Raw genomic sequence first — 57,671 nt, 5'->3', positions numbered from 1 at the left:
CATGATGATGGTACCGGAGCCGTGGAGCACGGATGAAGGCATGGATCCGGCCAAAAAAGCATTTTATGAGTACCACAGCACGCTGATGGAGCCATGGGATGGACCGGCGGCGATGGGCATCACCGACGGCGTGCAAATTTGCGCAACGCTGGACCGCAACGGTTTGCGTCCTGCCCGTTATTATGTAACGAAAGACGACCGCATTATTTTGTCCTCCGAGGTAGGGGTACTGGATATCGCACCGGAAGACATCCTTTACAAAGACCGTCTGCGTCCTGGACGGATGCTGATCGTGGATACGCAGGAAGGACGCATCATCTCCGATGAGGAAGCAAAAGCGAAAATCGCGGCTGAAAATCCGTATCAGGCATGGCTGGACGAACATCTCGTAGACCTGAAGGAACTGCCTGAAGCGCCTGAGCTGCCGGAGCCGAAGCATGATAACGTGACCCAGCTGCAGCTTGCGTACGGGTATTCCTTCGAAGAACTGCGCAAAATTCTGGAGCCGATGGCGTCCACCGGAATGGAAGCGACAGGTTCGATGGGATACGATGCACCGCTTGCGGTGTTGTCCGATCGCCCGCAGCGGTTGTACAACTACTTCAAGCAGATGTTTGCCCAAGTCACGAACCCGCCGATCGATGCGATTCGTGAGGAGATCGTAACCTCGACGGCAACGACCATCGGGCCTGAACGCAACCTGCTGAACCCGGAACCGGAGAGCTGTCGTCAGATTCGTCTCGAGACGCCGGTTCTGTCCAACGAGGATTTTGCGAAAATCCGCCACGTCCGCCGTCCGGGCTTCCGCTCGATGACGATTCCGATCTTCTTCGCGGCGAAAGAAGGCGCGGAAGGATTGCGCAAAGCGATGGACCTGCTCTTCGAAGCAGCGGATCGCGTTATTGATAAAGGACACAACATCCTGATCCTGTCGGACCGCGGCGTGGATGCGGAAAATGCAGCCATTCCTGCATTGCTTGCCGTTGCCGGTCTGCACCATCATCTGATCCGTCAGGGGACAAGAACGAAAGTCAGCATTTTGCTGGAATCGGGAGAACCGCGCGACATTCATCACTATGCCCTGCTGCTTGGCTATGGGGTAAGCGCCGTGAACCCGTATCTGGCATTCGAAACGCTGGATGACATGATCCGCCAAGGCATGCTGCGCGGCATCTCGCATGAGAAGGCGGTTAAAAACTATATTAAAGCGGCGACCAAAGGGGTTATTAAAATCCTGTCCAAAATGGGGATTTCCACGATCCAGTCCTATCGCGGAGCACAAATCTTCGAAGCGGTCGGTTTGAAAGCCGATTTCGTGGACCGCTATTTCACCTGGACGCCTTCCCGGATCGGCGGGATTGGCTTGGAAGAAGTCGCTGCGGAGGCGCTTAGCCACCACAACCGCGCGTTTACGGAGAAGGACGGCAATGACAAAGTGCTGGATTCCGGCGGTGAATACCAATGGCGCAATGACGGGGAGGAGCATCTGTTCAACCCGCAAACGATCCACACGCTGCAGCACGCCGTTCGCACCGGTGATTATAAACTGTACAAAAAGTATTCCAAGCTGGTACAGGGCGAGAACGAGCAAATGCTCACCATCCGTTCCATGCTGAAGCTGAAACCGGCCGGTCCAGCCATTCCGCTGGATGAGGTTGAGCCGCTCGAAGCGATCATGCGTCGTTTCAAAACGGGAGCCATGTCTTTCGGTTCCATCAGCAAAGAGGCGCATGAGGACCTCGCGATTGCAATGAACCGCGTCGGCGGCAAATCGAACACAGGCGAAGGCGGGGAAGATCCAGCACGTTTCGTGCCGGATGCCAACGGCGATTCCCGTCGCAGCGCGATCAAGCAGGTTGCGTCCGGCCGATTCGGCGTAACGTCCAACTACCTGGTCAATGCGGACGAAATTCAGATCAAAATGGCCCAAGGCGCGAAACCGGGCGAGGGCGGGCAGCTGCCTGGACGCAAAGTGTATCCTTGGGTTGCCGAGGTCCGCGGATCAACGCCTGGCGTAGGTCTGATCTCTCCGCCGCCGCATCACGACATCTACTCCATCGAGGATTTGGCGGAGCTCATCTATGATCTCAAAAACGCCAACCCTCGCGCGGAAATCAACGTGAAGCTGGTATCCGAAGTGGGCGTAGGAACGATCGCGGCCGGCGTAGCCAAAGGCCGTGCAGACATCATTCTCGTCAGCGGATACGATGGGGGTACAGGTGCGTCACCTCAAGGCTCGATCCGCCATGCGGGAATGCCGTGGGAGCTTGGCTTGGCCGAGACACACCAGACGTTGATGCTCAACAACTTGCGTGATCGCATCGTGCTGGAGACCGATGGTAAAATGCTCAATGGTCGTGACCTTGCAGTTGCGGCTCTGCTTGGAGCCGAAGAATACGGATTCTCGACGGCACCGCTCGTGGCGCTGGGATGCATCATGATGCGTGTATGTCAAATGGATACTTGTCCGGTGGGCGTGGCCACGCAAAATCCGGAACTGCGCAAAAATTATATGGGCGATCCGGCCCATGTCGTAAACTTCATGCGTTTCGTCGCCGAAGAAATGCGCGAAATCATGGCAGAATTGGGCTTCCGCACGATCCAAGAGATGGTTGGCCGTACCGACTGTCTGGAAGCTGCGGATGCCGCGGACCATTGGAAGAAAAAAGGCGTGGATCTGTCCGTGCTGCTGCACGTGCCGGAAATGCCGGAAGGTTCTGCGCGCTACCGTACGCAGTTCCAGAACCATGGTCTGGAAGAAACGCTGGATATGCAGCAGCTGCTGCCGCTGGCGCAGCCTGCGCTCGAATCCGGGCAACCGGTGGAAGGCGTGCTGCCGATCACCAACGTCAACCGTGCCGTCGGAACCATTCTGGGCAGCGAGGTTACGCGCAAGTATGGTCTTGCCGGACTGCCTGAGGACACCATTCAATTCAAATTCATCGGCTCTGCGGGACAAAGCTTCGGTGCGTTTATTCCAAAAGGCATGACGATGACGGTTGAAGGGGATTCCAATGACTATGTAGGTAAAGGACTGTCCGGAGGCAAACTGATTGTGATGCCTTCTCCGAAAGCGACATTTGCGGCTGAGGAAAACATCATCATCGGCAACACCGCCCTGTATGGAGCAACCAGCGGGGAAGCGTACATTCGCGGAATCGCCGGCGAACGCTTTGCGGTTCGTAATTCGGGGGCTAACGTCGTCGTGGAAGGCGTGGGAGACCATGGCTGTGAATACATGACCGGTGGGCGCGTTGTCGTTCTCGGCGATACAGGCCGTAACTTTGCGGCAGGAATGTCCGGAGGCATAGCATACGTTTATGATCCGAAAGGCACATTCTTGCAGCGTTGCAACCTGGAGATGGTTCTGCTTGAACGTGTGGAAAGCACGGAAGAGAGTGCCGAACTGCGCGGCATGATCCAGCGCCATGTGGCCTTCACTGGCAGTGAAGCGGGTCAGCGCATTCTGGATCAATGGCAGTCATCCCTGGCTGACTTCGTTCGTGTCATTCCGAAGGACTTCAAACGCATGACGGAACAAATTGAGCGTGCACAGGCTTCGGGCCTGACGGGCGAAGCTGCGCTGCTGGCCGCTTTCGAAGCCAATATGCGTGAGCTTGCTCGAACCGGAGGCTAAGCCGTCCGTTTATATTCAAACATTTTGCTTCATTATATAACCGAAAATAAAAGCAGGAGCCTAACGACAACGCGATTGGTGTCGTTAGGCTCCTGTTTTGTTTTCGACAAAATTAGAACCACCCTCAAAAACGTTCTCGCCACAAGACGACAACATAGATATGGCAACTCAAGTATAATAAGAACAGTTTTGGAGTCAGGAAAGTATAGTAAAGAGAGGGTTAGCGGAATGAATATGAAGCATCCACACAGTCGCAGACCTAGACCGACAAAAGGCAAACCGGTGGAAACTACCAAGCTGGACATCACCAAGGTGTTGCTGCAATGCGGGATCAAACCTGAACGCTGGGAACAATTCGTATCCTCCGCGACCGGCAAGCGTTCTTGACCGCAATGACATACATGGATCGGAGGGAAATAAAGAAGAGACGAAAAAACCCAGGTACCGAAAAAGATCATCTTCATCGGACTGGGTCTTTTTATTTGTTCCTCATTTCATGCTGCGTTCCATCCGGACAAAAGCAATAAAGCGACGGGCCTCTTCTTCGGTAAGAGGTTTACCGTCGATCATTAAATCGAAACGATCCAGCACTTCCTTGTCCGATAATTCAAGGGAGTCCACGAATTCCCGCACATCTTCGTCCATCACCACATCCGTGTGTTGCGTGCGGCCAACGAGATAATCGATAGATACCCCAAAGATATCGGCAAGTTTGGTTAAGACTTCAAAATCGGGTTTGCGACGATTCTTTTCATAGTGAGAGAGAGCAGCTCTGGTGATATGAATGGAGCTCGCAAGTTCTTCTTGAGTAAGTCCCCGCTGTTCCCTTAATTCAGCAATGCGATTTCCGTAATTCATAAGCTTATCCCCCTGAACGCCAAGTCAAATAATTTTCAACGATCCCAAGCCATTATTTTGATCAGGGCAGCTATCTGCAATACGTCGAACAAGATCCGGCATTCCGATCAAGTCAATATTTATCCCGGGCCCAGTTCGAAAAAGTAATATCTTCCCATGGATTCTGACCAAATATAGTTCTGTCTAAGGACATCTCATATTGTCGTATATCAAAAGAACCATGTCCAAATACCGCTTGACATGATACTTATTGTATCGTAAATTGAACCTATAGAGTTACGAAATGTATCATTTGGAATAATTTAAGTGTAACCAAGCTGCCTGCACAATATACATCCGGCAAGATGCGTCATATTGCGGGCTATCCCATCCTTTAAAGGAATGAAAACATGGAACCAATGTTAAGCGAGTGGGCCAAATTGGAACTAAACGTTCATATGTACATTCACGCGTTTCAAGGCAAACAGGTAGAACGAAAGCGGCGTCCAGTTATGCTGCTCGGCATGGATACCAAGGAGCTCACGTTCCTTAGCGATCTAGACCTGCCCATCTCACCGGAAATGGTGATCGGATTGGACGTGGAAGATCATCATGCGTGCTTGCGGCTTCAAGCCGTACTTCAATGGAAGCAGCCGTTTGGAGAGCTGATATTGTATCATTCAAAGCTGCATATTCAGCAAGAGCAAGCACTATATATAACAGGACAGTTAAACAACATGCTTCGAGATGTGCAGTTTCCGGTAGTTCCGCGAGATCCGTATGAAAAATCGCCGCAACCCGCGATTAGTGCGAAAAACATCCATTACATCGATTTTACCATATAAAGTCGAAGGCAATCTAAACATTTTCTAAACAAGCATTACTTAACGCCATTTTACTATATTTTATGTCGTTATGCATTAGTTCTTTAACACCAAAACAATTGCGCAAGAAATACGGGGCGAGGAGGAGCATACATTGAGGAAGTTTGGTTATGGTTGAAATACACTGCCACATTTTATTCGGTCTGGATGATGGTCCCTTCCATGTGGAACAATCCGTCGCTATGGCCGAGAAGGCGGCAGTCTCCGGAATTACCTCCATTATTGCCACTCCGCATCACTTGAACGGGCATTATAATAATGACCCGATTGTGGTCAATCAGGCAGTGAAACTGCTTCAGGAAGAGCTGGGAGAGCGTAATATTCACCTGGAGATTCGCCCCGGACAAGAGATCAGGGTACATGATAACCTGATCGATGACCTGTACGCCGGAAGATGCTGCACGCTGGCCGGAAGCCGTTACATGCTGCTGGAATTGCCCTTTGACCACATTCCCCCGAAGTTGTCCGACATTTTATATGAACTCAAAATGGCGGGCATTGTTCCGATTCTTGCTCATCCGGAAAGAAATCGCGTTTTGCTGCGCAAGCCGAAATTGTTAGCAGAGTATTTGAGGCAAGGTGGATTATGCCAGCTTACATCCCAATCGTTCACGGGGCTTTTCGGGCGGAAAGTTCAGAAATGGTGTTTTCATTTTTGCAAAGAAAACGGATTTCATTTCATTTCATCGGATGCTCATGACATTCAAGTGAGGACGTTTGCATTGCGAGAGGCTTATGCACTAATTGAACGTAAGTTTGGGCACAGATTCGTTCAAGTTTTGCAGGATAATGCAGGTTCATTATGGTGGAACAGAAGAGTGAAGGGCGAAAAGTTAACCCGAAGACGAAGGTTCCTGTTTTGACAACCAGCGGCAAGGCCATCAGGTGAATTAAAAAGCAGATTTGAATGGAGGAAATGGCGTGGAACTTAAAGAGTACATGAAGATTTTGCGTAAACGAATCTGGATCATTGTCACATTTGTGTTGGTTGCCTGCGTAGGAGCTGGGGTGAAAAGTTATTTCTTTACTACTCCTATATATGAAGCGAACACCAAATTAATCGTGAATCAGGCGTACAATACGGATGGAGTGCCTAGTCTCGATATTTCTTCGATTCAGACGAATATAAAGGTGATCAGTTCATACATGGAAATCATTAAATCTTCAGCCATCCTCGATAAAGTGGTTACTACATACCCCGATCTTGGTTTAGACGCGAATCAACTGCTTCGTAACATCAAGGTATCTACCGCAAACGAGTCTCAAGTGATGAACTTGACCGCCCTTGGAGTGTCCTACGAAAAAGCCGCTAAAACAGCGAATGCCGTCGCGAAGGTATTTCAAAAACAAATCCCTACTATTATGAAGGTCGACAATGTGACAATTCTAAGCGAGGCCAAACCGACAGAAGTGTCCAAACCTATTAATTTCAATCCAACGATGAATATTATGGTCAGCTTTTTTGTTGGTCTCTTGCTTGCTGTAGGTTTTGTGATTTTATTGGAATATTTGGATGACACGATTAAAACAGAAGATGAGCTGGAGAAGGAGCTTGGTATCCCGGCCCTTGCCGTGATCTCCAAGATTAGAAAAGAGGAAGCACGTGCATCTAAGCTAAATTCGGCACATCCAAAGAAAGTAGGTGACGGTCAGTATGCCACGGCAAACCAATGATAAAGGCGGCCTCATCACGATGGCTAACCCCCAATCCAACTCGTCGGAGGCATATCGTAAACTGCGGACGAATATTCAATTTTCGTCCATCGACAGCCAGATCAGAACGATTATGATTGCTTCCGCGATATCGGGCGAGGGCAAGACAACAACGATTGGAAATTTGGCCGTAGCCTATGCGCAAGTAGGGAAGAAAGTGTTACTTATGGATACCGATCTGCGGAAGCCGGCAGTGCATCGAATGTTTAATGTGCCGAACCATATTGGCCTGACGAGTGTATTGTCGAGTCAATACCAAATCACGGAGGTTCTGAGGGAGACCGGTGTTGAAGGACTGCATGTGCTTACATCTGGTCCAATTCCTCCTAATCCTTCGGAAATGATCGGATCGCGAAAAATGCTCGCGTTGCTCGAAGATTTGAAGGAAGAGTATGACGTTATCCTATTTGATACACCTCCTGTGTTAGCCGTATCAGATGCACTGATTATCAGTTCCTTGGTGGATGGAGTCATTCTTGTAGTGAGTGCGGGCAAAGTCAAGAAAGATCTCGTCAAAAAGGCTAAAGCTCATCTGGAACATGTTAATGCACGTATACTTGGAGCGGCGCTGAACAACGTTCAGCTATCCAAGGGACAGTATGGCGAGGATGCTTAAAAGGTAGTGTCGTCTGACAGTCCATTCAATCGTCGTTATTAACATTTCCAAGGTCATGTCTACTATACCTCTATCAAGGTAGACACTCGGTCACACTGTGGGTAGTGTACCTTAGACGTTCATCGTCGAGGGTGTGATGTGAGGTAGGGTTAAATGCCCAATCAAATAATCATCTTTTATGTTGTTATGAAATCTAGTTTCATAAAAATATTAGAGGATAGGGTGGTTTTTATGAGTAGAGTTAGGAAAGCAATCATTCCTGCGGCGGGTTTGGGAACCCGATTTTTGCCTGCCACGAAGGCGATGCCTAAAGAAATGCTCCCTATCGTAGACAAGCCAACCATTCAATACATTGTAGAGGAAGCCATTGCTTCAGGGATCGAGGATATTATCATTGTGACAGGTAAAGGCAAACGTGCCATTGAGGATCATTTTGACAGTGCGTTTGAGCTGGAGCAGAATTTGCTGGAAAAAGGGAAACACTCCTTGCTTGAAGAGGTCAAAAAATCCTCTAACGTTGATATTCATTACATACGACAAAAGGAGCCTCTAGGTCTCGGGCATGCCGTCTGGTGTGCGCGGAACTTTATTGGTAATGAACCGTTTGCCGTACTGCTTGGCGATGATATTGTTGTTTCTGACGTACCTTGCACCAGACAGTTGATCCAGCAGTATGAGGAGGTTCAACAATCGGTTCTGGGTGTGAAAACGGTGAGTCCAAGCGAAACATACCGTTATGGTATCATTGATCCTTTGCATACGGAAGGTCGATTGTCCTCGGTTAGCAGCATGGTGGAGAAGCCACCTCTGGGCTCGGCTCCCTCCAATCTGGCCATTATGGGCCGTTACATTTTGACGCCGGATGTATTTCGGTATCTGGAAGCGCAGCATATCGGCGCTGGGGGAGAAATCCAATTAACAGATGCACTACAAAAGTTGAATGTTGATAAGGGCTTATATGCCTATGATTTTGAAGGAACTCGTTACGATGTGGGAGAGAAGCTTGGTTACATTCTGACCACGCTTGATTTCGCACTGAACAATGCAGAACTTCGTGCGCCCGTACTAACCGCCATTGAAGATATCTTGATGAGAGAGCATTTGAAGCATCGTATGCTTGTGGGTGGAGGGGATAGTCTGTGAACCTCTCAGGACCGGAATATGTAGTAAACCGTGAAGCTGCCGTGCAAGAGGGAACTGCAGCAGTCCTGGATCAGACTTGTTCCCGGCGAGTTGGAGGTTATGCGGATTTCTGGAAACCGTTTATCGATGTCATGGTAGCAGCCGTACTGTTGCTCGCCGTTTCACCTGTGATGATCCTTGTAGCTATTATGATCAAACTCGATTCTCGAGGACCCGTTCTATTTCGCCAGGATCGCTATGGAAAGAATGGTACGAAGTTCAGCATTTATAAATTCAGAACCATGTATACGGATGCACCCAAGTACAGTGTTTCTCCTACAAGCAGTCTAGACCCGCGGATAACCCGAATCGGCAGAATCCTTCGCAAGACGAGTCTGGATGAATTGCCGCAGCTGTTGAATATTCTTAAAGGAGAAATGAGTTTTATCGGGCCGAGGCCGGAGATAAAAACGATTGTTGAGCAAGAGTACACCGAGCTGGAACGCAGACGGTTTATTGTGAAACCCGGAATAACCGGCTTGTGGCAGGTCAGTGAAGCGCGCAAAGAGCCGATTCACCACAATCTGCAGTATGATTTCCATTATATTTCGAATGTTTCCTTGAGCATGGACATCAAAATTATCATTCAAACCCTACGTGTCATGATTAAAAGCAATACGTTTTGACCTATTATAATGGAGCGTGATCGGATTGAAACATATCGTTGTGACGGGCGCAGCCGGGTTCTTGGGTTCACATCTCGTCAAATCTCTGGTTGGGCAAGGCCATCGTGTTACCGGATTGGATAATCTGTCCACCGGCGTTATATCCAATTTACAAGAGGTGGCGGAAAGCCCCCTCTTTTCTTTTGTCGAAGCGGATGTTACCGTTCCTGCGTCGTTGAGTTTTCTAGACGATGAGCCTCTGGATGAAATCTACCATCTTGCATCACCAGCTTCGCCCAAATTTTATCAAGCCGATTCTTTGGGTACAATTTGGGTCAACACACAAGGGACGTATCATATGCTGGAGCTTGCTCGCCTCAAAGGAGCACGGTTCCTCTACTCCAGCACAAGTGAAGCTTATGGTGATCCGGAAGTGCATCCGCAGCCTGAAAGCTATCGTGGTTACGTGAACACATGGGGACCACGAGCTTGTTACGATGAGTCCAAACGTTTAGGTGAAGTGCTCTGTTACGAATATTATACGAAGCATCAGGTAGCCGTGAGGGTAGCTCGCATTTTTAATACGTATTCTGCGGGGTTGCGCAACGACGATGGTCGGGTAATTTCGAATTTTGTGACCCAAGCGCTGACTGGTCGAGATATTACCGTATATGGGGATGGTTCGCAGACCCGGTCATTCTGCTATGTGGACGATAACATCCAGGGATTGCAAAAATTGATGGCATCGGATCAGGCAGAAGGGGAAATTGTAAACATCGGTAACCCATCCGAATACAGCGTGCTTGAAGTGGCTCACCTCGTTAAGCGGCTTACACAGTCGGAGAGCCATATCGTATATATGCCTTTGCCTCAGGATGATCCCAAAGTCAGAAGACCGGTCATTGACAAAGCCAAAAAATTGCTGGATTGGGAGCCGAAAATCGGTCTGGAAGAGGGGCTCGGTCGCATGATCGAACATTATCGTTCCATGCTGCTGGGGACGACCTGATCCTATGGCCAAAGTATTAATTGCCCACAGCCTCTATCCGCCGAACATCATTGGGGGGGCTGAGGTGTCCACCCAAATCCTGGCACAGACGTTGCGTCGTCGATATGAAGTTCAAGTCGTGACCGTTGGCCGGCATAACGACAGAAAGGTCCAACTCGACCGTGTGAATGGAATCGATGTATTCCGTTTGCCTTATAACAATCAGTACTGGGTTGGAGATATCGAGAGGCAATCATCGGTGGCAAGTAAAGTCATGTGGCGCATTCAGGATATATTCAACCTGAGGCAATATCGGCACATTAAAGAGATTCTTGTCCGCGAAAGGCCCGATCTGGTCCATACGCAAAATCTACCAGGTATTAGCTTGGCGATCTGGAGAGCTGCCCGTGAGCTGAATATTCCGGTTGTACATACGCTTCGGGATTACTCTTTGATCGAACCGATTGGTATATCGGTTTATTCCAAGATCTATAGAGTCTTTTCACGAAAATCCAGTCAAACGATCTCGTCCGTCATTGGCATTTCCGGCCATATTCTTGGGACTCACACCGGACTTGGATTTTTCGAGGGCTCCAGCAAACATGTCGTGCACAACATTGTAGAAAATGATGCAGATGCGGCAGAGCTATACGAACAGAAAAAAGTGAACGTAAATGGCCCGCTCCATATCGGGTATTTTGGCCAACTTACCGAAGTGAAGGGCGTTCAGTATCTGATTGAGGCATTCAAGGAGCTTGGGCCAGATATTGCAGGTCAACTGCATATTTTTGGCGAAGGTCCTCTGCTTTCTTCGTTACAACAATCCGCAGCCTCGGATAATCGCATCAAATTTGAAGGGAAAATTGCCAAAACGGAGATTGCCAGACAGATGGCAGCGATGGACCTTGTCATTGTCCCTTCGATTTGGGGGGAGCCATTTGGAAGAGTGGTCATTGAATCCTATCAAGTAGGGACACCGGTGTATGCATCGCGTGTCGGAGGAATGGTGGAAATTTTGCTGGATGCGGACGATTTTTCGTTTGATCGCCAAAGCTCAGAGGCGATCAAGCAGTCCATTTTGCGGTATTTTCATTTGAGTGAGGAGCAGAAAGAAAAAATAAAAGAACGTTGCTATAACCACAGCCAGACCTTCAATGAATCTTATCTTCTCTCAAACCATGTGAATATTTACGATAAGCTGATCAGACATGGGGGTTAAACATATAGATGGCATCTATAGAGATGGGAAGACCCGTATACGGGATATCTTTGGTTGAACCTAAGCATTCGCTGTTGAAGCTTTCGATCCATGCTTTGTTAGTATACTTGGCATGTTATGGACTAATTTCTATATATGTCGACAATATCATTGTTCGTTCTCTCAAAGATGTGGGAATGTCCTTGTTGGCCATTTATGCTTTAAGCAAAGTGTATCACGAGCAAAGAACATTTATTGTACCCTTTCTATTTTTGCTAGGATCTATATTTTTCTTAGGTTCATTGAATTTGTTGCTTGGAGGAAGTTTCGTTGCGCTGATTTATGGATTCAAGATTACCTTTTTGCCGATGATGATGGTATTCATTGGCATGTTAATCGCTAAATTCAATGCTGTGGAGTTGTTCGCTAGAACAAATTTGTTCATCCTGGTCCTTCTCATTATAGGCTGGCTTATTCAATATTCGCTTGGAATAGAGAAGCTGATCTCGCTTGGATTCGTCTATGGCGTAAATATAAAAAATTATTTTGAGGGAGTACCGCGTCTACCCTCGATCACCTATTCACCAGACGGATATGCTTATGCCTTGTTGATTTCAGGACTAATTGCCGAGAAAGTCCGTTTGGCAAGAAACTATCGAATAATTCGCCTATCGATTCAGCTGCTTACGATTAGTTTTTTGTTTATGTCTACCATTCGTTCTGCGTTGGTCTTATGGGGAGTGTATCAGATTGTCATGTTCCTCCTCCATATGCGTCAGTACAACAAACGCAACTTGTTGTTGTTGTCCAGCGTGTTTTTCCTGCTTCCGGCGGCAACTGTGCTTGGGGTACAAGTTTTGAACAATTATAACTTATTGTCAGTTACGTCCATGCTGGACCGTTTTCAGAACTGGGGATATGGTTTAACCTCGCCCTTCACGATGCACGGGATGATTGGGAACGGCATTGGCGCCGTGGGAGCTGCCAGTCGCCGAATGAATATGATTGGTCTACAATCCAGAGATTATGCCGTGGATAGCCAATTCTTCTCTTTTTATGAGCAAATAGGATTGATTGGGGTCATGTATATATCAATCTTATTTTTGTGGATAATGCACAGTCTCATAAAGCGAATGAAGCAGCTGCCTGTGACTGATCGCCTGAAGTTACCGCAAACCGCGATCGGACTTGTTGTAGGTGTAGCAGCAGCAAGTGTTACAACGAATGTACTTGAGATGTTTCCTTCAAACGTCTTTCTTTGGTTATTTGTAGGTGCAGCCTTGTACCAGCATCGGAAAACAGAGGAAATACCATAAAGAATGGGTGAGCAAAGTTGAAGATTTTGCATATCGGCGAATATGTTGTTGGTGGAGTGGCGACATACATGAACGAAGTTGTCGCTTATCAACGAAATTATTTTGATGTTCATTTACTTTTAAGTGACTATAACTCGGCTTCTGATTTCGATTTAGAACCCGAACGCATTTGTCGGTATACCTATAAGCGTCATCCTAAATTTTTCTTCTCTGCCATGAAACAGATCTACCAAAACATACAAAGAATTCAACCGGACATTATCCATGTCCACAGTTCGTTTGCAGGCATGCTTGTAAGAGGTTTGTTTTTTATTACTCGGCGCAAAGCTAGCGTGATTTACTGCTCACACGGCTGGTCCTTTCTAATGGACACCAAGCAGTGGCTTAAAAAAGTTTATTTCATGATCGAGAAGATCCTCGAGTTCAAAACCGACTGTATCATTAATGTCTCGAAACGTGAATTGGAACAGTCCATTCGATTTGGGATGTCCCCTTTCAAATCTAAATTAGTCTACAGCGGAATTAGCGAGAGACAGAGGAATGTGTCACTCGATCATCGACATTCGGAATATCGGTCATCAGAAGAATCTTCAAGCATTCAGCTTTTATTCGTAGGTCGTTACGATTGGGCCAAAGGGTTGGACATCCTGTTGGATGTATTCCAACAGCATCAGCATTTACAGCAGCGGATTACATTAAGCGTAGTAGGTGAGCCTGTACTAGAAGATGATCATCATTTACATTTTTCGGATAATGTCATTCAAATAGGGTGGGTGAATCACGAGGAAATCGATGAATATTACCAGAAGTGTGATGCGGTTATTATGCCTTCCCGATGGGAGGGATTTGGTTTGACGGCTGTGGAGGCGATGAAGAATAAAAAACCCGTGATCGTCAGCAATCGTGGAGCATTGCCGGAATTGATAACACATGGAATGAATGGTTACGTCTTTGATATAGATCAGTCCGACGAGCTGCCCGATTTGCTGATGCAATTGGACAAAACCACTTTGGCGGAAATGGGAAACAAAGGTTATGAGATTTACAAAGAAAAATTCAGTTCTGTAAGAATGAATGAAGAAATAGTAAACATTTATTATGAAGTATCCAATATGCGGGGTAAAATTCCGGCTCCTACAACGAAGCATGCGAAATTTTCGGAGAGAATGGGAGAAGTGCATGATTAAAATATATATGAATGCCCGATTCTTGACTCAGACCGTTACAGGGGTACAAAGGTATGCCATAGAGCTCGTGAAAGAAATTGATAGGTTGATTGACCAAGGCGCTATTGACTCAAAGCAATATCAATTTCATCTTTTGTCACCTAACAACGTAATAACGAAACTGGAACTTAAACATATCAGTCATAGAGTTGTCGGTAAATTGAAAGGTCACCTGTGGGAACAGTTCGAACTTCCTTTCTATTCAAGAGGGGGAATGCTGATCAATATGTGTAATACGGGGCCTGCTTTCAAAAAAAACCAAATCGTCACCATTCATGATGCTGCCGTATTTAGCTCCCCGGAAGGTTTTTCCTTTGCCTTTCGTAATTGGTACAAATTTTTGTTGGCACGTTTGGGGAAGTCCTCAAAGAAAATAATTACGGTATCTCATTTCTCCAAAAAAGAATTGATCCTCAATTGCAAAATAGAGGAGGAGAAGATTGCAGTGACTTATTTGGGGATTGATCACATCCATCGTATACAGGCGGCACATGGAATTATAGAGAAATATCAATTACACAGTCCGTATATTTTAGCGGTGTGCGCAATGAATCCCAATAAAAATTTTAAAATGATTTTTGATGTAGTGCCTGAACTTGAAGGCCATGATTTAAAGGTTGTTATTGTAGGGTCTAAAAATAGCAGAGTGTTCGGAGAGCAAGATACGCCTCATTTCGATTCCGTACATTGGCTGGGGTATGTATCCGATGAAGAATTACTTGCTTTATACGAGCATGCTGCCGGTTTTATTTTCCCTTCGCTGTACGAAGGCTTTGGTTTGCCCCCGCTCGAAGCAATGGCGCTCGGATGTCCCGTCGTTGTATCTTCCCGCGCTTCCATTCCTGAGATATGCGGCGATGCTGGATTATATTTTAATCCCCTTGATCCTAAGGAGGCTGCCGCACGTTTGATCGAGGTTACATCAAACTCGGAACTAGGTCAAAAATTGTCCGATAAGGGCAGGGAGCATTCGGCGTTCTTTACTTGGAACAAATGCGCCAAAGATACCGTCAACATTATCATGAATGCGGTATGAGCAGGTTGGCTGCGTTCTTTCGAGGGAGATGACGAATATGAACAAAGTATTTGTAGCGATTGATTTTCCTCCTGAAAAAGGCGGAATTCACGATTATGCTTACGGGCTTATTTCACAGATGCCTGCGGAAGAGACCACGGTTCTGACCAATAAAATAAAGGATTCGGCACAATCAAGCCAGTTTGACCAAAGTGAAGGATTCGAGATTATCCGCAAGCGCATTTTCTGGAATTCGAATAAGGTGCTCTTGCTTATATCCCAGCTGATCTTATTGATACAGTTAATCCTGCTAAGATGGCGCAAAAAAACGAATGAAATTCATTTCATTAATGTGTTTCCGGTAGGAATTGCTGGTCCAATTATGAAAACCTGTTTTGGTGTAAAGTATTTCACTTACGTTCATGGTCTGGACGTTATGGGAATGCGCGGCAGCAGGTTTTTTCCTCTGTTGATGACTATATTGCGGCGTTCCGACAAGGTTATTGCCAACAGTCAATATACACGCTCTAGACTTGTGGAGCTAGGCATCAGAGAAGAACAGATTGTGATTATTCCGCCAGGCTTGAATATTGGGAAGCTGAAGGGAGCCGTTGGCCACGAGGTAAACGTCAGGAGTAAGTATGGTCTGCAGGATAACAAGGTCATGATTACCGTTTCCAGATTGGTTGAACGTAAAGGTCACGACATTACGCTTCGTGCCGTTCGTCAAGTCGTGAAGCGAATTCCGGATCTGAAGTACGTTATCTGTGGGGAAGGACCTTACCGTAGTGAACTGGAACGTTTGGTCCAGCAATACGAACTGGAGGATGTTGTTGTTTTTACAGGGGGGATCCCTGACCATGAGCTTCATCAGTTGTACCAATGTTCCGATCTGTTCATCATGCCCAGTCGTGATATTAAGGAAAAGGGTGACGTTGAGGGGTTTGGCATTGTGTTTCTGGAGGCTAACTATTACCGGTTGCCGGTCATTGGCGGCAATAGCGGAGGGATTCCGGACGCTGTCAGGGACTCTGTTACCGGTTATCTGGTTGATCCTTTGAATGAAAAGGAAATTGCGGATCGAATCGAACAATTGGTGATGGATGAAAATCTTGCAAGGACGCTTGGGGATAACGGATATGATTGGGTTATCAATCATTGCCTCTGGTCGCATCGAGGCCAGCTGCTAAGGCAATTGGCTTAAACGCAAAATATTGCAAATTTCGGGGTGAGGACATGAGGGCGTCAGTAGCCATATGTACGCATAACAGAGGGAATGACACCATGCAGGCTGTGGATAGTGTCTTGAGAGGAGACACGGAACAGAGTGAATTTGAAATTTTGGTCATAGATAATCGTTCTACAGATAACACCAAGGAATTGTTTGATTCCATGCAATTTCCTTCGAATGTAAGATATATTTTCGAACCCCAATTAGGATTGTCTTATGCAAGGAACAGGGCAATTGAAGAAGCGAAAGGTGAATTTATCCTGTTTTTGGACGATGATGCTCTTGCTTTTCCATCCTGGATCGATGAAGTCCTAAAAATATTCGATAAGGATCCCGCGATCGGTTGCGTTGGCGGAAAGATCATCCCTCTTTGGGAAGGGGGCAAGCCGGACTGGATACCGGACGATATCGTGAGTTTGTATACGGTTATGGATTTTTCAGATCATGTAGTAGAGATGCAGGCTCCACATATCCCGTTTGGCGCGAACGTATCGTTCCGGAAAAACATATTCGAGAAGATCCAGCCGTTTCGAGTGGATTTGGGACGCGTAGGAACTAACTTGATGTCAAGTGAAGAGAGCGAACTGATTAGCCGCGTCCGATTAGAGCACAAAATTTATTACAGTCCGTTTGCGGTCGTAGAACATAAAATTTCTAAAAGTCGATTGAACAAACGCTGGCTGTTAAGACGGATGTATTGGCAGGGAATCAGTGACGCAACGCGGTACAGAAAAAGTGCGTGGGGAATCTTCAAACATGTGATAAGAATTGCACAGGCACTGGTGCTTATGTTGCTTTCGGTGAACAATGTAAAAAAAGTAACTAGCCAAATGGTCAAAATTTCTTATCGCAATGGCACGATCGTGGGTTCATTTCGGAAAAGCAAAGGGATGAACGCCTGATGAGCCTAGTCGCTGCAAAGTCCCCAAGATCGAACAGCATGCTCCAAACGATTCTCATGACCAGTTTTGCGAACATTGCCATTATGGCTGTAACGACGCTTACTTCCATCCTGACCGCTCGCATGTTCGGAGCTGCGGGGAAGGGGGAACTGGCCGCCGTGCTGTTCTGGCCGGCGTTTTTGTCTGGTATTGCGGCATTCGGGCTGCCGACATCGTTGATTTATAACGTGAAGAAGAACCAAAATCAGCTCTCAACCTATATTGGCATGAGTTTTGCAGTTCAGCTGCCGATCAGTCTGATCATCGGTATCGTCAGCTGGATCGGAGTCTCTTCATGGTTAACCGGATATTCGGATTCGGTAGTCTCTTTAGCGAAATGGTATACGGTTCTTATGGTTCCTGTTCTGCTTTTAACAGGTGTCATGGCCGCAGCCGCCCAAGGCACGGAACGATTCCATGTATACAATTTGTCGAGGCTGCTCGTTCCTTTGATCAATCTTCTGGGGCTGGTAGCCCTGTGGATCGCAGGAACGCTGACCGTAGAGCGGGCCATTATTGTCAGTCTGGCATCTTCGTTTCTTGTACTTGCGGTCTACATGTATATGATGAGAAGCCAAATCCTCGACTCGGCTGGCCAATTCATGCACCGATTCAAGGCTTGCGTGCACTTGTTCAGTTACGGCATTCGGGTGTATGGCGTTGAATTGCTAGGTACGCTCTATACCCAATTCGACAAGATCATCATTGTAGCATTGCTTACTCCACGCGATTTTGGCCTGTATTCCGTCGTGTATGCTCTTTCGAGAATGTTTAATGTCGTACAAAATGCGATAACCAACGTGATCTTTCCGAAAGTGGCAGGCATGGAAAAAGAACGGGTATTGCTGCTGGTCGGCAGAGCTTTTCGAATCAGCATGGTGCTGATGACGATTATAGTATTGCCAAGCATGTTTATTGGTCGTTTTTTTATTGGTCTCCTGTTTGGGCCGGAATTTTTGCAGGCCAGCGGCGTCTTCTACTTGCTTTCACTTGAATGCATCGTAGGTGGAGGTTCATGGATTTTGGCCTCGGCGTTTAATGCGCTTGGGAGGCCAGGGGTCATCGTGCTGAGACAGGTTATTGCGCTATCCGTGACGATTGCGCTATTTTTTGTGCTTACGCCCACGTTTGGCTTGCTCGGGATTGCAATTGCCTTGCTCGTCGGCTCATTTGTTCGTATCCTGATGTCCCTGATATCGATCTCCATTCTGTTCAAGCTGCCCTTGCATAGCATGATCTATGATTCCAAGGATATCCCGTTCTTGAAACAAACCTTCAGAGAGAAAAATCCATTCAAAGGAGCTCGGAAAGATGCCAAACGTGCAACGGACTCATCCCATGGATGAGCTGAAACAACGGCTTTCACAGCTTTTGGAGGCGATCCCTCCAAAATCAAAGATCTTTTATTTGGACTATCCGGTCTATAGCAATGGCGGGGACCTGCTAATTATGAAGGGGGCGTTGGCTTTTTTTAAAAGCAATGACATCCAAGTCACAGATTCGTATAGCGTACACGATTTTCACGAAGATGTCAGGATCCCCGAAGACCATATCATTGTGATGAGCGGAGGAGGGAATTTCGGCGATTTATATGATTCGCACCAAAGACTCAGGGAACTTGTAGTCCAAAAGTATCCAAGAAATAAAATCGTCATATTGCCCCAAACGATTTTCTACAAGGATGTAGCCAACCTGCAAAAGACCGCAGAACTATTCAATCGGCACAGTAATCTGTATGTATATACTCGGGATGAATCTTCTTATAAGCTGGCGACCACATATTTCACCCGCGCTCACGTAGGGCTTCTTCCGGATATGGCGCATCAATTATGGAAGATTCAGACCCCGGTCACCGCGAAAAAGGCGAAACTGAACTTCTTGAGAACCGATATTGAAACCAACGCAGAACAGTCGGATATCGTTGTCCAAGGCGACACTGTAGATTGGGCATCATTGTATAACAGATACGAGAAAAAGATGATATTTTTGATGGCGAACGCTCTCCGTAAGCGAAAAGCAAGAAAGCTAATGCAGTTTGCTTGGAACGTGTACAGTGACTACCTGGTACGCAAGGCTGTTCGGCTCTTCGCCCAATACGAAATGATTCATACCTCCCGGTTGCATGGACATATTTTGTCCTGTCTGATGGCAAAGCCAAATATCTTGATAGATAATTCGTATGGAAAGAATTCAGGCTACTACCAGCTATGGACACATGAGGTGAACACGGCGAATATGGCCGGCTCCGCCAAAGGCAATATGTCCTTGGATCATGGATACAAAGAAACCGTCACGGTTTAAAAAAAGGGATAAAATAAGGAGTGAAGTGACTACGTTATGAGAATCGTACTTCTTTCCGGCGGGTCCGGCAAACGGTTATGGCCGTTGTCCAATGACACACGCTCCAAACAATTTCTGAAAGTGCTGGAAGGCCCCAATGGGCAGGCCGAATCGATGGTTCAGCGTGTATGGAGACAGCTGCAGCATACCGGGTTAAGCGAATCGGCCACTATTGCAACAAGCAAACCTCAGGTTGAGATTTTGCGCAGCCAATTGGGAGAGGAAGTGGACCTCGTTGTAGAACCGGAGCGCAGAGACACCTTCCCGGCTATTGCATTGGCAGCTGTGTATCTGTATTCGGTCAAGGGTGTCAGCCTGAATGAGACTGTGGCTGTACTTCCGGTAGACCCCTATGTGGAAGAGACCTTTTTTCATAAAGTGACCGAACTTGAGTCCATACTAAACCAATCCGAAGCGGAACTGGCTTTGATCGGCGTCAAACCGACATATCCTTCCGAAAAGTACGGGTATATCATTCCCGGCCCCAAAGAAGTGGAGAATGAGCATGCTCCATATACGAAAGTATTGCGTTTCCAGGAGAAACCCCGCGAAGCCGAAGCGGCAGAGATGATTCAACAATCTGCGCTTTGGAATTGCGGGGTTTTTGCATTCAACCTGAATTACCTGATCAATCTCCTGATTTCGCTTGAACTACCCATCCAGTACGAGGAAATGCTCAAGCAATATGACAGGCTGGAAAAAATCAGCTTTGATTACCAGGTTGTCGAGAAATCCGGTCACATTGTGGTCACCCCATACGATGGGTACTGGAAGGACCTCGGCACATGGAACACACTGACGGACGAAATGAGCACCAATATTGTTGGGCCGGGCGTCATGACCGGAAATTCGATCAACACTCATCTCATCAATGAATTGAATATCCCCGTATGCGTTCTTGGCGTATCCAATCTCATTGTGGCAACGAGCCCGGATGGCATTCTTGTCAGCGAGAAAGAGGCCAGCCCCCAGGTCAAAGAGGTATTGAAAGACCGCAATGACCGGCCCATGTACGAGGAGCGCCGCTGGGGATGTTACCGCGTGCTGGACTATACGCGAAATGCGGACGGCGATGAGGTGCTGACGAAACGCATCGTGATCGGTGCCGGCAAAAATTTGTCCTATCAGTATCATTTGAAACGGAATGAAGTGTGGACAGTTGTGTCGGGTCAGGGAGAATTCATACTTGACGGCGACCTGATGAAAATTTCCCAGGGGGACAATATCGTCATCCCGTTAGGGTGCATGCATAGCGTAAAAGCTGTAACCGAACTTGAAATCATTGAAGTGCAGATGGGCAGCGAATTGGTGGAAGAAGACATTGTCCGCATCGAGACGGAATGGGCTGAAATTATCCAAAATTGCGTGAACTGGGGGAGAAGAAGATGAACATAGCGGTGATTGGAACGGGATATGTCGGTCTTGTGTCAGGAGTATGCTTTTCGGAAATCGGCAACAAGGTCATCTGCGTGGACAACAATCAAGCCAAGGTTGATATGCTCAATGACGGCGGCGTGCCGATCTACGAGCCAGGTCTTCAAGAACTGATGCAATCCAACATGAAAGCAGGCCGATTATCTTTTACGTCGGATATTGCCGAAGCCATGGACCAATCCGATATCATTTTTATTGCGGTAGGCACGCCTCCCCTGCCAAATGGAGAAGCCAATCTGAGTTTTGTTGAGCAGGTGGCGCTGGAAATCGGAACCCACATGAAAAATTATAAAATCGTGGTGACCAAAAGCACCGTCCCCGTCGGCACGAATGATCGCGTGAAAGACTTGATCAGCAGCATCAGCGGTCAACCTTTTGACGTGGCTTCGGTACCTGAGTTTTTGCGGGAGGGGTCGGCCGTAAAGGATACGCTGCATCCGGATCGCATCGTGATCGGAACGGACAGCGATCGGGTCATCAAAACGCTCAAAAAGCTTCATCGTCCGTTAACGGACAATATCATCATCACGGACATCCGCTCTGCCGAAATGATCAAATACGCATCCAATGCTTTCCTGGCAACCAAAATTTCGTTCATTAATGAAATTTCGAATATTTGCGAAAAAGTAGGCGCTGACGTCACTCGCGTGGCCGAAGGCATGGGGTATGACAAACGGATCGGATCCGCCTTCCTGAAGGCGGGAATCGGCTATGGTGGTTCATGCTTTCCCAAAGATACCCAAGCCCTGATCCAGATTGCGGACATGGTTGATTACGATTTCCGCTTGTTGAAGTCCGTCGTGCAAGTTAACCAGGACCAACGCTTTCAAGTCATTCGCAAACTGGAAGAGGCTGCCGGGTCGCTCCAAGGTAAAACGATTGGCATTTGGGGACTTGCATTCAAACCGGACACGGACGATGTGCGGGAGGCGCCGGCAATCGATATCATCAACTATCTTCATGATGCCGGGGCAGTCATCAAAGTGTATGATCCGATCGCGATGCCTAACTTCCGCAAAGAAGTCGATATTGCTTCGATTCAGTGGTGCGAAGATGCTTTGCAGGCAGCGAGGGATACGGATGCGTTGTGCGTGTTGACCGAATGGAAGGAATTTTCCAAAGTTGATTTGCAGGACCTGGTCCATGTGATGAAAGAACCCATTATGATTGATGGACGCAATCTGTATGGCCCGGAACAAATTCTGGCATCAGACCTGCAATATTATTCGGTTGGCCGTCCGGGGCTGGTCCGCATTCAAGGAAAAACAGCGGCAATCATTTAACGAGTTCATCCACAATCGAGTATGAGCGAGGGCAAACTTATGAAAAAGTGGCTAAAAATCACCATATGGACGTTTTCCCTATTGATTCTGGGCACGGCGGGGTATGGCATCTACCTGTATCAATCCGTTAAGTCCACCGCTGAGCAAATCTATGAACCGCGCAATCCGGTCAAGCCGGTATCCATTACAGATCAAGGTGGAGACCTTCCGGTAGATCTAAACAGCAAGGAGCCGTTCAACGCGCTGATTCTTGGGGTAGATGAGAGACCCAATGATTCGGGACGATCCGATACAATCATTGTATTAAGCGTCAACCCGGCCAAACACAAGGCGCTTTTGTTCAATATTCCGAGAGACACCAGAACGGAGATTGTCGGACATGGCACAGAGGACAAAATCAATCATGCGTATGCGTTCGGTGGAGTGGACATGTCGATTCGAACCATCGAACAATTTTTGGGCATTCCGATCCATTATTACATGAAAGTGGATATGGAAGGGTTTGCTCGGATTATCGACCTGGTGGGTGGGGTCGACGTGAATAATCCATTTGCTTTCGATTATGACGGGATGCGCTATGAGAAGGGGAATATCCATTTGGACGGTTCGGCTGCCCTCGGTTACTCAAGAATGCGTTATGATGATCCAAAAGGAGACCTTGGGCGCAATGAAAGGCAGCGCGAAGTGTTGAAAAGCGTGTTTCAAAATTCGCTGCAGGTTTCAAGCGTCATGAATTTGCATTCGGTGCTCGAAGAGTTGGGAACCCATGTCAGAACCGACCTGACATTTGATGAAATGAAAGAGCTTTTGTTCGAATATCGCAGTGATTTGGGAACGATCGACACGGTTGAAATTCAAGGCAAGGGCGAAAAAATAGACGGCATTTATTACTATATCGTGGACCAGGCCGAACGGGACCGGATTCGTGGAATTCTTGAGGAATACGCAGAAAAATAACGTGCAGAGGGCTAATGAAAGTGGTGATACCCATCATTGCAGAGGAGGGTGCTCGCAAAAAAAGAAGGCGAGTCAAAAGCAACGGTTACAAGCGCCGGAGAACGTTCGGTTATATTCTGTGGTTATTGTTTATCCTGGGCTGGATCATGCTGATCTGGTCCTTCTCCATGCAAACCTATCAACAGCAGAGCATTCAGCCTTGGTTGCACAACTGGGCAGAACATTTGCGGTTGAAAATATCGTTTCCGGACATTGCCTTCCATTACGGTGATCGTTCTTACTCTTTAAGGCAGCAGCCCTACGAATTTGTCGAATTTATGTTCCGGAAGACTGCGCATCTGTTCGTGTATGCTGTCCTGGGGATATTGGTCTATGCGAGCTTGCGTTACAGGAACGTGCATTGGGCCAAATGTGCAATGATCTCATTGATCGTCGTTGCAGCCATTGCAGGCACGGATGAGTACATACAGCAGTTTTCCAAGGATCGAACTTCATCTGTTCGCGATGTTGGAGTGGATCTTCTTGGGGGCGCAGCCGGCATTTTGATCTGGGTGGGGGGCAGGTCCCTTTTTAGGAAAAAGCGGCAATAGGCTTCGATCGTTTGTCCTGAAGCAACGATGATTTCCCAGGAAATGCGCACAATGTTCCTTCTACTTGTCCTTCATTCATCATAAGTATGAATGAAGTAGATAAGGGGGAGCCTGCATGCTGCGAAAAAGAAACCGGATGATGCTGCTTCAGAAGATCGGTTTTATTGCCGTTGTGGTCGTGTTGATCTGGCTGATCGGCCGAACGCTTCCAGCTCTTTTCAAGGCAGCTGCACCGGAAGAGGCAGCAGCTCTCGTTCAACAATTTTATGAATATGAACAGGCTGGGGATTTCGGCAGCTCGTGGGAGCTGTTTCATCCGTTGATGAAGGAGCGTTTCACCAAAAGCGCTTATTTGCAATCCAGAGCGCACATCTTTATGCAGCATTTTGGAGTGGAAACCTTCGATTTGGAGGTGGGGAAGCCTGAACGCCAGTTTGACGTTGTCATTGTCAGCGGAGCCGAACCTTTCGATGAAGCTTATCGGGTGAAGGTTACCATGAAGTATGAAGGGACTTTTGGCCAGTTCAGCATTGACCAGAATTGTTATGCAGTGAAAGACGGAGATGAGTGGACGATGCTTTGGTATTATCCGCAAAAAGAGGCTGAACGTGAGGGGAACGGATAATCGCTTGTTGTAAGGATGGATCATCTTCAAAAAAAGCAATTTGATATGCATCTATATATTGCATCATAATGTAACATTTTTCTCTCCTGAAAGCTCCATAAATGCGAGACTTTGGTCGCATTTATGGAGCTTTTTTTGTGTTTTATTTGCCTTTTATGCCTGCAAGCCCTTGACAATAGTTCGTATGTCCAGTAAATTACGACTTAGATACAAAATGTATCAAATTTCTGCGCCTAACGACAAAAAACTGGGACGTTCATAAGCTCATGCGAGGGGAAGGAATTTCATTGATCGAATCGAGCCGCTTTTACTGTGTCAGCTGTGGGATCATTGTGTCGGTTGCTGGAGGCTTCGTCGAAATGAAAGAAAAAGGCTGCAGGAGGGATCAGGTTTTTCGCACCGGCTTCTACCGAAGTGAAATGCCGCTTGGATGCTGCGAAACCTGCCTGAATCACGGGAAAAGTCAAGGGATCAACCAATTCTCAGGACAATATGACAAAAATTATGATACACTGGATTCATATGAAAAGCGGGCTTGAGAGACCAAGCCCGTGAAATAGGGAGGTATGACATGCAGCAGGAGCCGGTAGTGCGCATACAGGGCGTCAGCAAAATCATCTCTTCCCGAACGTTGGTGAGCGACCTGACCTTGGATATTCCTCCAGGCCAGGTTTTTGGCTTTTTGGGCCCCAATGGTGCGGGGAAGACAACGACCATTCGCATGATGGTTGGATTGATGTCCATTAGCAAGGGAGATATTTTCATCTCCGGGCATAGCGTTAAGGATGAATTCGAGAAGGCTGTGGCCAACGTGGGAGCCATTGTGGAGAATCCGGAAATGTACAAGTTTCTGAGCGGATATCAGAACTTGGTGCATTTTGCGCGAATGTCCCCGGGAGTTACGAAAGAAAGAATTGATGAAGCCGTTGCGCGTGTAGGGCTCACTGCCCGCATCCACGACCGCGTCAAAACGTACTCCTTGGGCATGCGTCAGCGTCTTGGGGTTGCACAGGCCATCCTGCATAGACCCAAGCTGCTCATTCTGGACGAGCCGACCAACGGACTGGATCCGCAGGGAATTCGCGAATTAAGGGATTATTTGCGGCAGCTCAGCCGTGAAGAGGGTACGACCGTCTTTGTTTCCAGCCATTTGCTGTCCGAAATGGAGCTGATGTGTGACACGGTAGCCATTATTCAGAATGGCAAATTGGTCGACGTAAGAAACCTCAGAACAGAAGCGGAAGCCGACGCCATGGCGGAGATTGCGTTCGAGGTCGATGATGTGCAGCGGGCCGTCATGCTGGTGGACGGAGCTGTCGTTCAAGGACAGGCGCTCGTTGTCCGTCTGACACGGGAGCAGATCCCGGCCCTGAATGCGAAATTGGTCGGGGAAGGCATTCACGTTTACGGCATTCGTCATGTGGCGGCAACGCTTGAGGATCAATTTTTGCAAGTAACCGGAGGTGGGGGCATTGGGTAACTTCGGGAATCTGGTGATGAACGAAAACATGAAAATCTATCGCCGTGCCCGCACATGGATCATGCTGTCCATTCTGGCGGTATTGGCATTGTTCATGCCCGTCCTGTTCAAGGAAGGCATCGGCGCAGAGAACATGTCTGCCTTGGAAGCGGCGTTGACGACCGTTCAGTTGTTGTTTTTCCTGAATACGATCTTCTCGGTTGTGATCGCCGCGGAGACGGTTGCCGGTGAATTTACGTGGGGCACGATCAAACTGCTGCTCATTCGTCCATGGTCGCGAAGCAAGATTCTGGCATCCAAATACGTTAGCGTGATCGCGTTCAGCGTGCTCAGCACATTGATCCTGATTTTGCTGACGCTGGGCATGTCGTTCATTCTCTTTGGCGGCGGAGGTAATGTGACAGCGGGGGATGCTTGGGCGATGTGGGGATATCAATATGTAGACCTGTTCATTACTCTGGCTATCGCTTTCATGGTTTCTTCGGTATTCCGTTCCGGCGCGCTTGCGATCGGGCTATCGCTATTCATTATGTTCACGCAGGGCATTTTCTCGCTGATCTTTAGCCCGGAGCGTTACGGCTGGGCCAAGTACATTCTGTTCAACAATATGGACCTTAGCAGATACATGACGGATTCCTCGGAACTGAGCTTGTTTGGCGGCGGATCTTCAGGCATGACGCTCGGATTTTCCGTAACGGTCCTGGCTGTATATTACATCGTATTCATGGTTATATCGTGGGTCGTATTCACAAGAAGAGATGTGGCAGGCACATAAGCCTGCCTCTTTTTTTTGCCTTTTTTTGCGATTTTGCCGACGGAAGCGGAACGCCTGCTATGTGGCATGGCCCGGATTTTGGGGTACATAGGTAGTACGCGTACATAAAAAAAGCGGATGACCGCCGATGGCCTCTCGGCCGGGCAGCATATGGAGGGAGTGAACCCGTTGATCAATCACAAATTTTATCGGATTTGCTCGGCAATCCTGCTGCTGCTGCTCATCGTATATTTAGGGGATAAAGTAAGCTTCATCTTTCGTCCCCTGACGTCACTGCTGCACATCGTGATCGTACCGCTGCTCGTAGCGGGTTTTTTCTATTATTTGCTCCGTCCGCTGGTGGATTTCATGGAAAATCACAATATCAAGCGTTCCGTCGCGGTGCTGCTCATTTATACCGCCATCGCCCTCGTATTGGGTGGTTTCAGCGTGCTCGTTTGGCCTTCGCTGAGGGAGCAGCTTTGGAATTTCGTTGAAGATACGCCTTCGCTGGTAACCTCGCTAAGCAACCAATTGGGGGAACTGAAGAACAACCGTTTCTTGTCCGCATACCTTCCCGACGACGGCGAAATATTGGCTAAAATTTCGGATTACCTCAGCGAGGGAATCACGCAAGTGTCTGATTACGTCTCGGGGTTGTTTACGGTAGTATCCAACGTGGTCATCGTGCTCGCGACGTTTCCGATCATGCTGTATTACATGTTGAAGGAAGGCAGCAAATTCGGGACGAACCTGACGATGCTGCTGCCAAGGGCCTATCGCAAGGACGGGGAAGAGGCCATTCATGAAATCGACGAGGCGCTGAGCGGTTATATCGTGGGCCGCGTCATCGTCAACGTGGCGTTAGGCATTCTGATGTACATCGGGTTTGTCATCATCGGCCTGCCCTATGCGCTGCTGTTGACCGTAGTATCCGTTATCCTGAACTTCATCCCGTACGTTGGGGCGCTGCTTGCAGCGGTGCCCGTTGTGATCGTAGGGTTCATCGAATCGCCTTCGATGGCGATCTGGTCGCTCGTGATCATCGTGGTCGCCCAGCAAATCCAGGATAATCTTATCTCGCCTTACGTCTATGGGAAACAGTTGGATATTCACCCGCTTACAACGGTCATTCTGTTACTGGTAGGCGCCGATCTGTGGAACATTCTGGGCATGATCATCATTATCCCGCTCTACATGATCCTCAAGATCATACTCAGGAAGCTGCAGCAGCGGGTGGTGGAAGAACGGGCGGAGCATCCCAGCTGAGAAAAGTAAAGCACAGCAAAAGAGCAATCCCTCAAGGGACTGCTCTTTTGCTTGCCCTGCAAGGGCATGGCGCGGATTATGCTTCCGCGTGTTCATCGTTGGTATATCCGGGAAGCGTGATCGCTTCTTTCGGAACAACCGCAACTTTATAGAAGCGATTTTTATCCTTTTCCAGCAGGACAAAGGTCAAATTCTCGAATTCGTATTCTTCCTGCTCGTCCATTTCCGGGCGATGACTGTAAAGCCAGCCGCCGATCGTGTCCCATTCATCGGCATCCAGGTTCGACATGAACATGTCATTGACCTTGGACAAGGACACCTTGCCGTCCAGGATCACATAGTTCTCGTTAATGATCTGAATATCCTCGACTTCATCCGCATCGAATTCGTCACGGATCTCGCCGACAATCTGTTCAAGCACGTCCTCAATCGTTACGATCCCCGAGGTGCCGCCATATTCGTCGACCAGGACGGCGATGTGCACGCCGTCTTTTTGCATTTTTTTCAACAGGTCCTTGACCGGTGTTGTTTCATGCACGGCCGACACGGGCTGAATCAGGGAAGACAGATCGACGGGGGCATCGTTGCCATACAATTCCAGGAAAAATTGCTTCGTATTGATGATCCCGATGATATCGTCCTTGCTCTCGTTCACGACGGGAAAACGTGTATATTGTTCCTGGCGAATGATATCCAGGTTTTCTTCGTTCGTTTTATTCAAATAAAGGCAGACCATGTCTGTTCGGGGTACCATGATTTCTTTGGCCAGCATTTCATCAAAAGCGAAGATCCGGCTGACATAACCAAACTCGCTTTGATTGATTTTGCCGCTTTCGAAGCTTTCGTTAATAATAATCTGCAATTCTTCCTCCGAGTGTGCTTCTTCATGCTCGGAAGCGGGTTTGATGCCGAATAGCTTGACCAGTTGATTCGCGGAGCCGTTCAACAGCCAGATAAAAGGATACATAATTCGGTTGAACCAGATGATAGGTCCCGAAGTCAGCAGCGCAACGGTTTCGGCTTTGCGGATGGCAATCGTTTTAGGAGCAAGCTCGCCTACCACGACATGCAGGTAAGTGATCGTTACGAACGCAATCACGAACGACAGAAATCCTGAAATGGCTTCAGGAATGTGCATCGCTTCAAACAATGGATGAAGGAGGCTTTCTACCGTCGGCTCACCCAGCCAACCGAGTCCCAGCGACGTAATCGTAATGCCGAGCTGGCACGCGGACAAGTAACCGTCCAGGTTGGCAACAGCCTGTTTGACGGCCATGGCTCGTTTGTTTCCTTCCGCAATCATTTGGTCGATCCGGCTTGAGCGGACGCGAACCAATGCAAATTCCACTGCGACGAAAAATGCCGAAAACCCTATCAAAATCGCAACCAATACTAAATTTAACGCATACCTCTCACTGTCCATTCACTACTCTTCTCCTTTGAAGTAATAAGTTTTAACGAATATTATATCGAATTGCGAGGCAAAAGACCACTTTTTGGGTCACATTTATATGTATGGGACAACACAGTCATAACAGACATCCCGGCGTTTCCATTCCAGGGTGATGGTGCTGCGGGCGGTTTGGACCGCGGTTTTCTTGTCCAAAATGCTGTTATGGGTAAAACCGTTATGGGGTAACCATGATTACCTCGGGGAAATGTTGTCAAAGCTAGGGGAATTGAACGTTGGGCAGGCAGGATGCTCGTCGCCGAGGGGGAGGTTATATGTTCTGGTTGGTCATTATTTTACTCATATTCATATTTCAAGCTGCAACGATCTTGCTGCTGGAGTTTCGTAATCCGGCCAAGGCGGTCGCCTGGTTGTTCATTTTGTTTTGCGTGCCCTTGATCGGATTCATCGTGTATTATTTCGTGGCCCAGGATTACAGAAAACGCAAAAAACTGCGCAGGGGCGGCTCGCGCATTTTTCGGGCAATCCGGGGAAGGTTATGGACCCAGGCTGCCATCGTTGAAAGGATCGACCAGATGCCTGAGGGCCGGTTTCAGAACCAGCAGCGGTTGTTCAATTTGTTGACCCGGCTCTCGGAAAGTCCGATTACCGGCTGCAACCGGAGCCGGGTGTTGACCAATGGGCAAGAGACGTATGCTGCTATGCTCCGCGAGATGGAAAAAGCGCGGCATCACTTGCACGTGGAGTTTTATATTTTTCGGGATGACGTCATCGGGGCCAAATTCCAGAACGTCATGATCCGCAAGGCTCGCGAAGGCGTGAAGGTGCGGTTCATCTGCGACGGTCTCGGAAGCCATGCCCTTAGTCGGGACTTTTCCGAAAAGCTGCGGCAAGCCGGGGTTGAATTTCACTTCTTCCTCCCGCCGATGATCGCCACGATCGATCGGAGCATCAACTATCGCAACCACAGGAAAATCGTCATCGTGGATGGCAAGGTGGGGTTCGTGGGCGGGATCAACGTGGGTGACGACTATTTAGGCCAGTATCCGAAAATGGGACATTGGCGGGACACGCACGTCCAGCTCGAAGGGGACGCCGTCTATTTTTTGCAGAATACGTTTTTGAATGACTGGAAGCTGGCCTCCGGCGAACAAATTGCCGAACCCGGGTTATCCGAGCTGTTCCCGCTGCATGATTGCCAAGGAAAGGAGCGCGTTCAAATATTGAGCAGCGGCCCGGACCAGAATTGGGATGCCATTCAGGAGATGTGTTTTAGCGCCATGTCGGTGGCATGCGACCGCATTTACCTCACAACCCCCTATTTTATTCCCGACCCTGCGCTATTCGAGGCCCTTAAAACGGCCGCCGTCAGCGGGGTGGATGTGCGCATTCTCATTCCTTACCAATCGGATTCCTTGCTGGTTCACCTGGCCTCGCTTTCCTACGTGGAGGAACTGCTTCTTGCCGGGGTACGGTTTTTCCAATACCGCAAAGGATTCGTGCATGCCAAAGTAATGATCGTGGACGATTTGCTGGCTACCGTCGGCACGGCCAATATCGACATGCGCAGTTTTTTTTGCAACTTTGAACTGATGGCGGTGTTGTTCGATGCGGAGCCGATAAACCGGTTATTGGAGGATTTTAAGCAGGATCTAAGCGAAAGCAGTGAAATCGAGATCAAGGCCTTTGTACGGCGTTCTTGGCGACAAAAAGGGATGGAAATGCTGTCTCGGATGCTTTCTCCGCTGCTTTAGCCGTTTTAGACCTGATTTCACGAGATAAATTCACTTTTTGTGAATTTATCTCTTTTTTTCTAACTATTTTGCTCAAATTTGATCTTTTATGATATAATGGTGATAACAAATGATGTCTTGGCGAAGGAGGGGGAGTCTGAATGATAGCAGGCTCCCTTTTGCTCTTTTTTGGCAATTGCCATCGGAATTAAGACATTTTGAATCCATTTCATATAGCTTTTAGTTGCTCTTCAGGGTGCGTATAAAGTCCAACCCATTTGTTGTTTTATATGTAGACCCCCCGTGCAGTAGTTAAATGATTTATGAAATGGATTCACATACTGACCAAATGGGGGGGAAAGCATGTCCAATGTAACAGTTAAAGAAATTACATCCAAGCCGGACCGCAGCGTGAAAGGCTCTGTGTTCACATTGAAGCTTCTGCAGCGGATTGTCATGATTCTCATTGGTGCGGTGCTAATGGCCGTCGCACTGGAAGTGTTCCTGGTGCCCAATGGCGTTATTGATGGAGGGGTTACGGGCATTTCCATCATGGTGTCGGAACTGACCGGCTTGCCACTCGGGATTTTCTTGACACTGCTTAACTTGCCGTTCCTGTTACTCGGATACAGACAAATCGGCAAAACGTTTGCCTTGTCCACGCTGCTGGGGATCGTGGCCATGTCAATCAGTACCACGTTATTGCACCATGTTCCCGCATTGACTCCGGGCGAGCCTTTGCTTGGCGCCGTATTCGGCGGACTGATTCTTGGCGCCGGCGTCGGCCTGGTCATTCGTTCCGGCGGATCGCTGGACGGAACCGAGATCGTGGCCATTCTGCTCAGCGAGAAAACCCCGCTGTCCGTCGGACAGATCGTGCTGTTCATCAACATCTTTATTTTTGCGGCTGCAGGCTTCGTGTTTGGCTGGCCAAATGCGCTGTACTCCATGATCGCCTACTACATCGCAATGAAGCTGATCGATATCGTGAACGAAGGGTTGGAGCAATCCAAATCGGTTTGGATCATTAGTGAAAAATATCGCGAAATCGGTTCGGCCCTTACCGACCGTCTTGGTCGCGGAGTTACGTTCCTTGATGGAGAGGGCGGTTTTAGCGGCGATGAGAAGAAAATCATTTTTGTCGTCATCACCCGTCTGGAGGAAGCAAAGATGAAATCCATCGTTGAGGATTGGGATCCGCATGCGTTCGTAGCCATCGGCAACATTCATGACGTAAAGGGCGGACGCTTCAAGAAAAAGGGAATTCATTAGCGGTTATGTCCGCGTACATCGATAAAATAGCCGATATCTGCACATATGCAGGTATCGGCTATTTGGATTGGAGGTGCTTCAGTATCAGTTCTACCGGCTGAGGATCGATTGCGGCGATCAGATCGCCGGTCTTCTGCAGGCGTTCCAGAATATTGAGCAAATGAAAAGCTTTGACGGACACGTTACTGCGAACCTCATCCCAGGTCAATGGCGTGGACACGGTCCCTTCGGGCTTGGAACGGGGCGTATATGGGGCTGCCAGCGTTTTTCCGCCATAATGCTGCAGGTAATCGAAATAAATCCGATCTCCGCGATCCTTTTTGAGTCGCTCCAGCGTGAATAGGTCGGGATGCTTCTGGGTGACGTATTTCCCGACGAAGTGGCCGATCATCCGAAGCTGATCAAACGTCACTCCTTTCCGAATGGGCACGATGATCTGTACCCCTGTGGCACCGGACGTTTTGGCCACAGATTGCAGTCCGAGAGAGGAGAGGGTTTCGCCAACGATCAAGGCAGCCTCCATGATGCGAGGTTCTTCCTCCAGCGAAGGGTCCAGGTCGATCATCCATTCGCACGGGAGCGTGCTGCCTACGGCATGTAATGAGGGGTGAAACTCCAATGCCGCGAGATTGCCAAGCCATAGCAGTTCGGGCAAACCGTTCATGACGACGTAACGGATGCCATCGTGCATTTCGGTATGCACAAACTCGGGCACCGGTTCGGGCACGTTTTTTTGATAAAAAAATTCACCGCCCGCACCGTGCGGATAACGAATGGTCGTAAGCAGGCGCTGTTTGGTATAGGGGAGCAGGAACGGGGCGAGGCCGGCCAGTTTTTGCAGGTACATCGCTTTGGTGATCCCCACTTCGGGCCACAAGGGTTTGTCGGGATTGGTAATGGTCAGTTCGACGCCTTCTACCGTAATTGTCCCTTTTATGGGTGAAGCCATATTCGTACCTCCTCAAAAGTCATGGGCGATTTGTCGATTCGTGCCATCTGCGGCCACTTACGTTTGGAGTTGATCCGCAGAGCATTCTTCCCGGGTGACCTCGGCGAATGCCTGGATGCTGGGATGTCTTAGCGTCCGATGGTGGGTCAGCTCCATATACTGCACCCTGACGCCAATCTGCGGCTGGATCCAGGTTGTTTCGGCGCTTCGTTCGGGTCTGTTGCTGAAGGGTCGTTCCTGCCTGACGAGCGGCGCCACTTGTCGGGTCAGATCGCGCCATGCTTCGGAATTCAACCTGCCGGTGCCGACATGACCGATATAGACGAAATGAGGGCCGTCATACACTCCGACGGCGACGGCATTGACAATGCCGTCCCTGTACGTAACCCCGCCGATCATGGCGTACAGGTCATGCATGATTTTTACTTTTTGCCAACGCGCGTCCTTGCCCTGTATGCCGTATGTGCTGCGAAGATCCTTACAAACGATGCCTTCCATCCGGTGTTTGCGCATGACGGCAAGCAGCGTGTCCGGATCGTCCGTATTCGCGACTTCCTGCACATGGGGGGAAGGGATCAGAACTTCGTGAAGCAATCGCTGCCGGTCCGCGAGCGGCTGGTCGGTTACCCACCGTCCGTTGCAATACAAAATATCGAATACCATGTACGCGATCGGAAGCTGATGAACCATTTGGGAGATGACGTCCGGTTTGCTCATGCGATCGCGCCGCAATACGTGATAGAAGGAAGGAGTACCGTTTTCCGGATCAAGGGAAATCACTTCTCCGTCCAGAATATAGGTTTGTGCCGAACAAAGATTGCGCTTGACGGTCAATTCCGGATATTGCAGCGTTCGCTCATGCCTTCGACGGTTAAACAATTTCAAAGCGTCCCCATCCTCATAGGCCAGCATGCGGACGCCATCCCATTTGATCTGGGCGATCCAGTCGGGGCCGGTCGGGAGTTGCTCCTTCAATACGGGTTCAAATGGTATGATCGGGGGTAACATGGGGTGAGCCTCCTTTCGACACGGGCTGCCTTGCAAAAGATGCTTGAGCATTCGTTGCAGATATCAGCTTTTTCGCAAGCGTCTCCTAAACTGGTGAATCAGAAGCAGCAGCACAGGCAAAACAATGCCGCAGGTGATATCCCAATCGATCCAATACGGGATAATGTCTTTAAGATAGAACTCTTCGTCGGGAGCAACCAGGATGGACATGGAGACTGTCATTAAGGCTCCCGGCAAAATGAGTGGGCGATGGCTGGATATTCGAAACAGGGAAGACAGCCCCATAAGAAATCCATATAGGAACAGTATGCCCTTGAAAAATACGGCGATCATCCAGACAGAGGCGATGAATGCCTCGATTCGTTGCAGGAAGTTGCCGATGTTTATTTTGCGCGACAGATTGTAGGCGGGAAACCATTGATGCTCCGTCATAAAGGAACCCAAGACAAGCAAGCACATGGTCAACGTAAGAGTGAGCCACAATCCGCCAAAGATGCCGGCCAGAAGAACATCCTTTTTCAAATTCGCTCCCTGGTTGGCATAGGGGAACACCATCATGAAAATGCATAGCTGGCAGTAGGGGTAGGTCAATACGGCAAAGATTCCTTTCAAAGGGTCAAGCAAGCCATGAGCTAGGATTGGCGTAATATTGTTCAGATGGGCTTGAGGCAGTATACATACCGTCAAAATAAGCAAAAACAGCAGGACCAGCGGCAAAAAAAGCTCTGCACCTCGTCCTATGCATTCAATGCCACAGATCAGACCCCATGCAAGCGCCCCGACAAAGAGCAGGTTTAAGGCAAAGAGCGGAGATTGGCGCATGATATTTGTAGTCATGAAATCGCCAAGTTCCCGCACAAAGGTGGAAGCACCGATCAGGAAATAGAACAAATAAAAGCAGCTGACAACGGCGCCGAACCATGGACCAAGCTTTTGCAGCGCATGCTGTATCAGATTCAATTGCGGCTGCGTTGCATGGAGCAGCAGCATGATGGCGAGAATGCCGGTGCCACCTGCGACCCCGAGCAAGGCGGATAACCACGCATCTTCGTGCGCATACGACGTGATCATGGACGGAAACAAGAGAATTTGTTCTCCGATCGTGCACATGAATAGCAATGCAGCAAGCTGTCTTACCGTCAAACGCCCATTTTCAAGCATACGGCTTCTCCTTTGCGGGTATATCCGGTTATTCCTATATTCTTTGCCAAAGAGACCAATATTATGAGGCCAAGTTCATTTGACCGATGAAGAACGTTGCATGGCCGCGCTAAAAGGCCCGAACAGGATCTGCTCTTCAAATAGGAAGAGGCAATCCCGTTCGGGCCGTTATAGGTTTATGCGCTAGAGTCGAGGGCGGAGCCGAGTTGGCGGGCAATCATTTCAGTTTGCTGCTGTCAGGCGAATGCGAATGTTTTGCGGATCGACGGTCCACCAGATCGCCCCGTCCTGTTCCACAGAGGCCCCTTCCTGACGAAGATGCTGCACGGCCGCATCAAGCTCGGCCTTTCCGTCGTAAACGATCGTGAAGTAGTCGATGCCTGTTCCGTTTATCGGCGTGACGGGCGCTCCGACGCCCGCCCACGTGTTCAACCCAAGGTGATGATGGTATCCTCCTGCCGACACGAACAGTGCCGAGCCGCCGAAACCACTCGTAATATCGAACCCGAGCAATCCGATATAGAAAATGCCGGAATCCTGCAGGCTCCGCACGTGAAAATGCACGTGGCCGATCACTGTGCCCGCCGGAAGGCCCTTCCAAGGGAGATTTTCGGAAATGGCGAACAGGCCTTCCACGTCAACGGGGTCGGTTGCCATAATGTAGTTGTTTTTCTCATCCCGTTGCCACGTATCGCGAGGACGATCCGCGTAGATTTCAATCCCGTTGTTGTCCGGGTCGGAGATGTAAAGCGCTTCGCTGACCAGATGATCCCCTTGTCCGATCTCGATGCCATGGGCAGCAAGGTTGCGCAGAGCGAGACCGAGCGATTGACGGTCAGGCAGCAAAATGGCGAAATGATACAAGCCGGCAGAAGACCTCGGGCGGGTGATGCTTACGTCGGCAGGCTGCTCCAGCCGCAGCAGCGAGGTTTGGCCGTCAGCGGTCAATGTGGCGACACGGTCGTTCCGTTCCAGCAGCTTCAGCCCGACCACTTCGGTGTAAAACCGGATCGAACGGTCGAGATCGCTGATTCTGATGCTGACCTCGCCGAGTCGTGTCGATGCGGGAATTTGATAATCGGTTGTCATTGGGATACCTCCTCGGAATATAAATGATGCTTCATCAGCATTCATATGATTATGGATCAAAGTACGGTTGTTGAAGGATGATGGATCGATGTTTATTCAGGGCGGATCTGCGAAGAAAGGCCTTGCGAATCCATTTTGCTGTAAATTGATAAATAAGTTACTTTTCATAAGTTAATATAAAATATAAATAAACTTTCGTCAATCTATATCTGATCCTAGCCATCCGGCAAATACGACGAACGAAAAAAAGCCGGCTCAACATGGCCGGATTGGCGAAAATGGACGAGATGCAAGTTAGGATATGGAAGGGCAGGGTGTGACGAGTCATGTTTTCGGTTTGGCTGCGCTTTTTTTGCGTTTGCCGGCAGCGGGCGTTGCCGCAGGTTCTTCGTTTCCGACGGCCGCTTGCGCAGCGGTTTTCTTTGGCGCCCGTTTCTTTGGTTTGGCTGTCGCGGTACCAGGATCGGCCGGGATCGGTTTGACGGCTTCGATGCTTGCCTGCAAAGCGGCCATCAAATCCATGACGTTGGCCTCCGGTTTGGCCGGAGCGATTTTGATTTCTTCGCCCGCAACCTTGTGATTGATCAGCTCCACCAGTTTATTGCGGTAGTCGTCCGTGTACTTTTCAGGCTCAAACGGGGTTGAAAGCTGTTCGATCAACAGTTTGGCCATCGTCAGTTCCTTCTCGTTGACATTCTGGTTCTCGGGCAGGCCCGGCACCTGGGAAACCGGGCGAATTTCATCCGGATAGAAGATGGTTTCCATGGAGAGGCAGTCCTCAAGCACGCGAATGGCCGCCAGGCTGCTCTTGGAGCGGATGGAAACTTTTGCAATGCCGATCTTGCCTGTGTCGTGCATGGCTTTCATCAAAAGCTGATAGGCATTGCCTCCAGCCTGATCGGGGGAAAGATAGTATGTTTTTTGAAAATAAATCGGATCGATTTCGGTGAGGTCTACGAAATCGATGATCGTGATCGTTCTGTTCGAGGCGTCATTCAAGGCCTCCAGCTCCTCTTTTTCGAACAGCACGAATTTTCCCTTTTCATATTCATAACCTTTGGTGATGTCCTCCCACTGGACTTCGACTTCACAGGATGGACATTTGCGGACATAGGCGAGCGGACTTCCGCAGACTTTATGAATGTAACGCATGGAGATGTCTTTGTCCTCGGTGGCCGAGAACATTTTGACAGGCACGTGCACGAGCCCGAAGCTGATGGCCCCTTTCCAGACGGTATGCATGGGACAGCCCCTTTCCGATAGAAACTTTAATAGCAGTATGGGCATGTAAGGGCTTGATCATCCCTGCGGCGACGATTTTTGTATGCTTGGGCTGCATTCGGGGATGATAAGTGTGCATGCCGTAAGCTGTGCCTATGAAGACAAGGGAGGTGTCCTATGAATCAACGACGGGATGATGAACGTGCGCATAAATACGCCTTTACCCCGTACCCGCTAGTAACTACAGATAGCGTTGCAGGAACCCAAGTGAACTGGGAGGCAGTGACGTCCACGGACGAACCGCTTGATCGCGAGTCCTACATGCTGGACATAGACCGGATGGTGAACGAAGGACTGGGCGGCGGCCAAGTTACGGAAGACAACGGTTATATCGGAGATAGCACGACGGACAGCATGACACCCGAACCCCATGATGTGGAAGGAGAGTACGATCCATTATGATGGATGCCAAACGAGCAAAAGCCATCTTCGACTCCAAAGATACCATTGCCGTGAGTTTGGATGGCGAGCCGGTCTGGATCGAACATGTGGATGAAGCGAACGGCATGGCGACCGTGCAGGTCGGCAGCGATCCGCTGAATACGCACACCGTTTCGGTTGATCGGTTGAAAGAGTAGACATCGGGCGACACATAAGCATACAATGATTTCAAGGGCCGGTGCCGTCAAGCACCGGTTCTTTGGCTTGGTCGACCCTTCGGTGTTGCGGGGGAAGAAGGGGACCGATATAATAGTCTTCAAAGTGAACTCGGGCGGCTTGGACCGCCAAAGGTGGGGCGTATATTGAATCTGAAGCATGAGCAGTGGGTGTTCGAATCCCATGGCATTGCCGATACCGAAGCGCTCGCGTCCGCAATTGCAGGACAGGCAACCGCCGGAATGGTGATTGCGCTGGACGGCGACCTGGGCGCGGGCAAAACGGCGTTTTCGCAAAAATTCGCATGGCATCTCGGCGTGCAGGACGTGGTGAACAGTCCCACGTTTACGTTGATCAAGGAATACGAGGGCCGATTGCCCCTGTATCATATGGACGTGTACCGGATATCGCTGGAGGAAGCGGACGAGCTTGGACTGGACGAGTATTTCTACGGAAATGGCGTAAGCCTGGTGGAGTGGGCGAGCATCATTCCCGAACTGCTGCCGGAAGCGCACTTGCATATCCAGATCGAGACGACAGGTCCGGAAGACCGCAAAATTACGCTCGATGGATACGGCGAAACCTACGCTGCCCTGTGCAGGCAGTTCAGAGAGAATGGAGTGTTCATTTAATATGGAACAATTGCAGCAAAAAGGGGGGCGGCGGTTTCTGGCTCTCGATACGTCCACCGCAATGATGGCGGCTTCCGTCATGGAAGAGGAAGCGCTGCTGGAGGAGCGAAACGAACGGGCAGACCGCAACCATTCGGTGCATGTGGTGCCGGTGATGGAAGAGCTGCTGCAGGCCAGCGGCACCCGAACGGGCGAGCTGGACGGCATTGCCGTAGGCATCGGTCCAGGCTCGTACACGGGCATCCGCATTGCGGTGACCGCGGCCAAGACGCTTGCCTGGGCTTGGGACATCCCCGTTGCCGGGGTGTCCAGCCTTCAGGCGATCGCTTGGGGCGGCTGGCACGCAGGCCTCGCCGCCAAGGCGGAAGCTGCGGCCGAGAATGCCGCAGCGGCAGGGCTTGGCGGAACGCCATCCGCGGACCAGGACGGCACAGGTGCCGCCCCTGTCCACTGGATCGTTCCGCTCGTGGATGCGCGGCGCGGCCAGGCCTACACCGCGCTGTTCGCCGGCGCCGGAAGCGCTGCGCCCCGGCGCCTGGAGCAGGATGCCATCCGCAAGATGGACGGATGGCTGGAAACGCTCGCCGCCCGCATCGCGGAGGCGGCGCCCGAGGAGCGGCCCGTCGCCGTCTGGTTCGTCGGCGAGACGGGGCCGCATGCAGAGGCAGCGGCGGGGCTTCGCTGCCCGGCCGGGACGGCGATCCAGCTCGTGCCTTATGAGCTGGAGGGCCGTTGGATCGGGCGCCTCGGCGCTGCCGCGCTGCTTGCAGGCCAGCATGACGACGTGCATGCGCTGGTGCCGAACTACACCCAGCTGGCAGAGGCGGAAGCCAACCTGCTGCGCAAAGGTTGAAGGAGGGCTTGCGAATGGACAGGCTGGAGGGGCAGCAACCGGATGAAGGGCTGCAGTTCAGGCTGATGACCATGGACGACATTCCGGGCGTAATGGTCATCGAGCACGAAGCGTTCACCTTGCCGTGGACGGAAGAAGCATTCCGCAATGAATTGACGCATAACCAATTTGCCAAATATATGATCATGGAATATGAAGGCGCTCCGATCGGATACGCCGGCATGTGGACGATTATGGATGAGGCCCATATTACCAACATTGCCGTCCGCAAGGCATACCGGGGACGCGGGCTGGGAGAACGGCTGCTGGACGAACTGATGAGAACGGCCGCATATCTCGGCATGGAGCGAATCACGCTGGAAGTCAGGGTTTCGAACCATGTTGCCCAGAACCTGTATGCCAAAAAAGGATTTGAATCCGCAGGTCTTCGCAAAGGATATTATTCCGACAACCAGGAGGATGCGATGATCATGTGGGCCAATCTGCCGCCCGTGGACCGCGATGAAGAGGAAGGAAGCGTAACGGATTAATGAGCGAACACAATGAAAGTCAACTCTCGGCCCCGGCCTACATTCTTGCGGTCGAGACAAGCTGCGACGAAACGTCCGTAGCGGTGGTCAAGGATGGATGTGAAGTGTTGTCCAACCTGATCTCGAGCCAGATCGAAACCCATAAGGCATTTGGCGGCGTGGTGCCTGAGGTCGCTTCCCGCAAACATGTGGAAGTCATTACGCTGATGATGCAGGAAGCGATTGAGAAATCAGGCATCCGTCCACAGGATTTGAGCGCGATTGCGGTTACGCAGGGTCCGGGTCTCGTAGGCGCTTTGCTGGTGGGCATCATTGCGGCGAAAACGCTGGCGATGGCTCTGGGCAAACCGCTGATCGGCACGCATCACATCGCCGGGCACATCTACGCCAACCGGCTGACGCAGGAGCTGCAATACCCGGCCATGGCTTTGGTGGTATCCGGCGGTCATACCGAACTGGTGCATCTGGAATCCGAAGGCAGCTTCAAACTGATCGGGCGCACGCGTGACGACGCGGTAGGGGAGGCCTATGACAAAGTGGCCCGTGCCCTGGGTTGTCCCTATCCCGGCGGACCGCATGTGGACCGGATGGCCCATGAGGCGCATGAAGCCGTGCCGCTGCCGCGGGTTTGGCTGGAAGCCGACTCGTACGACTTCAGCCTGAGCGGGCTGAAATCGGCCGTGCTTAATGCGCTCAACCAGGCCAAAATGCGAGGCGAGACGCTGGAGCCTGCCGCAGTGGCGCGAGGGTTCCAGGAGGCCGTCGTTGAGGTGCTGGTAGAAAAAGCGGTGCGGGCCGTGCATCAGTACGGTTCCCGTCAATTGCTGCTGTGCGGCGGCGTGGCTGCCAACCGTGGTTTGCGTACTGCGCTGCAGGAGCGCTGTGCCAAGGAGGGCCTTCAGCTCCTTATTCCGCCGATGGAATATTGCACGGATAATGCGGCGATGATCGGAGCTGCCGCTTATCTGAAATTCAAACGCGGAGAGGACATGAACTACGATGCCAAGGCCGATCCGGGCCTTTCGTTGGAGGCATGGTCGGTCCGCGCCGTTTAAGCTTTTTGGACTTTGCGGGTTGACACCTGCTTGCAAAGCATGTATATTAAAACCAAATTTAAACAGGGAAACGCAATGAACAGGATCAGTAGGGATATTCCGGGATCAAGAGAACTGCGGGTTGGTGCAACGCAGTCGATGGAAGCCTGAAGCTCGCCTGGAAGCGGAATGATGGAAGTCGGGAAGTGTGTGCAATGTGTGATGTTGCTCGCTTGTCCAGTACATCGTTACGGGTTGCCTCCGTGATGGGGCCGTTGTTGAAGGTTCATGCCGAATGCAATGATATTCTGGTACATGAACGCTTTAGCAGCACTGAGGTGGATTTTCGCAGTCTCGGCATAGTTATGGCGTGTGGACGCATACGCGGTAACGGGCTGATGGCACGGAAATCAACAAGAGTGGTACCGCGTATGGGTGAACAGCCTGTCGTCTCTTGAATGAGATGGCAGGCTTTTTTTGTTACTTATAACGATGCGAAACGCAATTCATGTGGAAACGAATAACGATAAAGGTAATGAACGGGAGCAGTAGGACGAGGGTGGTGTACAGAGAGCTGCGGGGTGGTGCAACGCAGTCGCCGAATCGTGCGAATCTCGCCCGGGAACAGAGCCGTGGAATCATGGAACAGGTTGCCTCCGAAACTGATCGGGCAGCAGGAACCATAGGGTACATGGCAACGGCTAACCCCCGTTACAGGGTGGTTTTCGGTCAGGCTAGCGCTTGGATTGGCAGCGGAGTTGCGCTGCTGCAAGTGCAGCATGGCCGGGACGCGAGGTGGATGCTTCGGGGATTTCCTGAACATCAAACAAGAGTGGTACCGCGGAGGGAGAATAACCCGCCGTCTCTTCTAGAAGAGATGGCGGGTTATTTGTATTTGCTGCCGGCAGCAGGGGTGGGCGCAATTTAAGGAGTTAGAAGGTTAAGCCATGGCAGGATGGAAGGAATAATCGAAACGCAAGTCGACGTGCGTTTCGGCATAAAGGTAGTAGAGTGAATCGGCAATAAACGAACAGGCGCCGGGTCGCCGGGAACGGCACCGGTCAATTAACTATCGATGGAGGATGTGGACGATGACAACACCACAGCATAAACGGATGATCGAAATTTTTGATACAACGCTGCGCGACGGGGAACAGGCGCCGGGAGCGAGTCTCCAGCCTGAACAGAAGATTGAGCTGGCACACCAGCTTGCTGCACTCGGCATTGATGTCATTGAGCCTGGATTTCCGATTTCGAGTCCGGGCGAGTTCGCGGCGGTGCAGGCGATCTCCCGCCAATTGCAGCAGGTTGAAATTTGTGGATTTGCCCGCGCGGTGAAGCAGGACATCGATGCAGCTGTCAAAGCGACTGCCGATGCGGCTAAACGTCGGATTCACCTGTTCATCTCCTCTTCCGATATCCATATCGAGCATCAGCTGCGCCGCCCGCGGAGCGAAGTGGTTGCAACGGCAAGGGAAATGGTCGCCTATGCCCGTCAATTCACGGACGTGGTAGAGTTCACGGCCATGGATGCCGCGCGCACCAAAATCGATGACCTGATCGAAATGGTCGAGGTTGCGATTGAAGCCGGGGCAAGTATTATTAACCTGCCAGATACTGTGGGATATGCGCTGCCACATGAGTACGGAGAGATGTTTCGCCGCGTGCGTGAAGGGGCCAGAGGCGGCGATCGGGTGCGATACAGTGCGCATTGTCACAACGATCTCGGACTGGCCGTAGCCAACAGCTTGGCAGCAATCGCCAACGGGGCCTCCCAGATCGAAGTGACGATTAACGGCGTGGGCGAGCGGACGGGCAATACGGCGCTTGAGGAACTGATTATGGCATTGGAAACGCGCGGTGACGCCATTGGGGCGACGACGAACATCAAACTGAACCAGCTTTATGAGACTTCGCGCCAGATCAGTCGTGCAATGCATTTTCCGATTGCTTACAACAAACCGGTCGTGGGACGGAACGCTTTTCAGCATGAGTCTGGCATTCATCAGGACGGCCTGCTGAAAAACCGCAATACGTATGAAATCATGGATCCGGAAGCGTTGGGCATTCCGCGCAGCATGATTATTCTTGGCAAGCACTCCGGGCGTCATGCCTTGAAGGATCGCGTCCGAAAATACGGTTTCGAACCGGATGAGCAGCAGATGGAACGTCTGTATGAAGTGTTTAAGGAAACGGCGGATCAACAAAAGGTCGTAAGCGATGATCAGCTGCTGCAAATGGTCAGCCAAACGATGAACATTCCGGCCCAGGATTACGAATTGCTGGAGCTTCAAGTAACGGCGGGCAGTATGACCGACCGGGTAGCAGCCGTGCGCATTCGCACCAGTGCCGGGGAACAGACGTATTCCGCCATCGGTGGCGGTCCCGTGGATGCGGCGATCAAGGCGATCAGTCAGAGTATTGCCGAGGATATCTCCTTTGTGGACATGGAAATCCAAGCTCTCAGCGGAGGCGCCGGTGCTACAGGAGAAGCTGTAATTACCGTGGAGCGCGCCGGACGCGAGTTCAAGGGAACGGCGACGCATCAGGATATCGTAATGGCGGCTGGCCTTGCGTATGTCGCGGCATGCAACGCAGCCGGTTTGAAGGCGGAATCCATGGAAAATGCACCAACCGTGCATGCATAGGTTCTAGGTTCTAGATTCACTGGGGAAGAAGCAATCCGAGGCAAAGCCGGCTTGATGGCTTTGCCTTTCTTTTTTTTCGGGTACGTTCCTTGTGCGGTAAATGCATGCGGAAAATAAAGCGTAATTTGGCATCGAAAAGAGTGAGGCGTTCCGCACAAATCATGCTTATCTCTGATATGTCGTTCTATTTAGCCTTTTTCAGCGGAAGGAAACGGATGTGAGCTGAAATGATAAATGTCAAGATGTGATTATAGTTATGCACATATTCAGTGAATTTTGTGGATAATCCTGTTGAAACCTTCCCTGTCTTGTTTTCGAAACTAAAAGGTTTTAGGGGATATTTAAGGAGTGAATTGTCCACATCGATGTGGACAACGTGGATAAGTCGGTGGATAAATATGGATTTCGTGCGATTAAGCTAAGTGTGCAGCCATTTTCCTGCAAAATGAGGTATGGTTTGTAGACGAAGGGTTTGTGGATAAATCATCGGTTATTCGCTTAAAAAAATATTCCAGGATTCGATGGTTTCGGACAACGGAATTCCCCAAATGTTTTGGCGGCTTTATATCGTAAATTCAAAAAGCTGACTCCGCAAAGGAATCAGCTTTTTTGGGTAATGCGTATCATGGAGATTCGCCGGATGCATTCCCGACCGGACCGGCAGGTTGGGCCGCCGATATCCTTAGGTTCTTCTGGGGACAATACGCCTATTCCATTGCCAGAGCTTCCCACTCTTCATAGGCCTCGGCGAGTTGTGTTTTGAGATCATCGGTTTTGGCCTGAAGCTCCTGCAGCTTCATATAATCCTGATACACTTCTGGTAAAGCCATCTCAGCTTCGAGTCCGGCGATTTCCGTTTCCAGCTCGGTGATCCGTTTTTCCAGTGCTTCTTGTTTGCGCTGGCGGTTTCGCTCCTCGCGTTTCGCCTGTTTGCCGGCTTCAAAGGAAGCGGCGCCCGAATCTTCGGAAACGGCTGCGCGAGATTCTGGACGGGAGGCCTTTTTGGCGGACGCTTGCGCCGACTGCGCCTCCGCAGCTTCGCGGGCAATGTCCTCCAGTTCCTGCTTTTTCTCGACGTAATCGTCGTAATTGCCCAGATAATGCTCCGTTCCGTTTGGATGCAGCTCCACGATCCGTTCCGCCATTTTGTTCAGGAAGTAACGGTCATGGGAAATGAACAGCAGTGTTCCTTCGTAATCGATAAGGGCAGATTCCAGTACCTCTTTACTAAACAAGTCCAAATGGTTCGTCGGTTCGTCGAGAATGAGCATGTTGGCTTCCTTGAGCATGAGCTTGGACAGGGAAACGCGAGCCTTTTCCCCGCCGCTGAGCGAAGAAATCCGCTTAAGCACGTCGTCGCCGCTGAACAAAAAGTTGCCCAGCACCGTCCGGATTCGGGATTCCTCCATGTGCGGGTACGCACTCCATACTTCCTCCAGTACCGTATTGGTTGGAGTAAGGCCGGTCTGTTCCTGATCGTAATAGCCGATCTGAACCTTGGTCCCCCAGTTGATCTTGCCGCTAACCGGGCGCAAGCTGCCGGTGAGGCACTTCAGCATCGTGGATTTCCCGATGCCGTTCGGCCCGATCAGGGCGACCGTTTCGCCGCGGCGAAGATCAAACGATACGTTGCGGAACAGCGGAGAGGCTTCGTCATACGCCGCCGAAAGTCCATCGACTTGCAGCACCTCCTTGCCGGACATGACCGCTGTCTCGAAAGAAAAGTGGGCTTTTTTCAACTCGCCCATCGGCTTGTCCAGCCTCTCCATCTTTTCGAGCGCCTTGCGGCGGCTTTGGGCACGTTTGGTCGTGGAAGCACGCACGATGTTTTTCTGGACGAAATCCTCCAATTTGGCGATCTCGTCTTGTTGTTTCTCGTATTGTTTCATTTGGCTTTCATATTCGGCGGCCTTCAGCTCCATGTAGCGGCTGTAGTTGCCGGTATATTTTTTGGAGCGGTGGCGCTCGATTTCAACGATATTCGTGACGAGACGGTCCAGGAAGTAGCGGTCATGGGAAACAACGAGCAGAGCGCCCGAATAACCGCGCAAATAATCTTCCAGCCAGGTGAGCGTTGGAATATCGAGATAGTTGGTCGGCTCATCCAACATAAGCAGATCCGGGGCCTGCAGCAAAATGCGGGCCAGCGCCAGTCTCGTTTTTTGCCCGCCGCTCAGCGTCGAGATCGGGGTGTCCGGCGAAAATTCGCCGAATCCCATGCCGTGCAGAATGCTGCGGATGCGCGTTTCCATCGCGTAACCGCCCTGGTCTTTGAACCAGTCGGATTTGCGGGCGTAGCGCTCGAGCAGGTCGGCGTATTTTTTTTCGTCCTCCATTTGGGCCGGGTCTGCAATATCCAGCTCCATCTGTCTCAGTTCTGCCTCCGCCTGCGTCAGGTGGGCGAATACGTTGATCATTTCTTCCCAGATGGTGCGTTCGGATTGCAGGCCGCTATTTTGGGCGAGATAACCGAGCGTCGTTTCCTTGGACCGGAAAATTTGCCCTTCGTCATAGGACATTTCTCCGGCGATGATTTTGAGCAAAGTCGATTTGCCCGCACCGTTCACTCCGACGAGTCCGATGCGTTCGCGTTCCAATATTTGCAGGTTTACGCCGTCCAGAATCGGATCGACACCATAACGTTTAACAATTCCGGATACTTGAAGCAGCATAGGTTATAGTTCCTCCATTACGTTCCAGTTCTTGATTAGAGACTGCGACGAAATAAAGTACCTCTAATTTCTTCGCAGCTTCTTAGGCAACTGCTTTCCAGTTTACATGAAAAACAGAACAAATGCACTGATTGACAACGGCCGGGCGTGTAGTCTTTTTGGTCAATCAATGATAAACTGAAACAAGGCATGTTAAACGATGATGGTTTTGCAGAATTTTTGCAGAAAATAAATGAGTAACTTCAAAATATTCAACAAGATGACAGCATGTCATGACGCATATACATGTTTTGCTTGGATTCAAGAGCCGCTTTCATGTGATCAAACAGGGGGTATTTCAGGGACATGCAGGATCAGACGCAGCAAAAGAACGAGCTTCGTTCAAGGCTCAGAAAGAGCCGAGACCTGTTGGACGATTCCATTCGGCGCCGGGCTATGGCCGGGATTGAAGAATGGACCCTGAGAGAACTCGAACGTCTTCGCCGGGAAAAGGACAAGCTGATCGTGTTCAGTTATTTGTCATATCGGAGCGAGGCATCTACGGCATTCCTGTTTGAAGAGGGATGGAAGCGCGGCGATCTCATGCTTGCGCCGAAGGTGCAGGCGAACCCGCAGCGGATGGAACTGCGCAAGGTAGAGGGAATGCAGGACATCGAGCCCGGAGTATGGGGCATTCCCGAACCGAACGAGGAATGCGGGATTTATCCGCCCGAACAGTGGCCGGATATTGATTTCATCGTCGTGCCCGGACTGGGGTATGATCGTCAGGGAGGGCGCATCGGTTATGGCGGCGGTTACTATGACCGTTTCGCTGCCATGCTCTCGGCCCAAAGCGCGGCGGCCGGCAAACGGCCGCTGCTGGCCGGATTCGTGCTTCCCGGTCAATTGCAGGACGAAATTCCGATGGAGCCGCTTGACTTGCGGCTCGATCTGCTGATCATGGCAGAAGGGGTCGTACATATCGAATAAAAAGGTTGTGATCGCATTGAATTCAGATTCGGCTCGTGGAGGCGCCGAAGGGCAGCTGACCCATTTTAATGAACAGGGGCGTGCCCGAATGGTCGACGTTTCGGCGAAAGAAATCACGGTGCGGACGGCAGTTGCCGTCTCCAAGGTGACGATGAACCCCGCCACATTGGAAGCGATTCGCGCTGGACGCATCGGCAAAGGAGACGTTCTTGCGGTGGCTCAGATTGCCGGCATTCAGGGTGCAAAGAAAACGTCGGACTGGATACCGATGTGCCATCCGCTGGCCCTTACCGGGGTTGACATTCGTTTCCGGGACAACGGCGTGGATGAACTGCATATCGAAGCCGTCGTCAAGACCGAAGGCAAAACCGGCGTCGAGATGGAGGCACTTACTGCCGCCTCGGCTGCGGCATTGACGATCTATGACATGTGCAAAGCGTTGCAAAAAGATATGATTATCGGCCCGACAATGCTGAAGTCCAAGACCGGAGGCAAAAACGGGGATTTCAGCCGATAAGGAAAAATTATTTTCATAGAGGAGAAGGGGGATCTATATGGTGTGGAGAACAGCAATCCTGACAGCCAGCGACAAGGGAGCCCGCGGAGAGCGCGAAGATACTAGCGCTCAGGTTATCCGGGAGCTTGTGGAGGAGGAACTGGGCGGGGAAATCGTGGAATACCGCATCGTTCCTGATGAACCTGATGAGATTATCGCGGCGCTGATTGAGATGACGGATTATTTCCATGCTGATCTGGTGTTGACCACCGGCGGCACGGAGCTTGCTATTCGCGACATTACCCCCGAAGCGACAAGGCGTGTGATCGAACGCGAGGTGCCTGGCATGGCTGAAGCGATGCGATATTCGGTCATGAAAAAAAATCGGTCAGCCATGCTGTTTCGGGGCGTGTGCGGCATTCGCGGACGCACGTTAATTGTGAACCTTCCAGGAACGCCGAAGGGCGTGCATGAACATCTGGCAGCAATCATGGACCAGCTTCCCGAGGCGTTGTTGATGGTCACGGGACAATTCCGGCAATAATCGTGCATGAACTCCAAACGTGGATGTTAAAAAATGCTTTTCCGAGAACTCTTTCCTGCATTTAATGGGTTATGTAAGTGGTTACATTGTGATATGATGGGGGTAATTGGCAGCAATGCCATAGAACGTTCGCAATCTGGTCAACTGCTAAATGTAACAATCCGAACCTGAATGGAGGAGGAATGACCATGTTAAGTTCCATTGGACCGACGGGATTTATTTTGCTTGCTGTCATTGCGCTGCTGTTGTTTGGACCGAACAAGCTGCCGGAATTGGGACGCGCGGTAGGACGAACATTCCGCGAGTTCAAAGAGGGTGCGCGCGACATCATCTCCGACGATGAATCGAACAAGCATAAGGAGCCAGAGAAAGCGAAGCCGGTTGCTTCCGATAGCGCCGCTCCCGAGAAAACTGGTCAGCAGCGCCTGCCGGAGTAGTACCTGAGGACTTGAACGAGAAATCCCTTCCGGCAGGAAGGGTTTTGTACTTTAAGCTGGCTGCAAAGGGGGACGGACATGACGAGGCAGAAGCAAGAAATGACCATGGGTGAGCATTTGGGCGAGCTGCGCAGGCGGCTGATTTACGTGCTTGGCATATTTACGCTTGGTCTGGTGGCCGGATTTTTCGTTGCCGACCCGGCGTATCGTTATTTAACGAAGGCGGAGTCGGCTCAGGGCTTCGTGCTGCATGCCTTTTCGTTCTGGGACGGAATCGGCATTTACATGAAAATCGCCGGGCTGTTTTCGCTTGTGATTACGCTTCCTTTTACGGTGTACCAGATCTGGAAATTTGTCAGTCCAGGGCTTCGACCCGTTGAACGCAAGGCCACACTGAAATACATCCCCTATGTGCTCATATTGTTTCTGGTGGGACTGGCCTTTGCGTATTACGTCGTATTCCCGATGGCGCTCGCATTTACTTCCTCGATCACGGAAAAAATGGGGTTAGTGGAAACCTACGGCATGAAACAGTATTTCAGCTTCCTGTTCGGCATCGTATTGCCGGTATCGTTGCTGTTCGAGCTGCCGCTGCTGATCATGTTCCTTACAGGACTGCGGATCCTGAATCCATATCGGCTGCGCAGGATGCGCAAAGTATCTTATTTCGTGCTCATTTTTATTGCGGTAGCCGTGACGCCGCCGGACTTCATTTCCGATCTGCTGGTCATGATTCCGCTTTTGTTGTTGTACGAATTCAGCGTGTTTCTGTCTTCCCTCGTTTACCGCAGGCAGCTTGCGGCCGACGAAGCGGCAGAGTCGCGTTACGTTCGCGCAGGGAATGCCGAGGGCGCAGGCCAATGAATGGCTTGTGCCTTTTGCGTGATTTGAACTCGGGGTGAAGTCTATTATAAAATGTGGTTACAGGACAAACTGGCATATTTTGTTTGGTGGATGGATACAATGGTGAAGTGCTTTTTACGCCATGTTCCTTTTGCGGACAAGTTGGTATACCAGCGCCCTACAGTATGCAGTGCGCAGATGCCAGTCTTTGTAAAAGTTCGATTGATTTCATGAAAAGGACTTGAAATCAGTCGGCAAGTTGAGTATCATAAAGTTGGTTGTTAGCACTAAACACTGTCGAGTGCTAATACATATGGCTACAACCTATGAAGAACCTTATATAATTTCAAAAGGAGGCTATTTTTCATGATCAGACCTTTAGGTGAACGCGTATTGGTAGAACCATTGGAGCAAGAGCAAACGACTTCTTTCGGGATCGTACTTCCGGACTCCGCGAAGGAAAAACCGCAAGAGGGTAAAGTAATCGCTGTTGGTTCCGGTGCGTTGAAAGACGGAGTGCGCGTAGCTCTGGAAGTAAAAGAAGGAGATCGCGTAATCTTCTCCAAATATGCCGGAACAGAGATCAAATACGAAGGTAAAGAATATTTGATTATGAAAGAGAGCGATATCCACGCGATTCTCGACTAATTCATAATGAATCGGATCACCGATCAATATAGCATGACAAGATCAAAACATATACTAGGGAGGTTTTCTTAACATGGCTAAAGACATTAAATTCAGTGAAGACGCTCGTCGCTCCATGCTTCGTGGTGTGGATGCATTGGCTAACGCAGTGAAAGTAACCCTCGGTCCTAAAGGCCGTAACGTGGTTCTGGAGAAAAAATTCGGAAGCCCGCTCATCACCAATGACGGCGTAACGATCGCAAAAGAAATCGAACTGGAAGACGCATTCGAAAACATGGGTGCTCAACTGGTTAAAGAAGTAGCAACCAAAACAAACGACGTTGCCGGTGACGGTACGACGACTGCAACTGTATTGGCTCAAGCGCTGATCACAGAAGGTCTGAAAAACGTAACTGCTGGCGCCAGCCCGATCGGTATCCGCAAAGGGATCGACAAAGCGGTTAAAGCGGCTGTTGCCGAACTGCAATCCATCTCCAAACCGGTTGAAGGCAAACAATCCATTGCTCAAGTTGCTGCGATCTCCGCTGCTGACGAAGAAGTTGGCGAACTGATCGCTGAAGCGATGGAAAAAGTGGGTAAAGACGGCGTTATTACTGTTGAAGAGTCCCGTGGATTCGCGACAGAGCTGGAAGTGGTTGAAGGTATGCAATTCGACCGCGGTTACATCTCCCCTTACATGATCACGGATACGGATAAAATGGAAGCTGTTTTGGATAACCCGTACATCCTGATCACGGACAAAAAAATCTCCAGCACACAGGACATCCTGCCATTGCTCGAGAAAATCGTTCAACAAGGCAAACCGCTCGTTCTGATCGCTGAAGACATCGAAGGCGAAGCGTTGGCGATGCTGGTTGTGAACAAACTGCGTGGAACATTCAACGCGGTTGCCGTTAAAGCTCCTGGCTTTGGTGACCGTCGTAAAGCCATGCTGCAAGATATCGCAGCTCTGACTGGTGGTCAAGTGATCACGGAAGAACTGGGTCTGGACCTGAAAACCGCTTCGGTGGATCAACTGGGTACAGCTCGTCAAATTCGCGTAACGAAAGAAAACACAATCGTTGTTGATGGCGCTGGTAACAAAGCGGACATCGATGCACGCGTGAGCCAAATCCGTACGCAACTGGAAGAAACCACTTCCGAGTTCGACAAAGAGAAACTGCAAGAGCGTCTGGCTAAACTGTCCGGCGGCGTAGCAGTAATCAAAGTTGGTGCGGCTACTGAAACAGAATTGAAAGAACGCAAACTGCGCATCGAAGATGCCCTGAACGCAACTCGCGCTGCGGTTGAAGAAGGAATCGTATCCGGTGGTGGTACTGCGCTCCTGAACGTATACAATGCGGTTGCGGCAGTAAGCCTGTCCGGCGACGAGCAAACCGGCGTAAACATCGTGCTGAAAGCACTGGAAGCGCCAATCCGTACAATCGCTGCTAACGCTGGCGAAGAAGGTTCCGTCATCGTTGAGCGTCTGAAAAAAGAGCAAGTTGGCGTAGGTTACAACGCGGCAACTGGCGAGTGGGTGAACATGATCGAAGCAGGTATCGTTGACCCTGCGAAGGTTACTCGTTCCGCACTGCAAAACGCTGCATCCGTAGCGGCTATGTTCTTGACGACAGAAGCGGTGATTGCTGACAAACCAGAACCAGCTGGCGCTGCCGGTGCTCCTGACATGGGCGGCATGGGCGGAATGGGCGGCATGATGTAACATGAGGACTGAACCCTTGCGTAGCAAGGATTTCTCCTCAGGATAACCCTGATTGCCCATATTGTGTTAAATAAAAGGCACCATAGAGTAGATATCTACTCTATGGTGCCTTTTATTTTTAGAGGGTTTTTATGGATAATATTTCCGGCTTTGATCTTAATGCATCAGTCGGAAGAGATGCTCCCTCTGCGACAAAAGGGACAAAATCTGTTTAGGTTGACATCTAAAGAACTCCATGGTAACATTCAACTCATTAAATAAGAGGAGGCACGTTATCTATGACACATTCCATGCGTATTCGATAAGCTGGCAATAAAAAAGCGGATTTTTCTTCCACACAATTGTGGGCTTTTTTTGAGCTGCTTATTTTTACGTATGGTGAGACATAGATTACGATCTGGATAGCTTATTTTGGCTATGCCTTGTATCGCCGTGTCCTAATTCGTGATGAATGCAGATCTAAGCCCGCATAGTGGTTTGGATCTGTATTTTTTATTGCCGAAAACAAATAACCAATAAAAGATACAGGGAGAATGAATATGAATACACAAAGATGGAAACGTAGTTTCTTTACGATATGGGCCGGCCAGGCCATTTCACTCATTACAAGCGCCGCCCTGCAAATGGCAATTATTTGGTATCTTACAGACACGACAGGATCTGCAATGGTGCTCGCTATTGCAACTATGGTAGGGTTTTTGCCTCAAGCTATCTTGGGTACCATGATCGGAGTATTGGTTGACCGTTGGAATCGAAAGCTGGTCATGATCGGAGCAGACCTTATGGTTGCTGCCGCAGGTGTGGCCTTGGCAGTGGTCGCACTTACAATCGAGCTACCAATATGGGTAGTAATGCTCGTCTTATTAATTCGTAGTATTGGTACCGCATTTCACACACCTGCTTTGAGTGCAGTGACGCCGTTGTTGGTTCCAGAGGATCAACTGACGAAGTGCGCGGGATACAGCCAATCGGTACAGTCGGCAAGCTATATTATCAGCCCTGCAATCGGAGCTTTTCTATATGCGACATGGGAGCTGAATGCCATTATTCTCATCGATGTGTTGGGTGCATTGATCGCTTGCACCACGGTGGCGGTCGTGACTATACCTAATCAAAAGCTGCAAGCAGAAAGTGCCACAAGCAACTTTTTTGAAGAAGTCAAAGATGGCTATCGTGTACTAAGAGAATCGAAGGGATTATTCGCATTGCTTTGGATCGGTGCGCTGTATGCATTTGTCTTTATGCCAATCAATGCCTTGTTCCCATTAATGAGCATGAGCTATTTCAAAGGCACGGCCACCCATGCTTCTATTGTGGAAATCGCCTTCGCAGTAGGCATGCTGGTAGGCGGCTTGTTGCTTGGGGCATGGGGCGGATTCAAAAACCGTGCGCTGAGCATCGTGTTTTCCATTTCATTAATGGGGAGTGCCTTATTCATTTCTGGCCTATTGCCGATCAATGGCTATCTCGTTTTTGTTCTATGCAGTGTCTTGATGGGCTTATCCAGTCCGTTCTATAACGGTGTACAGATGGCGCTCATACAGGAGAAGATTCAACCTGAGTATTTAGGGCGGGTATTTGGCCTGCTGGGTAGCCTAGTATCCTTTGCCATGCCGATCGGATTGATCGTGTCCGGTATTTTCGCGGATCGAGTTGGCATTAACATGTGGTTTCTGTTATCGGGGGTTGTCATCATCGGAATTGCCATACTATGTGCATCTCTTCCCTCCATCCGAGAATTAGACAAAAAAGCTGAAAGGGACTAATACGATGAGATACATGCATAGCTACTTCTTCATATAGTCCTCCCTTCCTAAATCACAGGCGATCCTGCGAACAAGAAAACTGTGAATTCAGAAGGGGGTAACAATAATGAATGCATTGATTAACGCAAAAGAATCATAACAGCTAGTATGGTGCTAATTGGTGTGTTCTATGGATCACATCTCCCCTCTTTTTTGATCCAAATTTCATGTGGATTTCAGAATCATTTAAGGTTCGGGCTTTAATATATATCTTGTAAACCCCTTCTCGTGTGAAAAATAGATGTGTGATTGGCCCTGTCGGATCATCCGGCAGGGCACTTTTTTTGTTTATGGGTTTACGCGCTTCGAGTGCAGTATGGTATCATTTTATATAAACCGCAAAAACTTCCACATGTTAACGGAGAGGCAGAAATAAAACGGTTTTCATTCACTATACTTTTGATTAAAACAAGTTAAACCTGAAAAGGAGAGGTTGTTCATGAGTGGAACGTTTCAAGTAAGGGATCATTTGTTGCGAGAATTGGAGTTAGGCATCAGAACAGGCGCGTCGCTGATTCGTTTGATTCGTCCCGAGGATTGGGCGTACCGTCCACAGGATAATATGCGCTCCTTGGTCGAGTTGGTTCACCATTTTGTGCAAATCACCGCATCCGATCTGGCAATCATGCAGGAAAAGTCCGAATCCGAGGTAGGAGAGGTCGAGAATCGGCTGTCCGGTATGCAGGACGTTGAAAAGGTTGAAGCGGCGTTGTGGGGGAATTTCGAGGCGTACAAGGATTACATCGTTTCGCTAAGCGAAGAGGATTACCTCAATCGTTCCACGAAAGCATTCTACATGGAGCATGGGCACCTTCAAGCCCAATGGCAGATTGAGACGTTGACTCATGTGTTTCATCACCGTTCCCAGTTGTACAACTATTTGAAACAGCTTGGACACGAATTGAACTTCTTCATGCTGTATGCCTAAGCACGCCGATTTACAATCTATCCATAGCTGCAAGCCACCGGATAAGCCGGTGGTTTTTTTATTAATTTTATTATAAATCTAGCAGGTCTATGAAAAATGGACGTAACGACACGTGCATTTACCGCTGCAATTATAGATTCGGCGCATAGAATGCATTATCAAAACAAGAGGAGGTGAGTTCGATGGCCATCCTTTTACCACAACAAACTTACGCCCTTGCCGCAAACGTCGGCAGATCGTATTACGAGAGCCTGGCGGGAGGTATCAACGCCAGCGTGACCGTGAACAACGTTGGACCTGCATCAATAAATCTGGTCATTACGCGTGTTGATGGTCCGAGTGTGACGTTTGCAATCCCTGCGGGAAACGGTCTTACGATTACCGTTAATGGGTTGCTCGTGGCTGGTTTGTTGACGACTGCGCTCGGCGCCGCTACCGGCACGATTCAAGTGGCAATTGCCGAATTCTGATTTGAATGGTGTATAGGTAGACAAGCAAGTCCCTGCACGGACAAGTTCCGGCAGGGGCTTATTTTTTGGTTGAAGCTCAAGGATAATGAAAGCTCTTCCATCTATTGGCTTTCAGTCTGTAGATTAATGGAGATACCTTGAATATGACGAAAAGGAAGGTTAGAATGTTGAAAAATCTATTTCTGTTCATGTTGGGAGTCATCCTGTTTGTTTCGCTGGCAGCATCTCCCGAAAAAGCGCTGGCAGCTTCCAAAATGAGTATGCTGGACTACGGCAGGGGGGTTGTATACTACGGAGAAACGAGCAACGGCAAGCCGCATGGTTATGGAACGATGAGCTGGGGTTACAGTAAAAGCTACAAGGGAGATTGGGTAGAGGGAAAACGTTCGGGCGAGGGTGTGTATAAATCGGTAACCAAGGATAATGAACAAATCACAACGGTCAAATATGAGGGCAATTGGAAGAACGATAAAAAAGAGGGACAAGGAACGTTATTAACTACAGATATCACGGTTCAAGGCGAAATGATGGGAGAGAGTCTCCAAACCGGAATCTTTGCCAAAGACAAGTGGATTAGCGGTTATGAGGTGGAGCATTTTTTGATGGCAGATCCCCCTTATAATTTTACATATAAAGATTCGAATAAGACCATTCGAGTGATGGGAGACACCGGAGGCATTCTTACAGGATTAAAGGAAGGCTATTTCTTCGCTTTTACTTATCAGAAAGGCAAGATCTATAAGGATGTGGGCGTTGGCGATGAGTTTGACCAAAAACAATTTGCCGCTTTCATTAAAACCATCGAAAAAGAAATCAAACCCGTCATTGATCGATTTGAAAAATTGGCAAGATCATTGTAAAACGTGAAGGGCCGTCCTGATGGCATGCGCCAATCGAATTGTTGATGAACCACTGTTTATTCTGCCTGGAATCGACGTAATTTTTGGTATAGACAGCCGTTCACGGCTGCCGAAATAGTAGGAGGGATTCTTTATGGAACGTACTGTTTTTCTTGAAACGGAACGCTTGGCGTTCTCGACCTGGACCAGAGAGGATTATGCGCTCGCCGCATCGTTATGGGAAGATCCGGAAGTGGGCAAATGGATCAGCAGCAAAGGTTATTTAAGCGAGGATGAGGTGGAGGCACGCCTCGAACAGGAAGTAAAACGCGAACAGGAGCTGGGGATACAATATTGGCCCATCTTCGAGAAAGAATCAGGCCAGTTTGTAGGGTGCTGCGGCCTTCGTCCGTATAAAGATCGAGAGCGGGTATTCGAGCTTGGTTTTCATCTAACCCGGGATCAATGGGGAAAAGGCTACGCCACGGAAGCGGCCAGGGCGGTGATTGACTATGCCTTCACGCAAAAGGGGGCAGAAGCGTTATTTGCCGGTCATCATCCGGCTAACGACGGTTCCGGGAAGGTGCTTCGCAAACTTGGCTTCACTTACCAGGGCGAGGAATTTTATGAGCCGACGGGCAAGATGCACCCTTCATACATCTTGTTGAACAGCGATAAGCAATCTGAACGGGTTGGAGATCGTGGCCGGGTGGGTTATAGTTAACATTGTTTTTATGCTTTTTTTATGTCGTTTTCAGCTTCTATTAAGGTAGCGGGGGTAAGATAGATTTTGTAAACCCCTTCTCGTGTTAGATAGATGTGTGACTGACCTCGTCGGATGCCGACGAGGTATTTTTTTATTCGTTTTTCAAAAAAACGTCAAAAAACAAAAATAAACAAAGATAAATAAAACAAAATAAATAATGAGACGATTGACTTATAAAGATAAACAAAGGTATAATGAATGTGAAAAAAGGAACGTATTACTCCGTGAAG

Annotated in this window: 56 protein-coding genes and 1 other annotated feature (1 of these 57 running past the window's edge); of the genes, 48 read left to right on the top strand and 8 right to left on the bottom strand. The window is 49.6% G+C overall.

Annotated features, from left to right (window positions below; translation table 11 throughout):
- On the top strand, nt 1-3,637 hold the 3' portion of the coding sequence (gene gltB / locus L6H98_RS11740; RefSeq protein WP_236415246.1) for a glutamate synthase large subunit. The gene continues 962 nt to the left of window position 1, outside the view; only the last 3,637 of its 4,599 coding nucleotides appear in the window; its start codon lies beyond the left edge, outside the window; the stop codon is at nt 3,635-3,637.
- A 228-nt stretch (nt 3,638-3,865) separates the two neighbouring features.
- The gene (locus tag L6H98_RS11735; protein ID WP_236415245.1) at nt 3,866-4,024 is read left to right on the top strand and encodes a hypothetical protein; all 159 of its coding nucleotides are present in this window, start codon (nt 3,866-3,868) and stop codon (nt 4,022-4,024) included.
- Nucleotides 4,025-4,126: 102 nt separating this feature from the next.
- On the opposite strand, the gene L6H98_RS11730 is transcribed toward L6H98_RS11735, so the two are convergent.
- Nucleotides 4,127-4,495, bottom strand: coding sequence for a helix-turn-helix transcriptional regulator (locus L6H98_RS11730; RefSeq protein ID WP_236415243.1), 369 nt, complete (start codon nt 4,493-4,495; stop codon nt 4,127-4,129).
- Nucleotides 4,496-4,884: 389 nt separating this feature from the next.
- Here L6H98_RS11730 and L6H98_RS11725 point away from each other — a divergent pair, with 389 nt between their 5' ends.
- From L6H98_RS11725 to L6H98_RS11610, 24 genes are all read left to right on the top strand, one after another.
- Nucleotides 4,885-5,319, top strand: a complete 435-nt coding sequence (locus L6H98_RS11725; RefSeq protein WP_236415242.1) for a hypothetical protein — start codon at nt 4,885-4,887, stop codon at nt 5,317-5,319.
- A 149-nt stretch (nt 5,320-5,468) separates the two neighbouring features.
- On the top strand, nt 5,469-6,221 hold the full coding sequence (locus tag L6H98_RS11720) for a CpsB/CapC family capsule biosynthesis tyrosine phosphatase (RefSeq protein ID WP_236415240.1): 753 nt from the start codon (nt 5,469-5,471) through the stop codon (nt 6,219-6,221).
- A 58-nt stretch (nt 6,222-6,279) separates the two neighbouring features.
- Nucleotides 6,280-7,032, top strand: coding sequence for a Wzz/FepE/Etk N-terminal domain-containing protein (locus L6H98_RS11715; RefSeq protein ID WP_236415239.1), 753 nt, complete (start codon nt 6,280-6,282; stop codon nt 7,030-7,032).
- Nucleotides 7,013-7,687 (top strand): CpsD/CapB family tyrosine-protein kinase, encoded by a 675-nt coding sequence (locus L6H98_RS11710; protein ID WP_236415238.1) that lies wholly within the window; start codon nt 7,013-7,015, stop codon nt 7,685-7,687. The genes L6H98_RS11715 and L6H98_RS11710 overlap by 20 nt, the downstream gene beginning before the upstream one ends.
- A 231-nt stretch (nt 7,688-7,918) precedes the next feature.
- On the top strand, nt 7,919-8,830 hold the full coding sequence (galU, locus tag L6H98_RS11705) for a UTP--glucose-1-phosphate uridylyltransferase GalU (protein ID WP_236415237.1): 912 nt from the start codon (nt 7,919-7,921) through the stop codon (nt 8,828-8,830).
- Nucleotides 8,827-9,495 carry a sugar transferase gene (locus L6H98_RS11700; RefSeq protein WP_236415236.1) on the top strand — a complete coding sequence of 223 codons (669 nt, stop codon included), beginning with the start codon at nt 8,827-8,829 and terminating at the stop codon, nt 9,493-9,495. Before galU ends, L6H98_RS11700 begins: the two co-directional genes overlap by 4 nt.
- A 25-nt stretch (nt 9,496-9,520) precedes the next feature.
- The gene (locus L6H98_RS11695; RefSeq protein WP_236415235.1) at nt 9,521-10,483 is read left to right on the top strand and encodes a UDP-glucuronic acid decarboxylase family protein; all 963 of its coding nucleotides are present in this window, start codon (nt 9,521-9,523) and stop codon (nt 10,481-10,483) included.
- Between the two features lie 4 nt (nt 10,484-10,487).
- Nucleotides 10,488-11,681, top strand: coding sequence for a glycosyltransferase family 4 protein (locus L6H98_RS11690; RefSeq protein ID WP_236415234.1), 1,194 nt, complete (start codon nt 10,488-10,490; stop codon nt 11,679-11,681).
- Between the two features lie 8 nt (nt 11,682-11,689).
- Nucleotides 11,690-12,976, top strand: a complete 1,287-nt coding sequence (locus L6H98_RS11685) for a hypothetical protein (RefSeq protein WP_236415233.1) — start codon at nt 11,690-11,692, stop codon at nt 12,974-12,976.
- Nucleotides 12,977-13,032: 56 nt separating this feature from the next.
- Complete coding sequence (locus L6H98_RS11680) at nt 13,033-14,163, top strand: glycosyltransferase (protein ID WP_290371444.1); 1,131 nt, start codon at nt 13,033-13,035, stop codon at nt 14,161-14,163.
- Nucleotides 14,156-15,238, top strand: a complete 1,083-nt coding sequence (locus L6H98_RS11675; protein ID WP_236415230.1) for a glycosyltransferase family 1 protein — start codon at nt 14,156-14,158, stop codon at nt 15,236-15,238. The genes L6H98_RS11680 and L6H98_RS11675 overlap by 8 nt, the downstream gene beginning before the upstream one ends.
- A 37-nt stretch (nt 15,239-15,275) precedes the next feature.
- Nucleotides 15,276-16,421, top strand: a complete 1,146-nt coding sequence (locus tag L6H98_RS11670) for a glycosyltransferase family 4 protein (RefSeq protein WP_236415229.1) — start codon at nt 15,276-15,278, stop codon at nt 16,419-16,421.
- Nucleotides 16,422-16,453: 32 nt separating this feature from the next.
- Nucleotides 16,454-17,350, top strand: coding sequence for a glycosyltransferase (locus L6H98_RS11665; protein WP_290371441.1), 897 nt, complete (start codon nt 16,454-16,456; stop codon nt 17,348-17,350).
- A complete protein-coding gene (locus L6H98_RS11660; protein WP_236415224.1) occupies nt 17,350-18,735 on the top strand; it encodes an oligosaccharide flippase family protein in 1,386 nt (461 codons plus the stop codon). The genes L6H98_RS11665 and L6H98_RS11660 overlap by 1 nt, the downstream gene beginning before the upstream one ends.
- Nucleotides 18,701-19,690 (top strand): polysaccharide pyruvyl transferase family protein, encoded by a 990-nt coding sequence (locus L6H98_RS11655; RefSeq protein ID WP_236415223.1) that lies wholly within the window; start codon nt 18,701-18,703, stop codon nt 19,688-19,690. The genes L6H98_RS11660 and L6H98_RS11655 overlap by 35 nt, the downstream gene beginning before the upstream one ends.
- Nucleotides 19,691-19,726: 36 nt before the next feature.
- The gene (locus tag L6H98_RS11650) at nt 19,727-21,118 is read left to right on the top strand and encodes a sugar phosphate nucleotidyltransferase (RefSeq protein ID WP_236415221.1); all 1,392 of its coding nucleotides are present in this window, start codon (nt 19,727-19,729) and stop codon (nt 21,116-21,118) included.
- A complete protein-coding gene (locus tag L6H98_RS11645; protein WP_236415220.1) occupies nt 21,115-22,446 on the top strand; it encodes a UDP-glucose/GDP-mannose dehydrogenase family protein in 1,332 nt (443 codons plus the stop codon). The genes L6H98_RS11650 and L6H98_RS11645 overlap by 4 nt, the downstream gene beginning before the upstream one ends.
- 39 nt (nt 22,447-22,485) lie before the next feature.
- Entirely contained in the window at nt 22,486-23,403 is a 918-nt protein-coding gene (locus tag L6H98_RS11640) for an LCP family protein (RefSeq protein ID WP_236415218.1), read from the top strand.
- Nucleotides 23,404-23,423: 20 nt separating this feature from the next.
- Nucleotides 23,424-23,993 carry a VanZ family protein gene (locus tag L6H98_RS11635; protein ID WP_236415216.1) on the top strand — a complete coding sequence of 190 codons (570 nt, stop codon included), beginning with the start codon at nt 23,424-23,426 and terminating at the stop codon, nt 23,991-23,993.
- A 115-nt stretch (nt 23,994-24,108) separates the two neighbouring features.
- Nucleotides 24,109-24,618: a hypothetical protein gene (locus tag L6H98_RS11630; RefSeq protein WP_236415214.1), complete on the top strand. Its 510-nt coding sequence runs from the start codon at nt 24,109-24,111 to the stop codon at nt 24,616-24,618.
- Between the two features lie 359 nt (nt 24,619-24,977).
- A complete protein-coding gene (locus tag L6H98_RS11625) occupies nt 24,978-25,157 on the top strand; it encodes a hypothetical protein (protein WP_236415212.1) in 180 nt (59 codons plus the stop codon).
- Nucleotides 25,158-25,189: 32 nt separating this feature from the next.
- Nucleotides 25,190-26,098 (top strand): ABC transporter ATP-binding protein, encoded by a 909-nt coding sequence (locus tag L6H98_RS11620; protein WP_236415210.1) that lies wholly within the window; start codon nt 25,190-25,192, stop codon nt 26,096-26,098.
- Entirely contained in the window at nt 26,091-26,873 is a 783-nt protein-coding gene (locus L6H98_RS11615; RefSeq protein WP_236415208.1) for an ABC transporter permease, read from the top strand. The genes L6H98_RS11620 and L6H98_RS11615 overlap by 8 nt, the downstream gene beginning before the upstream one ends.
- A 168-nt stretch (nt 26,874-27,041) precedes the next feature.
- Nucleotides 27,042-28,121: an AI-2E family transporter gene (locus tag L6H98_RS11610; protein ID WP_236415206.1), complete on the top strand. Its 1,080-nt coding sequence runs from the start codon at nt 27,042-27,044 to the stop codon at nt 28,119-28,121.
- Between the two features lie 76 nt (nt 28,122-28,197).
- Here L6H98_RS11610 and L6H98_RS11605 read toward each other — a convergent pair whose 3' ends face one another.
- On the bottom strand, nt 28,198-29,544 hold the full coding sequence (locus tag L6H98_RS11605) for a hemolysin family protein (RefSeq protein WP_236415204.1): 1,347 nt from the start codon (nt 29,542-29,544) through the stop codon (nt 28,198-28,200).
- Between the two features lie 302 nt (nt 29,545-29,846).
- Between L6H98_RS11605 and cls the strand changes: the two genes are divergently transcribed.
- Together cls and L6H98_RS11595 are read left to right on the top strand one after the other, a co-directional pair.
- Nucleotides 29,847-31,286: a cardiolipin synthase gene (gene cls, locus L6H98_RS11600; protein WP_236415202.1), complete on the top strand. Its 1,440-nt coding sequence runs from the start codon at nt 29,847-29,849 to the stop codon at nt 31,284-31,286.
- Between the two features lie 342 nt (nt 31,287-31,628).
- A complete protein-coding gene (locus tag L6H98_RS11595; protein WP_236415201.1) occupies nt 31,629-32,537 on the top strand; it encodes a YitT family protein in 909 nt (302 codons plus the stop codon).
- Nucleotides 32,538-32,595: 58 nt separating this feature from the next.
- Here L6H98_RS11595 and ligD read toward each other — a convergent pair whose 3' ends face one another.
- The 5 genes from ligD to L6H98_RS11570 all read right to left on the bottom strand — a co-directional run bounded on the left by ligD (nt 32,596) and on the right by L6H98_RS11570 (nt 37,986).
- Nucleotides 32,596-33,486, bottom strand: coding sequence for a non-homologous end-joining DNA ligase (ligD, locus tag L6H98_RS11590; protein WP_236415200.1), 891 nt, complete (start codon nt 33,484-33,486; stop codon nt 32,596-32,598).
- 57 nt (nt 33,487-33,543) lie between these two features.
- Nucleotides 33,544-34,494: an RNA ligase family protein gene (locus tag L6H98_RS11585; RefSeq protein WP_236415199.1), complete on the bottom strand. Its 951-nt coding sequence runs from the start codon at nt 34,492-34,494 to the stop codon at nt 33,544-33,546.
- A 63-nt stretch (nt 34,495-34,557) separates the two neighbouring features.
- A complete protein-coding gene (locus L6H98_RS11580; protein ID WP_236415198.1) occupies nt 34,558-35,655 on the bottom strand; it encodes an endospore germination permease in 1,098 nt (365 codons plus the stop codon).
- A 222-nt stretch (nt 35,656-35,877) separates the two neighbouring features.
- Entirely contained in the window at nt 35,878-36,744 is an 867-nt protein-coding gene (locus tag L6H98_RS11575) for a VOC family protein (RefSeq protein ID WP_236415197.1), read from the bottom strand.
- A gap of 324 nt (nt 36,745-37,068) precedes the next feature.
- Nucleotides 37,069-37,986: a Ku protein gene (locus tag L6H98_RS11570; protein WP_236415196.1), complete on the bottom strand. Its 918-nt coding sequence runs from the start codon at nt 37,984-37,986 to the stop codon at nt 37,069-37,071.
- A gap of 156 nt (nt 37,987-38,142) precedes the next feature.
- Here L6H98_RS11570 and L6H98_RS11565 point away from each other — a divergent pair, with 156 nt between their 5' ends.
- The 8 genes from L6H98_RS11565 to L6H98_RS11530 all read left to right on the top strand — a co-directional run bounded on the left by L6H98_RS11565 (nt 38,143) and on the right by L6H98_RS11530 (nt 44,319).
- Nucleotides 38,143-38,427: a hypothetical protein gene (locus tag L6H98_RS11565; RefSeq protein ID WP_236415195.1), complete on the top strand. Its 285-nt coding sequence runs from the start codon at nt 38,143-38,145 to the stop codon at nt 38,425-38,427.
- Nucleotides 38,427-38,603 (top strand): H-type small acid-soluble spore protein, encoded by a 177-nt coding sequence (locus tag L6H98_RS11560; protein WP_236415401.1) that lies wholly within the window; start codon nt 38,427-38,429, stop codon nt 38,601-38,603. Before L6H98_RS11565 ends, L6H98_RS11560 begins: the two co-directional genes overlap by 1 nt.
- Nucleotides 38,604-38,768: 165 nt before the next feature.
- On the top strand, nt 38,769-39,254 hold the full coding sequence (gene tsaE, locus L6H98_RS11555; RefSeq protein ID WP_236415194.1) for a tRNA (adenosine(37)-N6)-threonylcarbamoyltransferase complex ATPase subunit type 1 TsaE: 486 nt from the start codon (nt 38,769-38,771) through the stop codon (nt 39,252-39,254).
- A gap of 1 nt (nt 39,255) precedes the next feature.
- Nucleotides 39,256-40,107 carry a tRNA (adenosine(37)-N6)-threonylcarbamoyltransferase complex dimerization subunit type 1 TsaB gene (gene tsaB, locus L6H98_RS11550; RefSeq protein WP_236415192.1) on the top strand — a complete coding sequence of 284 codons (852 nt, stop codon included), beginning with the start codon at nt 39,256-39,258 and terminating at the stop codon, nt 40,105-40,107.
- A gap of 14 nt (nt 40,108-40,121) precedes the next feature.
- Nucleotides 40,122-40,637, top strand: a complete 516-nt coding sequence (gene rimI / locus L6H98_RS11545; protein ID WP_236415191.1) for a ribosomal protein S18-alanine N-acetyltransferase — start codon at nt 40,122-40,124, stop codon at nt 40,635-40,637.
- The gene (tsaD, locus tag L6H98_RS11540) at nt 40,637-41,692 is read left to right on the top strand and encodes a tRNA (adenosine(37)-N6)-threonylcarbamoyltransferase complex transferase subunit TsaD (RefSeq protein ID WP_236415189.1); all 1,056 of its coding nucleotides are present in this window, start codon (nt 40,637-40,639) and stop codon (nt 41,690-41,692) included. Before rimI ends, tsaD begins: the two co-directional genes overlap by 1 nt.
- A 194-nt stretch (nt 41,693-41,886) precedes the next feature.
- The gene (locus L6H98_RS11535) at nt 41,887-42,129 is read left to right on the top strand and encodes a hypothetical protein (RefSeq protein WP_236415187.1); all 243 of its coding nucleotides are present in this window, start codon (nt 41,887-41,889) and stop codon (nt 42,127-42,129) included.
- A gap of 68 nt (nt 42,130-42,197) precedes the next feature.
- Nucleotides 42,198-42,541, top strand: a binding site (T-box leader).
- Nucleotides 42,542-42,762: 221 nt separating this feature from the next.
- Nucleotides 42,763-44,319, top strand: coding sequence for a 2-isopropylmalate synthase (locus L6H98_RS11530; RefSeq protein WP_236415185.1), 1,557 nt, complete (start codon nt 42,763-42,765; stop codon nt 44,317-44,319).
- A 707-nt stretch (nt 44,320-45,026) separates the two neighbouring features.
- Here the strand turns inward: L6H98_RS11530 and L6H98_RS11525 are convergent.
- On the bottom strand, nt 45,027-46,991 hold the full coding sequence (locus tag L6H98_RS11525) for an ABC-F family ATP-binding cassette domain-containing protein (protein WP_236415183.1): 1,965 nt from the start codon (nt 46,989-46,991) through the stop codon (nt 45,027-45,029).
- A gap of 345 nt (nt 46,992-47,336) precedes the next feature.
- Between L6H98_RS11525 and L6H98_RS11520 the strand changes: the two genes are divergently transcribed.
- From L6H98_RS11520 to L6H98_RS11465, 12 genes are all read left to right on the top strand, one after another.
- Nucleotides 47,337-47,960 carry a 5-formyltetrahydrofolate cyclo-ligase gene (locus L6H98_RS11520; RefSeq protein ID WP_236415182.1) on the top strand — a complete coding sequence of 208 codons (624 nt, stop codon included), beginning with the start codon at nt 47,337-47,339 and terminating at the stop codon, nt 47,958-47,960.
- Between the two features lie 16 nt (nt 47,961-47,976).
- Complete coding sequence (gene moaC / locus L6H98_RS11515) at nt 47,977-48,477, top strand: cyclic pyranopterin monophosphate synthase MoaC (RefSeq protein WP_290371440.1); 501 nt, start codon at nt 47,977-47,979, stop codon at nt 48,475-48,477.
- Between the two features lie 37 nt (nt 48,478-48,514).
- A complete protein-coding gene (locus L6H98_RS11510) occupies nt 48,515-49,000 on the top strand; it encodes a MogA/MoaB family molybdenum cofactor biosynthesis protein (protein WP_236415180.1) in 486 nt (161 codons plus the stop codon).
- Nucleotides 49,001-49,188: 188 nt separating this feature from the next.
- On the top strand, nt 49,189-49,437 hold the full coding sequence (locus tag L6H98_RS11505) for a twin-arginine translocase TatA/TatE family subunit (protein ID WP_236415178.1): 249 nt from the start codon (nt 49,189-49,191) through the stop codon (nt 49,435-49,437).
- A 78-nt stretch (nt 49,438-49,515) separates the two neighbouring features.
- Nucleotides 49,516-50,301, top strand: coding sequence for a twin-arginine translocase subunit TatC (gene tatC / locus L6H98_RS11500; RefSeq protein WP_236415177.1), 786 nt, complete (start codon nt 49,516-49,518; stop codon nt 50,299-50,301).
- 345 nt (nt 50,302-50,646) lie between these two features.
- Nucleotides 50,647-50,928, top strand: coding sequence for a co-chaperone GroES (groES, locus tag L6H98_RS11495; RefSeq protein ID WP_236415176.1), 282 nt, complete (start codon nt 50,647-50,649; stop codon nt 50,926-50,928).
- A gap of 73 nt (nt 50,929-51,001) precedes the next feature.
- On the top strand, nt 51,002-52,633 hold the full coding sequence (groL, locus tag L6H98_RS11490) for a chaperonin GroEL (RefSeq protein ID WP_236415175.1): 1,632 nt from the start codon (nt 51,002-51,004) through the stop codon (nt 52,631-52,633).
- A gap of 539 nt (nt 52,634-53,172) precedes the next feature.
- Nucleotides 53,173-54,399 (top strand): MFS transporter, encoded by a 1,227-nt coding sequence (locus L6H98_RS11485; protein ID WP_236415174.1) that lies wholly within the window; start codon nt 53,173-53,175, stop codon nt 54,397-54,399.
- 478 nt (nt 54,400-54,877) lie between these two features.
- Nucleotides 54,878-55,366, top strand: a complete 489-nt coding sequence (locus L6H98_RS11480) for a DinB family protein (RefSeq protein ID WP_236415173.1) — start codon at nt 54,878-54,880, stop codon at nt 55,364-55,366.
- 182 nt (nt 55,367-55,548) lie between these two features.
- Nucleotides 55,549-55,836: a hypothetical protein gene (locus L6H98_RS11475; protein WP_236415172.1), complete on the top strand. Its 288-nt coding sequence runs from the start codon at nt 55,549-55,551 to the stop codon at nt 55,834-55,836.
- A gap of 164 nt (nt 55,837-56,000) precedes the next feature.
- Complete coding sequence (locus L6H98_RS11470) at nt 56,001-56,696, top strand: hypothetical protein (RefSeq protein ID WP_236415171.1); 696 nt, start codon at nt 56,001-56,003, stop codon at nt 56,694-56,696.
- Between the two features lie 133 nt (nt 56,697-56,829).
- Nucleotides 56,830-57,399, top strand: a complete 570-nt coding sequence (locus L6H98_RS11465) for a GNAT family N-acetyltransferase (RefSeq protein ID WP_236415170.1) — start codon at nt 56,830-56,832, stop codon at nt 57,397-57,399.
- Nucleotides 57,400-57,671: the final 272 nt, after the last annotated feature.

Origin of the sequence: Paenibacillus sp. JJ-223 (assembly GCF_927798175.1) — a bacterium.
GTDB classification, from domain to species: Bacteria; Bacillota; Bacilli; order Paenibacillales; family Paenibacillaceae; genus Paenibacillus; species Paenibacillus hubeiensis.
This window is presented reverse-complemented; position numbering and strand designations above follow the sequence as displayed.

Coding starts and splice junctions, on each gene's coding strand:
- L6H98_RS11735 (WP_236415245.1), top strand. CDS start 3,866: ATGAATATGAAGCATCCACACAGTCGCAGACCTAGACCGACAAAAGGC.
- L6H98_RS11730 (WP_236415243.1), bottom strand. CDS start 4,495: ATGAATTACGGAAATCGCATTGCTGAATTAAGGGAACAGCGGGGACTT.
- L6H98_RS11725 (WP_236415242.1), top strand. CDS start 4,885: ATGGAACCAATGTTAAGCGAGTGGGCCAAATTGGAACTAAACGTTCAT.
- L6H98_RS11720 (WP_236415240.1), top strand. CDS start 5,469: ATGGTTGAAATACACTGCCACATTTTATTCGGTCTGGATGATGGTCCC.
- L6H98_RS11710 (WP_236415238.1), top strand. CDS start 7,013: ATGCCACGGCAAACCAATGATAAAGGCGGCCTCATCACGATGGCTAAC.
- galU (WP_236415237.1), top strand. CDS start 7,919: ATGAGTAGAGTTAGGAAAGCAATCATTCCTGCGGCGGGTTTGGGAACC.
- L6H98_RS11690 (WP_236415234.1), top strand. CDS start 10,488: ATGGCCAAAGTATTAATTGCCCACAGCCTCTATCCGCCGAACATCATT.
- L6H98_RS11685 (WP_236415233.1), top strand. CDS start 11,690: ATGGCATCTATAGAGATGGGAAGACCCGTATACGGGATATCTTTGGTT.
- L6H98_RS11675 (WP_236415230.1), top strand. CDS start 14,156: ATGATTAAAATATATATGAATGCCCGATTCTTGACTCAGACCGTTACA.
- L6H98_RS11670 (WP_236415229.1), top strand. CDS start 15,276: ATGAACAAAGTATTTGTAGCGATTGATTTTCCTCCTGAAAAAGGCGGA.
- L6H98_RS11665 (WP_290371441.1), top strand. CDS start 16,454: ATGAGGGCGTCAGTAGCCATATGTACGCATAACAGAGGGAATGACACC.
- L6H98_RS11660 (WP_236415224.1), top strand. CDS start 17,350: ATGAGCCTAGTCGCTGCAAAGTCCCCAAGATCGAACAGCATGCTCCAA.
- L6H98_RS11655 (WP_236415223.1), top strand. CDS start 18,701: ATGCCAAACGTGCAACGGACTCATCCCATGGATGAGCTGAAACAACGG.
- L6H98_RS11650 (WP_236415221.1), top strand. CDS start 19,727: ATGAGAATCGTACTTCTTTCCGGCGGGTCCGGCAAACGGTTATGGCCG.
- L6H98_RS11645 (WP_236415220.1), top strand. CDS start 21,115: ATGAACATAGCGGTGATTGGAACGGGATATGTCGGTCTTGTGTCAGGA.
- L6H98_RS11640 (WP_236415218.1), top strand. CDS start 22,486: ATGAAAAAGTGGCTAAAAATCACCATATGGACGTTTTCCCTATTGATT.
- L6H98_RS11630 (WP_236415214.1), top strand. CDS start 24,109: ATGCTGCGAAAAAGAAACCGGATGATGCTGCTTCAGAAGATCGGTTTT.
- L6H98_RS11625 (WP_236415212.1), top strand. CDS start 24,978: ATGAAAGAAAAAGGCTGCAGGAGGGATCAGGTTTTTCGCACCGGCTTC.
- L6H98_RS11620 (WP_236415210.1), top strand. CDS start 25,190: ATGCAGCAGGAGCCGGTAGTGCGCATACAGGGCGTCAGCAAAATCATC.
- L6H98_RS11605 (WP_236415204.1), bottom strand. CDS start 29,544: ATGGACAGTGAGAGGTATGCGTTAAATTTAGTATTGGTTGCGATTTTG.
- cls (WP_236415202.1), top strand. CDS start 29,847: ATGTTCTGGTTGGTCATTATTTTACTCATATTCATATTTCAAGCTGCA.
- L6H98_RS11595 (WP_236415201.1), top strand. CDS start 31,629: ATGTCCAATGTAACAGTTAAAGAAATTACATCCAAGCCGGACCGCAGC.
- ligD (WP_236415200.1), bottom strand. CDS start 33,486: ATGGCTTCACCCATAAAAGGGACAATTACGGTAGAAGGCGTCGAACTG.
- L6H98_RS11585 (WP_236415199.1), bottom strand. CDS start 34,494: ATGTTACCCCCGATCATACCATTTGAACCCGTATTGAAGGAGCAACTC.
- L6H98_RS11580 (WP_236415198.1), bottom strand. CDS start 35,655: ATGCTTGAAAATGGGCGTTTGACGGTAAGACAGCTTGCTGCATTGCTA.
- L6H98_RS11575 (WP_236415197.1), bottom strand. CDS start 36,744: ATGACAACCGATTATCAAATTCCCGCATCGACACGACTCGGCGAGGTC.
- L6H98_RS11570 (WP_236415196.1), bottom strand. CDS start 37,986: ATGCATACCGTCTGGAAAGGGGCCATCAGCTTCGGGCTCGTGCACGTG.
- L6H98_RS11565 (WP_236415195.1), top strand. CDS start 38,143: ATGAATCAACGACGGGATGATGAACGTGCGCATAAATACGCCTTTACC.
- L6H98_RS11560 (WP_236415401.1), top strand. CDS start 38,427: ATGGATGCCAAACGAGCAAAAGCCATCTTCGACTCCAAAGATACCATT.
- tsaB (WP_236415192.1), top strand. CDS start 39,256: ATGGAACAATTGCAGCAAAAAGGGGGGCGGCGGTTTCTGGCTCTCGAT.
- rimI (WP_236415191.1), top strand. CDS start 40,122: ATGGACAGGCTGGAGGGGCAGCAACCGGATGAAGGGCTGCAGTTCAGG.
- tsaD (WP_236415189.1), top strand. CDS start 40,637: ATGAGCGAACACAATGAAAGTCAACTCTCGGCCCCGGCCTACATTCTT.
- L6H98_RS11535 (WP_236415187.1), top strand. CDS start 41,887: ATGTGTGATGTTGCTCGCTTGTCCAGTACATCGTTACGGGTTGCCTCC.
- L6H98_RS11530 (WP_236415185.1), top strand. CDS start 42,763: ATGACAACACCACAGCATAAACGGATGATCGAAATTTTTGATACAACG.
- L6H98_RS11525 (WP_236415183.1), bottom strand. CDS start 46,991: ATGCTGCTTCAAGTATCCGGAATTGTTAAACGTTATGGTGTCGATCCG.
- L6H98_RS11520 (WP_236415182.1), top strand. CDS start 47,337: ATGCAGGATCAGACGCAGCAAAAGAACGAGCTTCGTTCAAGGCTCAGA.
- L6H98_RS11510 (WP_236415180.1), top strand. CDS start 48,515: ATGGTGTGGAGAACAGCAATCCTGACAGCCAGCGACAAGGGAGCCCGC.
- L6H98_RS11505 (WP_236415178.1), top strand. CDS start 49,189: ATGTTAAGTTCCATTGGACCGACGGGATTTATTTTGCTTGCTGTCATT.
- tatC (WP_236415177.1), top strand. CDS start 49,516: ATGACGAGGCAGAAGCAAGAAATGACCATGGGTGAGCATTTGGGCGAG.
- groES (WP_236415176.1), top strand. CDS start 50,647: ATGATCAGACCTTTAGGTGAACGCGTATTGGTAGAACCATTGGAGCAA.
- groL (WP_236415175.1), top strand. CDS start 51,002: ATGGCTAAAGACATTAAATTCAGTGAAGACGCTCGTCGCTCCATGCTT.
- L6H98_RS11485 (WP_236415174.1), top strand. CDS start 53,173: ATGAATACACAAAGATGGAAACGTAGTTTCTTTACGATATGGGCCGGC.
- L6H98_RS11480 (WP_236415173.1), top strand. CDS start 54,878: ATGAGTGGAACGTTTCAAGTAAGGGATCATTTGTTGCGAGAATTGGAG.
- L6H98_RS11475 (WP_236415172.1), top strand. CDS start 55,549: ATGGCCATCCTTTTACCACAACAAACTTACGCCCTTGCCGCAAACGTC.
- L6H98_RS11470 (WP_236415171.1), top strand. CDS start 56,001: ATGTTGAAAAATCTATTTCTGTTCATGTTGGGAGTCATCCTGTTTGTT.
- L6H98_RS11465 (WP_236415170.1), top strand. CDS start 56,830: ATGGAACGTACTGTTTTTCTTGAAACGGAACGCTTGGCGTTCTCGACC.